Raw genomic sequence first — 56,376 nt, 5'->3', positions numbered from 1 at the left:
GTCGCCACCCAAGGCGGCATCCGCGGCGTGAAACTGGAAAGCGCCCTTGACCACATTCGCCAACAGGCGCCGCAGTTGAATGCGAGCGACGCACAGCTGGCACAAGCGATCCTGGCAATCTGATCGTAAGATGCAAGCGGGGCACGCCTGTCGTGCCCCGATCCTTCGATGCTGGCTCTAGCCCGGGCATTGCGCTAGCCTTGGCATTCGCTTTCAGCTATCGAGTCCCATGCGTTTTCCGCCAAGTCCGCTCATCGTCGCCCTCTGCATCGCTGCCTGCTGGACAGGTCCGGCGCAGGCCCTCGAACTCAGCACCCAAGGCCTGGTGCTCAGCGGCTACGCCAGCAGCAAAGTGATCTGCGCCCCCTTTGACAACAAACTGATCCTGGCCGCCCAGGATGATGCCGCAGCGTTTATCGCCAGTGATGGGCAACTGCGCGGAGCGCAACTGCAATCCGCGCTGAATTTCCTGCGACATACTCAATCAAAACTTCATGCCAGCGACCTTGAACTGGCACAGGCAATTCTCGTCCAATAGTTATCCCTGCCTTTCGGAGTCGTACCATGCGTAGTCCGCTGATTGTCGCCACCCTTGGCCTGCTGTTGTTAGCCGGCGTGACCCAGGCGCAAACCCTGGTAGCCACCAGTAACATCATTATCCGTGCCTTTGAGCGCTCGATTGATTTCACCTCCGACACCACCAGCTCCATTCGTGACTCGAAAGTCGTGCGAGAAGCTCACGACGACGCCGCCAGTTTTGTAGCCAGCGAAGGCGATATCCGCGGCGCCCAACTGGAAGCTGCCTTCGATACTCTGCGTAGCCATGTGCCCGAAGCCCGCGATGCCAGTGACCAGGTTCTCGCTGAAGCCATCCTCGCACTGTGAGGCCGCTCGCTGCCTGGCTGCTGGCCGGAGTTGTGTTACTGCTGGGCAACACGGTCCAGGCTGACCTGCAATTACGGCTCAAGACCGAGGGGCTCAGTCCTGCCGAGCAACAGGCCAGCCAGGCATTGCTGGATGAGGCGATGCGAGCGCTACCACCGCGCTTCATCGAGCAACTGGACCGGCGCATAGATGTCGGCTGGACCAGCAACATGCCGAGCAACGCCTACGGCCAGGCGTCACTGGTCGCCGAGCTCGATCTCAATCGCAATCTGCTCGCCAGCCTCACCGATGGCTCTGCGGCGAAGAAAAAAACCCATCGCCCACACGTGACCGTGCGCCGGGAAATGCTCGCCACGGTATTGCACGAACTGACCCACATCTACGACCGTTCGCGTTTATGGCCGAACGCCGAACGCACGCTGATCCAGCGCTGCACACGGCAGAACAACAGCTCGGGGCTGATCGGCATCCCGGACCAATGCCGCGGCCAGACGGCGCGGCGTTTTACCCTCAGTGACGACCCACGCCTGCTGGACCTGGCCGGCTGGCCGCAGTACGTGGGCCGGCGCGGTGAACGCGAACAGCACAACCGGCAGATCGCCCGCAGCCCGGATATCTACGAGACCAGCAGTCCGAAAGAGTTCGTCGCGGTCAACATGGAGTACTTCCTCCTTGACCCGAGCTACGCCTGCCGTCGTCCCGCGCTGTACCGCTACTACCAGGAGCATTTCGGTTGGGCACCCGCTGCCAGGGACAATTGCGCCAAGTCATTCGCCTTCCTCAACGCGGGCAATGACTTCGCCAAACAGCCGCTAGGGCAGGTCGACCCGGAACGGGTGTACGCCGTCGACTACCTGTTGGCCGAAGCCAATCAGAACTGGGTCAGCCGCTGGGGGCATAGCATGCTGCGGTTGGTGATCTGTGCGCCGGGCCGCCCGCGCGGGCCAGACTGCCGACTGGACCTGGACCAACATCTGGTGCTGTCCTATCGCGCCTTTGTCGGCGACGTGCAGCTGTCGAGCTGGGACGGCCTGACGGGAGCGTATCCATCACGACTGTTTGTCCTGCCACTGGCCCAGGTAATCGACGAATACACCAAGACCGAGCTGCGCAGTCTGGCGTCGGTGCCGCTCACCCTGTCACGCAGCGAAATAGAGGATATGGTCGAGCACGCCGCCGAGATGCACTGGAGCTACGACGGCAACTATTTTTTCATCTCCAATAACTGCGCCGTCGAAAGCCTCAAGTTGTTGCGCAGTGGCAGCAACAATCCACAGCTGATCGGTCTGGACAGCATCATCCCCAACGGTTTGCTGAAAGTGCTCAAGGCTCGCGGGTTGGCGGACACCAGCGTACTGGACGATCCACGCGAAGCGTTGCGCCTGGGCTATCGCTTTGACTCGTTCCGCGACCGTTATCAGGCAATGTTCGAAGTGTTGAAGAAGCATCTGCCGATCAAACAGACCAGCGTCGAAGACTGGTTGGCGCAGAGCGCTGCAGAACGTCGCCCATGGTTCGACCAGGCCGACCTGCGTACCAGCGCCGCCTTGCTGCTCCTGGAACAGGCGAGTTTTCGCCGGCAATTGCTGCTGGCTCAGGATGAAGTCAAACAGCGCTACCTCGGTGCCCGGGACTTGAAAAACGGCGGCATGGATAAGGCCAACAAGACCTTGCAGCAAATCCTGGCCAATAGCGGCTTCCTCAGCCGCCCGGCGGAACTGCTGGGCAGGGGTGGTTATGGCTTGCCTCAGGCCAGCGAGTGGCAACGGCTGGAATCGGAAAGCAACCTGCGGCAGAAACAGCTGCAGGCCCTCACGGGCGATCTGGACAAAGAAGTCCGCGCGTTGCTCGAGCCAGGCCGCGCAGCCGAGATTGCGGCGAATGAAGCTAACGTCAAACAGGTCGGCGAGCATTTGCGGGCGTTGCACAAGGCCGCGGGTGGGTTGGAGTTGCCGTAGCAGCTGGCGAAGACTGCGTTCGGCCGCGAAGCGGTCGTAAAAACTGCCAACGCAATTCAAGCCATGAGATGGGGTGGTCTGAATTGCGACTGCTTCGCAGCCGAACGCAGGCTTCGCCAGCTGCTACGTGAACGTGTCGTGACAGGACCTCCTTACAGTTTTTCCTCCGCCTCCTCGGGCAAACCCTCATCCAGATGCACCCACGGCAGCCGGCTGGCGGTCCAGATATGCCGATCAGCGGGTGCCAGTTCTGGATGGTCGAGGGTCGCGACGGTTACATCGATGCTGTCCGGGCTCAGCTGGGTGATGAAGGCCAGTTGAGCGCCACAATTCTCGCAGAAATACCGCACGCAGCCTGGCGAAGAGTCGTACTGCCTGGCAGTGCCAGCCAACCACTGAAACGCGCTGCGGGGGAGGGTGATCCAGGTCGTTACCAGCCCGCCGCTGACTTTGCGACAAATCGAACAATGACAGTGGGCAATATCGCGCAGAGGTCCGCTGAACTGGTAACGCAGCCTGCCGCAATGGCAGCCGCCGGTGTGGAGCCCGGTCATCTCGATGTCTCCTCGAATGTTTGCGGGACCTTGAATCTGATCCTCACCGACAATTCCCACCCTGTAAATCCTCAATCCGTCCGACAAGCAACTCGTCAGTCGTTTGATCAGCGAAAGCTGGCTGAAAGCTTGCGCGATTAGGATCGCCCTCACTCCCGGCAATAGACCGGTTGGCCAAAGCAAGTGTTTCGACCTCTTTGTGGCCCGATTAACAACAACAATGGTGATTCTGATGCTTACTGTTTTCCGCCTGTCCGCCTCGACTCCCCCCGTACGCCTCGTGCTTCCCGTTCTGCGCTGACCTGTCCGGTTTGCCATTCCCTAGCCGCGCTACGCCTGGAGTATTCCTATGCTGACTTTCCTTGGCTTTGCCATGGTCATCACGTTCATGTTCCTGATCATGACCAAGCGCCTGTCCGCGCTGATCGCCTTGATTATCATCCCGATCCTGTTCGCCTTGTTCGGTGGTTTCGCGCCGAAAATCGGCCCGATGATGCTCGAAGGCATCACCAAGCTCGCCCCGACCGGGGTGATGCTGATGTTCGCCATCCTCTATTTCGCCTTGATGATCGACTCCGGGCTGTTTGACCCTGCGGTGCGCAAGATCCTCAAGCTGGTCAAGGGCGACCCGTTGAAGGTCTCGGTCGGTACCGCGGTACTGGCGCTGATTGTGTCCATGGACGGTGACGGCGCCACCACGTACATGATCTGCGTGGCCGCCATGTTGCCGCTCTACAGCCGTATCGGCATGAGCCCGCGGATCATGGCCGGTCTGATCATCCTCGCCGGTGGCGTGATGAACATGACCCCTTGGGGCGGCCCGACCGCTCGTGCAGCCAGTGCCCTGCACATCGACCCGTCAGATATTTTTGTACCGATGATCCCGGCCATGCTTGCCGGCGTGGCAACCATCCTGGCGATTGCCTATATGTACGGTAAGCGCGAACGCGCACGCCTGGGTGAGTTGCACCTGATAGGCGACGAAGTCGACCACAGCGAAATCAGCGTTTCGCAGTTTCCGGATGCCCGTCGTCCGAAGCTGATCTGGTTCAACGGCGGTCTGACCCTGGTGCTGATGGGCACATTGGTCGCCGGTCTGCTGCCATTGCCGGTGCTGTTTATGGTGGCCTTCAGTATCGCCATGATCGTCAACTACCCATGCCTGCAACAACAGAAGGACCGTGTCGCGGCTCACGCCGGTAGCGTCCTGGCGGTGGTCGGGCTGATTTTCGCCGCGGGTATCTTCACCGGCATCCTGTCCGGCACCGGCATGGTCGATGCGATGTCGAAAAGCCTGCTGGCGGTGATTCCGGATGTTCTCGGCCCGTACCTGGCGGTGATCACGGCACTGGTGAGCATGCCGTTCACCTTTTTCATGTCCAACGATGCTTTTTATTACGGGGTGTTACCGGTTCTCGCCGAAGCCGCCAGCCACTACGGCATCACCGCTGTGGAAATGGCACGTGCCTCGATCGTCGGTCAACCCGTCCACTTGTTGAGCCCGCTGGTGCCGTCCACCTATTTGCTGGTAGCACTGGCCGGAATCGACTTCGGCGATCACCAGCGTTTCACCTTGAAGTGGGCAGTACTGGTTTGCCTGTGCATAATGTTCGCCGCTTTGCTGATGGGGATTTTTCCGCTGTTCAGCACTCTATAAGCTCAAGTCTCACCACGACGGGTCTAAACTTCGACTTTCAAAGTTTGGCCCGGTGCGGTTCAACACTCGCTCAAAGGAATACACATGGAATGGCTGACCAACCCGGAAATCTGGGTTGCCTTCTTTACGCTGACTGCCCTGGAGATCGTCCTGGGTATCGACAACATCATCATGATCTCGATTCTGGTCAGCCGTATGCCCAAGCATATGCAGGCCCGCACGCGGATCTTCGGCCTGGCGCTGGCCATGGTCACCCGGATCCTGTTGTTGCTGTCGATCACCTGGGTCATGCGTCTGACCGCCGATCTGTTCGTGGTCTTCGACCAGGGGATTTCCGGGCGCGACCTGATCCTGTTCTTCGGTGGTCTGTTCCTTCTGTGGAAAAGCTCCCAAGAGATGTACCACGCACTGGAAGGTGAAGACGAAACCACCGACGAGCTGAACGCCAAGGGCGGTAATTTCTTCTACACCATCATCCAGATCGCGATCATCGACATCGTTTTCTCCCTGGACTCGGTGATCACCGCAGTCGGCATGGTTTCCCATGTGCCGGTCATGGTCGCGGCGATCGTCGTCGCGGTCCTGGTGATGATGATGGCTGCAGGCACCATCAGCGACTTCATCGACAAACATCCGTCGCTGAAAATGCTCGCACTGTCGTTCCTGTTGCTGGTCGGTACCGTCTTGATCGCCGAATCCTTCGAAGTGCATCTGCCAAAAGGCTACGTCTACTTCGCCATGGCGTTCTCGCTGGCAGTGGAAGCGGTCAACATCAAGTTGCGCACCGCGATGGCGAAAAAGCGCAAGCAACAAGATCCAGTGAAACTGCGCAAGGACATCCCGGGCCAATAACCTGAAGCGGCGCTGTTGAAGAAGGGGCTTTCGAGCCCCTTTTTCACGTCCGCGGTGTCGCGAAAGGAGGTCGAAAAAGAAGCTGAACTCATGACAGTTTTGTTTCAATCGACGCTTTAGCTATGCGATGCTGGCGCCCAGACCGTTAGCCAACTAAAGCTTAAGTACAGAACTTAGAGCGTCGCTTGCCCCTTTGGGGCGCTTTTCACCCCAGGGGGCCCTATGCTGACCCTGCTCAATCTGCTCTCCGCCGTGGCCTTGTTGATTTGGGGCACGCACATCGTCCGAACCGGCATCCTGCGGGTCTACGGCTCGAACCTGCGCCACTTGATCGGCCAGAACATGTCCAAGCGCCCGCTGGCGTTTATCGCCGGGATACTGGTGACCGCCATGGTCCAGAGCAGCAACGCCACGGCCATGCTGGTCACCTCGTTCGTTGGCCAGGGCCTGATGGCACTGACGCCGGCACTGGCAACCATGCTCGGCGCCGACGTCGGTACGGCGTTGATGGCTCGGGTACTGACCCTCGACTTGTCCTGGCTCTCGCCGCTGCTGATTTTCCTCGGGGTGATTTTCTTTCTCTCGCGCAAACAGACCCGCGCCGGCCAATTAGGGCGGGTCGGCATCGGTCTGGGGCTGATCATTCTTGCCCTGCAACTGATAGTCGAAGCCGCAGCCCCGATCACCCAGGCGCAAGGGGTGAAGGTGGTGTTCGCATCCCTGACCGGGGATATCCTGCTCGACGCCCTGGTTGGCGCGCTGTTCGCGATGGTTTCCTATTCCAGCCTGGCAGCTGTTCTGCTCACGGCGACGCTGGCCAGCGCGGGGCTCATCAGCCTGCCGGTGGCCATCGGTCTGGTGATCGGGGCAAATATCGGCAGTGGGGTATTGGCCTTTCTCAGTACCAGTATGCAGAACGCCGCCGGTCGCCAAGTGGCGCTGGGCAGCCTGCTGTACAAACTGATCGGTCTGTTGCTGATCATCCCGGTGCTCGATCCGCTGGTGCACTGGATGGACTCCCTCGATTACGGTCCGCAAGGCTTGGTGATCGGATTTCATCTGCTCTACAACACCGTCCGTTGCCTGTTGCTGCTGCCCAGCGTCGGACCAATGGCGCGGCTCTGTGCCTGGCTGCTGCCGGAGCGCCCGGAGATCAACGGCCTGGCTCGGCCGCGCCACCTGGACCCGACCGCACTGGTCACCCCCAGCCTGGCGCTGGCCAACGCGGCGCGGGAAACCCTGCGCATTGGCGACCTGATCGACAATATGCTCGAAGCAATGCTCGATGTACTGCGTGGCAAACAGACCGCCGTCACCCAGGAGATGCGGCGCATGAGTGACGATGTCGAGGCGCTCTACAGCGCGATCAAGCTCTATCTGGCGCAGATGCCCCGCGAGGATCTCAGCGACCAGGACAGCCGACGCTGGGCGGAAATCATCGAACTGGCGATCAACCTGAAACTCGCCAGCGATCTGATCGAACGCATGTTGCGCAAGGTTCAGCAGCAGAAGACCTCACAGCGCCGCTCCTTCTCCGATGTCGGCCTGGAGGAACTGGCGGACCTGCACAGCCAGCTGATCGTCAACCTGCGCCTGGGCCTGTCGGTGTTCCTCAGCGGCGACAAGGAGAGCGCCCGGCAATTGCTCCGGGAAAAACGCCGCTTCCGCGCCCGGGAACGGCGCCTGGCCCATGCCCATGTCAGCCGCTTGCAACGCAAGATAGTGCAAAGTATCGAGACCAGTTCGCTGCATCTGGAGTTGATCGCCGATATGAAGCGCTTGAATTCACTGTTCTGCAGCAGTGCTTATGTAGTGTTGGAGACCTCCGACACTGGAGCACTGGAGGTGGACGATTTGGCTGACATCACTCATTCGCCTTGAACGTCTGGCGTTGGTAGAAGTCAGTTCAAACTGATGACAGTTAACTCTGTGGCGAGGGAACTTGCTCCCGCTGGACCGCGCAGCGGTCCTGAAATCAGCCAACGCGACTGGTCCGATAGAACGCATATACCGGTTTTACGACTGCTGCGCAGCCGAGCGGGAGCAAGCTCCCTCGCCACAAAAGCCGGTTCACTCAACCTATTGAGTCCGGTATTTATCCGCCAGGAAGCTTGTTATGCGTTGTCTGCTGTTCGCTTTGCTGTTGCTCGGCTCAACCCCTTTGTTTGCCCTGGATCGCTTCCAGGTCGAAGGCTATGTGCTGCCCAACGGTCTGCAAGTGCTGCTCAAACCCGGCGGTGAACGCGGTCATGTGGCGATCCGTCTGGTGGTCGGAGTCGGCCTGGATGACTTCAGCTGCGCCGACAAGGAACTGCCGCACCTGCTCGAACATCTGCTCTTCAGTGGCATCGATGCCAGCGGCGAAGGCGGGCTGGAAGAACGCATGCAGGCGCTGGGCGGCGAGTGGAATGCCTACACCAGCAACGCCGACACGACCTTCGTCATCGAAGCCCCGGCGAAGAACCAGCGCAAAGTCCTCGATCTATTGCTCGCGCTACTGACCCAAACCCGGATCGATGACACCGCGATCCATGCCGCCCAGCAAGTGGTCCAGCGCGAGGACGGCGGTCACTACACCCACTTGCAGCGCTGGCTGGACCGCCAGGACCTGGGCCACAAGGCCAGCAATCAGCTGGCGGTGGAACTCGGGCTGAAATGCGCCGAGCGGGCCGAGGTCGACCGCCTGACCCGCGAGCAGTTGGAGAAGGTGCGCCAGGACTGGTACGCACCCAACAACATGACGCTGATCATCGTCGGCGAGCTGGAGCGCCTGTTGCCGGCGTATCTGGAACGCACCTATGGTCAGCTCGAACCGGTGGACCCCAGCGAGCATCCGCCGCTACCGGAAATCCGCAACAGTGCAGAACTCAAACGCAACCTGATCCGCGGCTGGGTCGGTGGTGGCGCCAAGCTGCACTGGTTGGTTCCCGAGCCGGTCCTGGACAACCAGCACGACGAAACCTTCGACTTGCTCAAGGACTACCTGGACTGGGCGTTGTATCGCCAATTGCGCCTCGCCCACGGGCTGTCTTATGGACCCTGGAGCGAACGCGAAGTGTTCGGCGGTGTCGGTTTTCTCAGTCTGAACGCCGACCTGGAGCGTGATGACCTGCCACGGGCCGAGCAGGCGCTCGACGAGATGAAGGCCAGACTGCTCAAGGACGGACTCGATCCCGGCACCTTTTCCCGCCTGCAACAGGCCGCCGTCGCCCGTCAGGCCTGGGCCGTGCAAGGTAATAGCGCTTTGGCGGATTACTACTGGAGTGCCCTCGGCGACTATGACCACGGCCGTTTTGCCAATCCGGCCAAGCGCCTGCAGGCGGTCAGTCTGAAGCAAGCCAACCTGGCCATGCGCCAGTTGCTTGACCAGCCCGGTTACCTGCGGATCGAGAAGCCCTTGATGAGCTACGACAGTTTGACCTGGATGGCGGGCGGGGTGCTGGGTCTGATCGCCCTGGCTTTGCTGGGTTGGCAAATTCATCGCAGAAAACAATAACCCTGTGGCGAGGGAGCTTGCTCCCGCTGGGGCGCGAAGCGGCCCTGAAACCAGCCACCTGGTATGTCTGAAAGAATGCGTCAGCCTGATTTACGGCTGCTTCGCACCCGAGCGGAGCAAGCTCCCTCGCCACAGGGGCACGCCACCGGTATTGTGTCGGAGATCTTTCCTACTAAGACTGCGAATAGCCGAATGCCGAACTGGACTCCTCACATACAGCGCATCATGGAACTGATGAAGCGCTACCCAGGGGTGATTGCGCTCGGTGGTTTTATCTCCGGCGTCGGCAGCTTCATGCTGGTGGATCGCCAGCAAGGCCTGGCGACCTGGATCACCACCATCATGCTGGTGAGCTGGATCTGGCTGATGCTGGAACACAGCCTGACCAAACTCTTCACCAAGATCTTCAAGCGTGAGATTCCCGAAACACTGCTGCGTTACGCGACGCAGATGATCCATCAGGAAAGCCTGTTTTTCGTCCTGCCGTTCTTCCTCATCACCACCACCTGGAACAGCGGGCAACTGTTCTTCACCGGGATGCTCGGCGCTGCGGCGCTGATTTCGATCATCGATCCGTTGTACTACAAATGGCTGGCGCCACGCCGCTGGCTGTTTCTGGCGCTGCATACGCTGACCTTGTTTGCCGCCTTGCTGGCCGCGCTGCCGATCATCCTGCACCTGACCACCGCGCAAAGCTTCAAGCTGGCACTGGGCATCGCCATGCTGCTGTCGTTCCCGAGCCTGGCGTCGAGCTTTCCGATCCGCAACTGGCGCAGTGGGGTGGCGTTGCTGGCCGTGACCCTGGCAGTCGGTGGCGCCGGCTGGTTGCTGCGCTCCTGGGTACCCCCGGCGACCCTGTGGATGACCGAGGTGGCAATCACCACTCAAATGCAGGACAGAACCCCCGGCGACAGTCTGGAAGAAGTCAGCGCCAGCCAGGTCCGCAGTAGCGGTTTGTATGCCTTCACCGCGATCAACGCACCCCGTGGGCTGAATGAACGGATCTATCACGTCTGGAAATTCAACGGTAAGGAGGTCGACCGCATTGCCCTGGATATTCACGGCGGGCGCAAGGAAGGCTACCGGGCCTGGACCCACAAACAGGTGTTCCCGGACAATCCGGTCGGCAGCTGGCAGGTTCGGGTGCTGACCGAAGACGGCCAGGTGATCGGTGTATTGCGCTTCAAGGTGACCGACGCAGGTCAAGACACCAAGGCGCCAAGCGCGGCAAAGTAGCCGCGAAGAGCATTGCTTTGCGGCGAAATGTGTGTGCCTACAACTGCTCCAGACAACCCGCCAAATCATTGCCGAGCTTTTCCAGAAGCTGCTCATACCCTTGGGCAGTGGCGGGCGTGTAACCGCCCAGCGCATCCAGCTCCGCCAGTTTCACCGGTAGCCCGGTGGCCAGTGTCTCGGCCAACCGTGGACGCAGCGGTGGTTCACTGAAGACGCACGTCTTGCCGACTTCCTGCAAGCGCTGACGCATCGCCGCCACATGCTGGGCGCCAGGTTGCACTTCGGTCGCCACACTGAATACCCCGGCATGCTTGAGGCCGTAGGCTCCTTCGAAATAATCGAAAGCCTCATGGAAGACAAAGTAGGGTTTGCCTTGAATGCCGGCCAATCGAGCTTTGAGACGAGTGTCCAGGGCATCCAGGCGCTCATCGAAGGCTTTGCGGTTGCGCTGATAGCGGTCGCTGTTGGCTGGATCGGCAACACTCAGATCCGCGGCCATCTTCGCCGCAATCACCCGGGCATTGAGCGGTGACAACCACAGATGAGCGTCCAGGCTGCCGGGCCGATGATCGTGATCATGTTCATCGGCGTGTTCAGCTTCGTGAGCATCTTCGGCATGGGAGGAACTATCTTCGCCGAAATGGCGCAGTTTCAGGCCTGGCAGATCCTGCACGGCAACAGTTGGCAGGCTGCGCCCCTTGAGCACCCGCGGCAGAAAACCTTCCATGTCCGGGCCGATCCAGTAGAGCAGGTCCACCGACTGTACGCGTCGCACGTCGGAAGGGCGCAAGGCATAATTATGCGGGGTCGCCCCCGGCGGCAGCAGCACTTCGGGGACACCGACGCCGTCCTGCACCGCAGCGGCGATCAACTGCAGGGGTTTGATGCTGGTGAGGACCTTTACTTCGGCATGGGCCGCGCTAATCACGGACAAACTGGCAGCAAATGCGACAAAAAGAGCAAAAAGTCGGGACACGATGACCACTCGGAGAGGCGAGAACGGGTAACATAATAACGTCTCTCACAAATATCGTCGCCGCTCATGCCTAAAACACCGCTGGCCAGCCGTCCCCATGACCACTCTCACTGTGTGCACAGCGCGCTGTCGGAAGCCGATGCGCTCTGCGCCCGTCAAGGCTTGCGCCTGACGGCATTGCGTCGGCGGGTGCTGGAACTGGTCTGGCAAAGCCACAAACCCTTGGGTGCCTACGACATCCTCGCGGTCCTCAGCGAGCAGGATGGTCGCCGCGCCGCGCCGCCGACCGTTTACCGAGCACTGGATTTCTTGCTGGAAAACGGCCTGGTGCATCGCATCTCGTCCCTCAATGCCTTCGTCGGCTGTAATCATCCGGAACATGCCCATCAGGGCCAGTTCCTGATCTGCCGTGAATGCCACGCCGCGATCGAACTCGAGCAAAAAACCATCAGCGATGCGATCGTCAGCAGCGCTCGCGAGGTCGGTTTTGTGGTCGAAGGGCAAACCGTCGAAATCGTCGGTCTCTGCTCGGGTTGCCAGGGGGCTTGATGAGCACTGCGTTGATCCGTCTAGACAAGGTGAAGGTAACCTTTGCCGGGCAGAACGTGCTGGATAATATCCAGCTCAGCGTCGAGCCAAGGCAAATCGTCACCTTGATCGGCCCCAATGGCGCCGGCAAGACCACCCTGGTCCGTGCGGTGCTCGGTCTGCTCAAGCCGGACAGCGGCAGTGTCTGGCGCAAGCCGAAGCTGCGGGTCGGTTATATGCCGCAGAAGCTGCACGTCGACCCGACGCTGCCCTTGTCGGTACTGCGCTTTCTGCGATTGGTGCCGGGCGTCGATCGCACCCGGGCCTTGGCCGCGCTCAATGAAGTCGGTGCCGAACAGGTGATCGATAGCCCGGTGCAGAGCATCTCCGGCGGAGAAATGCAGCGCGTGCTGCTGGCCCGTGCGTTGTTGCGCGAACCGGAACTGCTGGTGCTCGATGAGCCGGTACAAGGTGTCGATGTCGCCGGCCAGGCCGAGCTCTACAGTTTGATCACCCGCCTGCGCGACCGTCACGGCTGCGGGGTGCTGATGGTTTCCCATGATTTGCATCTGGTCATGAGCACCACCGATCAAGTGGTCTGCCTCAATCGCCATGTCTGCTGTTCCGGACATCCCGAGCAGGTCAGTGGCGATCCGGCGTTCGTCGAGCTATTTGGCAAGAACGCACAAAGCCTGGCGATCTATCACCACCATCACGATCATGCCCATGATCTGCATGGCGGGGTGGTCAGTGAAGCCCCGGCAGTCCACGCTCATGTTCACGGAGATAGCTGCAAGCATGGCTGATTTTCTGCTTTACGCTTTGCTGGCAGGCTTGGCCCTGGCACTGGTCGCGGGTCCCCTGGGCTCATTCGTGGTCTGGCGCCGCATGGCCTACTTTGGCGACACCCTTTCCCATGCGGCCTTGCTCGGGGTCGCCCTGGGGTTTCTGCTGGATGTCAGCCCGACCGTGGCCGTCACCGTTGGCTGCCTGCTGCTGGCAGTGTTGCTGGTGACCTTGCAACAACGCCAGCCCCTGGCCTCTGACACTTTGTTGGGAATTCTCGCACCAAGCACCCTGTCTTTAGGCTTGGTGGTACTAAGCTTCATGCATGAAGTGCGGATCGACCTGATGGCTTATCTGTTCGGCGACCTGCTGGCGATCAGCCCGCCTGATCTGGCGTGGATCCTCGGCGGTAGCGCGGCGGTGTTGCTGTTGCTGGTGTCACTGTGGCGACCACTGCTGGCGATCACCGTGCACGAAGAACTGGCCACGGTCGAAGGCTTGCCGGTGGCGGCGCTGCGCCTGACCTTGATGCTGTTGATTGCCGTGGTGATCGCGGTCGCAATGAAAATCGTCGGCGTATTGCTGATTACTTCGTTGCTGATCATTCCCGCGGCGGCGGCCCAGCGTCACGCTCGGTCGCCGGAGCAGATGGCCTTGGGCGCAAGCCTGCTGGGCATGCTCGCAGTGTGTGGCGGGCTGGCGCTGTCCTGGTTCAAGGACACTCCGGCCGGCCCATCCATCGTGGTCACTGCTGCCGCGCTGTTTCTGCTGAGTTTTGTCCTGCCCCGGAGAGGGGTGTAGACTTGCTCGCTTTTTGCGCAATTAGAGAGTCGCAGGAATGAAGCCGTTCGCCTCACGTTATCTGCTCCTTGCCGCATTTTCCCTGCTGCTGGGCGCTTGCCAAAGCACGCCCCCCGCGGCCACCGAGGTTCCGGATAGCCGGGCAGCGACGATCGCGCAGCTGGAGCAAAACCTCGCCAGCAGCGAATTGGCCACCGCCGAAGATCAACTGAGCACCTTGCAGGCCCAATCGCCCAACGACCCGGCGCTGGAGCAGTATCAACGGCAATTGGCCGAGGCCTATTTGCAACGCAGCCAGATCGTCCTGCAAAAAGGCGACGTCAATGCCGCCGCTACCGCGCTGAGTCGTGCCCGGGCATTGATGCCTAAAGCCCCGGCGCTGACCGGCGGCGTCAACAGCGCCATTACCCACGCCCGCAAAGCCGACCTGGATAAAGCCGAAGCGGCCCTGAAAGCTGTCGACCCTAAACCCGTCGCCAAAGTGATCGACCCTACCGCCGAAAGCACCACCGTTGCCCTGAACCTCACCGACATCACCAAGCTGCGCAAGCAACTGGATGCTATTGCCGCTGACGTGGTGAATTACCAATGCGATGTGAGCATTCAGGCGCCGCGCACCGAGGACTATCCGTGGCTGGCCACGCTGCTGAGCAAACGGGTGAAAAAGCTCGACTCCGGTTTTGATCTGCAGATCCAGCGCCAGATCCTGCGCCACATTCCGGCGCAGATGGTTCTGAGTCCGCGCAAGCCTTGATAACAGTCAAAAGATCGCAGCCTGCGGCAGCTCCTACAGAATTGCGTACGCCCGATAATTCACGGTGGTACACGGTCGGTGTGTAGGAGCTGCCGCAGGCTGCGATCTTTATGGTTAACCCGCGCCGAAAAAACTAAGCCGGAATCCCCTTGGCCTTAGGCTCCCGATCCCAGACCCGATGCTGGGCAATCGCCGCAAGGAACGCCTTGAACGCCTTGGCATCCCCGCCGACTATCAATCCCGCATCCGCCTCCAGATGCAGCACATCCAGCAGCTGTTTCGCTTCGCCGTGCAAGGCAATCGCTTTCAGGTGCTTGTACGCCTCCAGCAAGTAATGCAGCGCCACACCATCGGTGCTCAATGCCTGTACCGACTTGGCCCCGCCCGGCACAAACACCGCGTCGAACGCCACTGACGGCAACCCCTCCATGGATGCATCCACCGCGAGGCTTTTGCCGTCCGAGGTGGTGACCGGAGCGGAAGTCGGGCCGAGTAATTTGGCATGGGCGCCTTCGGCTTCCAAAGCCGTCTTCAGTGCGGCAATTGCCGCCCCATCGACACCGTCCGCTGCCAGGATCGCCACTTTGCGGGTTTTGATATCACCCGAGAGCAGGTTGGCCTGACTCAAGGCCGGCGACTGCTCCAGTGAAGTTTTGCGTTCGGCCACCGTCCCGGCTTTCGGCGCAGGCAGGCCCAGGTTCTGCGCCACGCGCCCGGCCAGCTCCAGATCGATATTGGCCAGAATTTCATTGACCTGACGCTCGCGAATCCATAGCCGCTCGACCTTGCCCAACTCGAAGCTGTAGGCGGAGATGATGTGCTCTTGCTCGTGTTTGCTCATGCTCTTGAAGAACAGCCGGGCCTGAGAGAAGTGATCGCTGAACGACTCGCTGCGTTGACGGATCTTCTGCGCGTCGATCCGCTCCGGGTAGCTCTCGAAGCCACCGTCCCGTGCGGCCGGCGGGGTTTCCAGCGGCCAGCCACCATCGACGGAGTTTGGCTCATAAGAGGCACGGCCCTTGTCGATGGTCATGCGATGCATGGCGTCACGCTGACCATTGTGGAACGGCGCCACCGGGCGGTTGATCGGGATCTCGTGAAAGTTCGGTCCACCCAGTCGACTGATCTGCGTATCGGTGTAGGAGAACAGTCGACCTTGCAGCAGCGGGTCGTTGGAGAAATCGATACCGGGCACGATATGCCCAGGGCAAAAGGCAACCTGCTCAGTCTCGGCAAAGAAGTTGTCCGGATTGCGATTGAGCACCATTTTCCCCAGCGGGGTAATCGGCACCAGTTCTTCCGGGATGATCTTGGTCGGATCGAGCAGGTCGAAGTCGAAGCTGTGTTCGTCTTCTTCAGCGACGATTTGCACGCCGAATTCCCACTCCGGATAGTCGCCGCCTTCAATTGACTCCCACAGATCGCGACGATGGAAGTCGGTGTCCTTGCCCGCCAGTTTCTGCGCTTCATCCCAGACCAGAGAACAGGTCCCGGCTTTTGGCCGCCAGTGGAATTTGACGAAGGTGGATTTGCCCTCGGCATTGATCATGCGAAAGGTGTGCACGCCGAAACCCTGCATCGTGCGCAGGCTTTTCGGAATAGCCCGGTCGGACATGGCCCACATCACCATGTGCGCGGATTCCGGCTGCAACGAAACGAAATCCCAGAAGGTGTCGTGAGCCGAACCGCCGGTGGGTATTTCATTGTGCGGCTCGGGTTTTACCGCGTGGACGAAATCGGGAAACTTGATCGCATCCTGGATAAAGAACACCGGCATATTGTTACCGACCAAATCAAAGTTGCCTTCGTCGGTGAAGAATTTCACCGCGAAGCCCCGCACATCACGCACGGTATCGCCGGAACCGCGGGGGCCCTGGACCGTCGAAAAGCGCACGAAGACCGGGGTTTTCTTTCCGGGGTCTTGCAGGAAACCGGCCTTGGTCAGCGCCGTATGTGCTTCATAGGTCTGAAAGTAACCATGAGCGCCAACACCACGGGCATGGACGATGCGCTCGGGAATCCGCTCGTGGTCAAAATGCGTGATTTTTTCACGCATGATGAAGTCTTCCAGCAGCGATGGCCCGCGAGCGCCGACCCTCAAGGTGTTTTTGTTATCGACGACCTTTACGCCCTGATTGGTGCGTAACGCTTGGTCGGTGGCATCAGAGCGAAACGTTTCCAGACTTTGCAATTTGGCGTTGGTATTGCCACGGTCCACAGTGTCGGTTCCGGCCAGCTGGCTCTTCGCTGGGGCAGGCTTCTTGGTACTCATCAGACAAGAACTCCTCGTTTGCGATTCCCGGCGCTCCCGGGCTTCATGGGCAAAAGTCCCCAGGCACGGCACCTGGGTGTTTTCGAGTTGCTTAACTAATGACTGGCACCGATTTGCGCCGTTCCTTTTTTATGACCTTTGATCGCGTTATTGCCAAATGAAAGGATGAATACAAAATAAATGCTAAGAACCTCTATACGGACAGGCTAAAATGCGCGCCCGGCTAACCGCTGACCCTTTCTAACGCGCCCACAAGGTTCGCTACGTGATCGAGTTTCAAAACGTCCATAAAACCTACCGGGTTGCCGGCAAGGATATTCCTGCCCTGCATCCGAGCAGCTTGCGTGTCGAGGATGGTCAGGTGTTTGGCCTGATCGGCCATTCCGGCGCGGGAAAAAGTACCCTGCTGCGCCTGATCAATCGCCTGGAAGCCCCTAGCGGCGGCAAGATCTTCGTCGATGAAGAAGAAGTCACTGCGCTCGATGCCAATGGCCTGCGGCGTTTCCGTCAGCAGGTCGGGATGATCTTCCAGCACTTCAATCTGCTGGCCTCCAAGACCGTTGCCGACAACGTTGCGCTGCCACTGACCCTGGCCGGCGAATTGTCCCGCAGCGAGATCGACCGGCGTGTTGCCGAGTTGCTCGCACGAGTAGGCCTGGCCGACCACGCCAAAAAATACCCGGCGCAGTTGTCCGGCGGCCAGAAGCAGCGAGTCGGCATCGCCCGCGCGCTGGCGACCAAGCCGAAAATCCTGCTCTGCGACGAAGCCACCAGCGCCCTTGACCCGCAAACCACGGCGTCGGTCCTGCAATTGCTGGCCGAGATCAACCGCGAGTTGAACCTGACCATCGTGCTGATCACCCATGAGATGGATGTAATCCGTCGGGTCTGCGATCAGGTCGCGGTGATGGACGCTGGCGTGATCGTCGAACAGGGCACGGTGGCCGAGGTGTTCCTGCATCCCAAGCACCCGACCACCAAGCGTTTTGTGCAGGAAGACGAGCAGATCGATGAAAGCGAACAACGCGATGACTTCGCCCATGTCCCTGGCCGCATAGTGCGTCTGACCTTCCAGGGTGAAGCGACCTACGCGCCATTGCTGGGTACCGTCGCCCGCGAAACGGGTGTGGACTACAGCATCCTGGCCGGTCGTATCGATCGCATCAAAGACGTCCCTTATGGGCAACTGACCCTGGCCGTCACCGGTGGTGACATGGAAGCCGCATTCGCCCACTTCACCGCGGCGGACGTCCATATGGAGGTGCTGCGCTAATGGAAGCCCTTACCCTTTTCTTCGCCAATATCGACTGGTACGAAATCTGGCTGGCCACTGGCGACACCCTGTTGATGCTCGGTGGTTCGTTGCTGTTCACCGTGTTGCTCGGCCTGCCGCTGGGTGTGCTGTTGTTCCTCTGCAGCCCGCGTCAGTTGCTCGAGGCCAGAGGCGTTTACGCGATGCTGTCGCTGGTGGTGAACATCCTGCGTTCGTTGCCCTTCATCATTCTGTTGATCGTGATGATCCCTTTTACCGTACTGATCACTGGCACCTCGCTGGGTGTGGCCGGGGCGATTCCACCGCTGGTAGTGGGCGCGACACCGTTCTTCGCGCGACTGGTGGAAACCGCGCTGCGTGAAGTGGATCGCGGCATTATCGAAGCGACCCAGGCCATGGGCGCGACTACGCGGCAGATCATCATCAATGCCTTGCTGCCGGAAGCGCGACCAGGCATTTTTGCCGCGATCACGGTGACAGCGATTACCTTGGTGTCCTACACCGCGATGGCCGGTGTGGTCGGCGCGGGTGGTCTGGGCGACCTGGCGATTCGTTTCGGTTACCAGCGTTTCCAGACCGACGTCATGGTGGTCACGGTGGTGTTGCTGCTGGTACTGGTACAAATTCTGCAAACCGTCGGCGATAAGCTGGTGGTGCACTTTTCCCGAAAATAACTGAACCGCCAGCCACCGCTGGCAGGCGCCTGGACAGGCACCTAACAAGGAGTTTGCTGGATGAAAAAACTACTCGTCGCGTTCGCTGCCGTTGCAGCGTTTTCCGCTCAGGCACAAACCCTGACCGTGGCCGCAAGCCCGGTGCCGCACGCGGAAATCCTGGAATTCGTTAAACCGGCGCTGGCCAAAGAGGGCGTCGACCTCAAGGTCAAAGTCTTCACCGACTACATCCAGCCGAACGTACAGGTAGCCGAGAAGCGTCTGGACGCCAACTTCTTCCAGCACCAGCCGTACCTGGATGAATTCAACAAGGCCAAGGGCACTAACCTGATCAGCGTTGCCGGCGTGCACCTGGAGCCGCTGGGTGCTTACTCCAGCAAGCACAAGACCCTCGCAGAACTGCCAGGCGGTTCCAACGTGGTGATCCCGAACGACGCCACCAACGGTGGCCGCGCCTTGCTGCTGCTGGCCAAGGCCGGACTGATCAAGTTGAAGGACTCGAACAACATCCTCTCGACCGTCCGCGACATCACCGAGAACGCCAAGGACCTGAAGTTCCGTGAACTGGAAGCCGCCACCATCCCGCGCGTGCTGACCCAGGTCGACCTGGCGCTGATCAACACCAACTATGCGCTGGAAGCCCAGCTCGATCCGGCCAAGGACGCACTGGTCATCGAAGGCAAAGACTCGCCTTACGTGAACATTCTGGTTGCCCGCCCGGACGACAAGGATTCCGAGTCCATGAAAAAACTGGTTACCGCCTTGCAGAGCCCGGAAGTGAAGCAATTCATTCTGGAAAAATACAAAGGCGCGGTATTGCCAGCGTTCTGATGTAAAACGGGGGTGCAATCGCTGCACCCCGCTTCGTTTCAATCCCTTCGCACTAAACCCAAAATCAAAAGATCGCAGCCTGCGGCAGCTCCTACAGAATTTGTGTACACCTATGGACTCATGGGTGTACGCGGTTGGTGTAGGAGCTGCCGCAGGCTGCGATCTTTTGGGGCCACCCGGTTACTTACGCTGCAACATCGCCGGCAACTGAACCACCAGCTTCTGGTTGTTCAACGGTGCTCGAATGAAACCACGCTGGGTGCCGTCCGGGCCGATCACGGCCAGGTTGCCGCTGTGGTCGACGGTGTAGTTGGGTTTGCTGGTATCCGCCGGGATGAACGGAATGCTCACAGCATTGGCGAGTTTCTGCACGTCCTCTACCGAGGCGCCGGTCAGGCCTTTGAAGTCCGGGTCGAAGTAGCCCAGGTACTGCTTGAGCTGCTTGGGGTTGTCACGGGCCGGGTCGACGCTGACCAGGATGATCTGCAGCTTGTCGACCGCCTCCTTGGGCAACTCGCTCTTGATCTGCCGTAGCTGGGCGAGGGTGGTCGGGCAAATGTCCGGGCAGAAGGTGTAGCCGAAAAACAGCAGGCTCCATTTGTCTTTCAGCTCGTTGACCGTAACGCTCTGGCCATCTTGATCAACCATCTGTAGATCCGGCAACTGACGACTTTGCGGCAACAGGATGATCCCGGCATCGATCAGGGCGGTCGGGTCACCCTGGCCTCTGCCATTGAGCACTTTGTTGACGGTAAGTCCCAGGATCAAAGCCACCAGGGCCACGAGAATAAAGACGGTTTTCTGAGTTCGAGTCATAGGCTCAACAATAGGTAGTGGTCTACGAGCAGCGCGATAAACAGCAGGAACAAGTAGTAAATAGAATACTTGAAGGTGTTGATCGCCGCGTGCGGCCGAGTGCCACGGTACAGCACGAAGGCCCATTGCAGAAACCTCGCGCCAAGGCCCAGGGCGCAAATCAGGTAAAGCATTCCACTCATGTGGATGACAAACGGCAGCAGGCTGACCGCGAGCAGGACGAAGGTGTAGAGCACAATGTGGACCTTGGTGTAGTGCTCGCCATGGGTCACCGGCAACATCGGGATATCGGCCTTGGCGTATTCCTCCTTGCGGTGAATCGCCAGCGCCCAGAAGTGCGGCGGGGTCCAGGCGAAGATGATCAGTACCAGCAGCAGCGGCTCGGCACTGACATGCCCGGTGACGGCGACCCAGCCGAGCAACGGTGGAGCGGCGCCGGCCAGCCCGCCGATCACAATATTCTGCGGTGTGGCGCGCTTGAGAAAACCGGTGTAGATCACCGCATAGCCGAGCAGCGAGGCCAAGGTCAGCCAGGCGGTCAACGGGTTAGTGAAGGCCAGCAGCACGCCTTGGCCAGCCAGCGCCAACGCAAAAGCGAAGGTCAGCGCCGCGGTCGGTGAGACCCGTCCTTCGGCCAGTGGCCTCTTGTGGGTCCGGGCCATGACCGCATCAATCCGCCGGTCCACCACATGGTTGACCGCCGCCGCGCCTCCCGCGCACATCGCGATCCCCAGATTGCCGAACACCAGCACCGTCCACGGCACCCCGGCGCGGGTGGCGAGAAACATCCCCACCAGTGAAGTGATGAGCATCAGCACCACCACCTTGGGTTTGGTCAGCTCCAGATAGTCACGCCAGATTGCCTGACTGTGACGTTCGCCGATCAAAGTCGCCATGGCATCTCTCCTTTTATTGTTATAGGGCCGCCTGAATGTTTGCGCGGGCTGAGCCGCCAACGCACAGGGACCTGATGCTTGACCCGAACCAGGCTGGTTCGCGCGTGGTAATTGACCAGTACCAGCGTCAGCAGCAGCGCCGCTCCGCCAGCGTTATGGGCGACCGCAACCGGCAGTGGCAGATGCAACAACACATTGCTCACCCCCAGGCTGATCTGCACGCCCAGTGCCACCAGCACCACCCCGGCAAGACGGCTCATACCCACCGCCCGCAATTGCCAGGCCAGCCCCAGCAGCACCAGGGTGACCACCAGCGCGCCAATACGATGAGTCAGATGAATCGCGGTGCGGGCATCGCTGTCCAGTTGGCCGCCGAGGTAATTCGGGCCGATGTGCTGGGTCAGGTGAAAGCCATTGGCGAAGTCGGCGGCCGGCAGCCACTGCCCATGACAAGTAGGAAAGTCGATACAGGCCACCGCCGCATAGTTGGAGCTGACCCAGCCACCCAGAGCGATTTGCCCGATCACCAGCAATAATCCGGCAGTCGCCCAGTACTGCAGGCGCCGCGGCACCGTCAGCGCCGGCAACACCCCAGACAGGCGCAGTGTCAGCAAAAACAACAGGCTCAAGGTGGCAAAACCGCCGAGCAAATGCCCGGTGACTACTTGCGGCCAGAGCTTGAGGGTCACCGTCCACATGCCGAACGCCGCTTGAGCGCACACCACCGCCAGCAAAAACAGCGGTAGCTTCAACGGGTGCCCCGGGTGATGACGATGGGTCCAGGCCCGTGCGGCCAGCAACACAATCAGCAACCCCAAGGCCCCGGCGAAGTAGCGGTGGACCATTTCGTTCCAGCCCTTATGGGCCTCCACTGGCGCATCGGGATAGTGCAGTTCGGCATGGGCCAGCTGGGCTTCGCTTTTCGGCACACTGATAAAACCGTAGCAGCCTGGCCAGTCCGGGCAGCCCAGCCCGGCATGAGTCAGCCGGGTATAGGCACCGAGCAATACCACAATCAGTGCCAGCAAAGTGGCAAACAACGCGAGGCGAAATCCAGGTTTGGCCATGACGATGCCCTTATCCGATGTTCGACAGTTTCAGCAGATGGCGCAGGTCGTTGAGCAAATCCTTGCCTTTGACCCTGGCGTCATAGCGCAACACCAGGTTGCCGTGGGGATCGATGATCCACAGTTGCGCCGTACCATGGCCCTGCGCGGCCTTGCCCCCGACACCTTGAGTGAAGATCGGCAGATCAAGTGAATAGCGCTGCAGCTGCGGGTACTCGAGTTTCAGTTTAGCGTCGTAATCGGCACTCAGCGGCTGGGCGACAGCCAGTGCATGAGTAGCGCGAGAGGCGTCGCGGCCCAGACCGATCTGGATTTGTCGCGCCATGTAAACCAACTGCTGGCAGTCCACGGAACAGTCCTGTGGTGCACTGACCAGAATCTGCCAGCGGCTTTCGTCAGCCTGCACGCCAAGGTCGGCGCGAGTCTGACCGTTGCCGATCAATTCGCCGTGATAACTGCGACTTTCCGGAACCCAGAACTGCCATTTGTACATGCCGGTGGCGAGGACCATCGGGCCGATCACCATCATCAGGATCAGGATCAGCTGCCAGCGTCCGCGTCGACGACTTGGGGACTTGCGCGTCTCAGACATGTTGGGTGGATTCATGGCCGCTCCCATGGTGTTTCTCCCTTGCGTTGTGCCAACCGAGATAGAGATAAAGGCCGAACAGTGCCACCGCCATGGCGAACCACTGCACGGCATAACCGAGATGCTTTTCCGGCCCCATGGCCACTACCGGCCAATCGGCCTGGTAGGTGGCAGGACCGCTTTCTGCGCGCAGCTCAAAGGCAAAACCGTTACGCCCCAACTCGGCCCAAAGGCTGGCCGGAGCCACTGCCGTCACCAGCCGCGGCCACTTCGCGCCCACCGGGTCGGCATGCAGCTGGAAGGTTGCGCCCGGGGCGACATAGACCCAGGCATCGAGGTCCAGCGTTTGCGTGGGGGTGGTGAACACCGGTGGGATGCGCCGATCCGGCCATGGCAGCCAGCCGCGATTGAGCAACAACCACAGGCCGCTGGGCTGGTCGAAAAACGCTTGCAGCAGCTCGACCCCGACCTTGCCGTCGCGGATGCGGTTATCCAGCAGGAAGCTGTGCTCGGCGTCGAACTGCCCGTGCAGGCGCACTCGCCGGAACGCCGGGTCCTCATCCGGCAATTGCTCGAGGGCAACCGGTTGCGCCGCCCGGCGATCGGCGTAGCTGTCGAGCAGCAGGCGTTTCTGTTCGCCCCGGTCCAATTGCCAGAAGCCGAGGAAGATCATCAGTGGCAGCAGCACCAGAACCACAAGGGTCGGTGCAATGCCCGGACGAAAACCATTCATGGCGTCGCCGCAGATGCAGGAATTCGACTAGCTATACTGACTCGCATCGCGTTCCCCCCGGAGTATCACCATGCTTAAAGCCGCAATCGTCCTGTTGCTGATTGCCACGGTCATCAGCCTGTTCAGTGGCCTGTTCTTTCTGGTCAAGGACGAAAGCAATTCGAACCGACTGGTCATTGCCCTGACTGTTCGTGTCAGCCTGGCCGCCATCACCGTCGGCTTGATTGCCTGGGGTTTCTTCAGCGGCCAGCTGGTGTCCCACGCGCCCTGGTAAGCAAAACGTCAGAGCACGTACACAAAGACAAACAAACCGATCCACACCACATCGACGAAGTGCCAATACCAAGCGGCCGCTTCGAAGCCGAAGTGATGCTCGGCATTGAAGTGCCCGCGCAGGATCCGCATCATCATCACGAACAGGATGATGGTGCCGATGGTCACGTGGGCGCCGTGAAAGCCGGTGAGCATGAAGAAAGTCGCACCGTAGACACCCGAGCCCAGGGTCAGACCCAGCTCGTGATAGGCGTGGATATATTCTTCGGCCTGAAAGCCAAGGAACCCGCAGCCCAGCAAGACCGTGATCGCCAGCCAGATTTTCAGCGCGCCGCGATGACCTTTTTTCAAGGCATGGTGGGCGATGGTCAAGGTCACACTGGAGCTGACCAGCAACACCGTGTTGAGCAACGGCAACCCCCAGGGGCTGATGACCTCCTTGGGTGCTGGAAAGAGTTTCGGGTCGGGGTTGTTCAGCAGTGGCCAGATGAACTCGAAGTTCGGCCATAGCATGTGCGCGACACCTTTGGCCCCCTCGCCACCCAACGCCGGGCCGGAAATGTTTCGCACGTAAAACAGCGCACCGAAGAACGCGATGAAGAACATCACTTCGGAGAAGATGAACCAGCTCATCCCCCAGCGAAATGAGCGATCCATCTGCGCACTGTACAAACCGGAGCGGCTCTCCTTGATCACCGTGCCAAACCAGCCGAACAGCATGTAGGCCAGCAGCAGGCTGCCGATAAAGAAAATCAGCGGCCCGTGGGATTCCGGTCGTGCGGCCTTGAGGTCATTGAACCAGGTACCCAGACCATACATGGTGATCAGCATGCCAAACGTGGCAATGATCGGCCATTTGCTCTGGGCTGGAACGTAATAATGCTCGTGAGTTGCCATTTATTGTTCTCCTTATCGGGCACGCTTCAACGCCTGGCTACCTGGATCAGTTAGTGGCCACAGGTGGATGGCGAGCGGTGATATCGAACAGCGTGTAAGCCAGCGTCAGGTGTTTCACATCCTTGGGCATGTCGCGGTCAACGATGAAACGCACCGGCATCTCGATCCGCTGCCCCGGCTGCAAAACCTGCTGGGTGAAGCAGAAACACTCGGTCTTGTGGAAGTACATCGCCGCCTCGGCCGGAGAAATACTCGGAATCGCCTGGGCGGTCATGGGGTGATCGGTCGGGTTGTAGGCCACGAACAGCATCTCGTTGACCGCCCCGGGATACACCAGGATTTCGTCGGACTTGGAGTAGAAATCCCAGACCATGTCGATGGAGTTGGTGGAGAGAAACTGCACGCGCACCTGGCGCGACTGGTCTATCGCCTGTGTGCCTTCGTACTGCCCGGCAGTCTTGCCATTGATGCCGAACGCCTTGCACATCACGTCGTAGATCGGCACCAGGGCAAAACCGAAGGCGAACATCGCCACCACCAGAATCAGCAGGCGGGTGACCAGGCGCTTGATAGGCACAGACTCAGCCATGATCGACTCCCGGCAGGCGGTTCATTTCACCTCCGGCGGCGTGGTGAAGGTGTGATACGGAGCCGGCGACGGAATGCTCCACTCCAGACCTTCAGCGCCATCCCAAGGTTTGGCCGGGGCGGGTTCGCCGCTGCGGATGCACTTGATGACGATGAACAGGAAGAAGATCTGCGTGGCGCCGAACATGAAGGCACCGATCGAGGAGACCATGTTGAAGTCGGCGAACTGCAGGTTGTAGTCCGGGATACGCCGCGGCATCCCCGCCAGCCCGACAAAGTGCATCGGGAAGAAGGCCATGTTCATGCCGATGAAGGACAGCCAGAAGTGCAGCTTGCCCAAGGTCTCGTCGTACATGTGCCCGGTCCACTTCGGCAGCCAGTAATAGGCTGAGGCGAAGATCCCGAAGATCGCCCCCGGCACCAGCACGTAGTGGAAGTGCGCCACCACAAAGTAGGTGTCGTGGTACTGGAAGTCCGCCGGGGCGATGGCCAGCATCAGCCCGGAGAAGCCACCGATGGTGAACAGGATCACGAAGGCCACCGCGAACAGCATCGGCGTCTCGAAGCTCAACGAGCCTTGCCACATGGTGCTCGCCCAGTTGAACACCTTGACCCCGGTCGGCACCGCGATCAGCAGCGTGGCGTACATGAAGAACAGTTCGCCCACCAACGGAATGCCCACCACGAACATGTGGTGCGCCCAGACGATGAATGACAGGAAGGCAATACTCGCCGTGGCATAGACCATCGAGGTGTAACCAAACAACGGTTTGCGCGAGAAGGCCGGGATGATCGCGCTGACGGCACCGAAGGCCGGCAGGATCATGATGTACACCTCGGGGTGACCGAAAAACCAGAACACATGCTGGAACAGCACCGGATCACCACCACCGGCGGCACTGAAGAAGCTGGTGCCGAAGTGGATGTCCATCAGCATCATGGTCACGCAACCGGCCAGCACCGGCATCACCGCGATCAACAGGAATGCGGTGATCAGCCAGGTCCAGACGAACAGCGGCATTTTCATCAAGGTCATGCCGGGCGCACGCAGGTTGAGGATGGTGGCGATCACGTTGATCGCGCCCATGATCGAGCTGATACCCATCAAGTGAATGGCAAAGATGAAAAAGGTCACGCTTTCCGGCGCGTAGGTGGTCGACAATGGGGCGTAGAAGGTCCAGCCGAAGTTCGGCCCGCCACCCGGTGAAAACAGGGTCGAGACCAACAACAGGAACGCCGCCGGCAACAGCCAGAAGCTGAAGTTGTTCATCCGTGGCAGGGCCATGTCCGGAGCACCGATCATCAACGGGATCATCCAGTTGGCAAGGCCGACGAACGCCGGCATCACCGCACCGAAGACCATGATCAGCCCGTGCATGGTGGTCATCTGGTTGAAGAATTCCGGCTGGACGATTTGCAGGCCCGGCTGGAACAACTCGGCGCGGATCACCATGGCGAACGAACCGCCGAGCAGGAACATCGCAAAGCTGAACCACAGGTACATGGTCCCGATGTCTTTATGGTTGGTGGTCAGCACCCAGCGCATCAAGCCTTTGGCCGGGCCGTGGGCGTGTTCATGGGCAACATGAGTGCGGTCATCGGTCAAAGTACTCATGTCCTGTCTCCTGCAAACGGGTGAACGGTGCGGTCAAGGGCCATGAGCCCCAACCGGTTCCGGGAACACGCAATAGACCGGGTCATTTGCTTTGCGCCTGTTTCAGAGCCAGCACGTCTTGGGGCGTGACCATGTCGCCCTTGCTGTTGCCCCAGGCATTACGCTCATAGGTCACAACGGCGGCGATATCGACTTCCGAAAGCTGTTTGCCGAAGGCGGCCATGGAAGTGCCTGGCTTGCCGTGGTAGACAATGCTCAGGTGACCTTCCTTCGGTCCGGTGGCGATTTTCGAGCCCTTGAGCGCCGGGAACATCGGCGGCAGGCCCTGGCCCTCGGCCTGGTGACAGGCCACGCAGGTGGTGTGGTAGACCTTGTCGCCACGGGCTACCAGCTCTTCAAGAGTCCACTCTTTGGAAGTCAGTTCCTTGAGTTTGCCGGCCTCGGCTTTGCGTTCAGCCAGCCAGGTGTCGTAATCGGCTTTGGACTTGACCTCGACCACAATCGGCATGAAGCCGTGATCCTTGCCGCATAGCTCAGTGCATTGACCGCGGTAGAGGCCGGGCTTCTCGACCCGGGTCCAGGCTTCGTTGACGAAGCCCGGAATCGCATCGCGCTTCACCGCAAAGGCCGGAACCCACCAGGAGTGGATCACATCCGCGGCTGTCACTAGAAAGCGCACCTTGGCACCGACCGGCAGCACCAGCGGCTGGTCGACTTCCAATAGATAGTGCTCACCCTTGGTGGCCTGGTTATGGATTTGCTCGGCGGGGGTGGCCATATTGCTGAAGAACTCAACGTCCTGGCCCAGGTACTTGTAATGCCACTTCCACTGGTAGCCGGTGACCTGGATGTCCACATCCGATTCCGTGCTGTCGTAGATTTCGATAAGGGTTTTGGTCGCGGGGATGGCCATCGCCACCAGAATCAGGAAAGGCACGATGGTCCACAGGATTTCGACCGTCGTACTTTCATGAAACTTGGCAGCCACCTGACCGGTAGAACGACGGTGGACGATCATCGACCAGAACATGGCACCGAAAACCACGATGCCAATCACCACACAGATCCAGAAAATGGTCATGTGCAGGTCGAATACCTTGTTACTTACCTCAGTAGCCCCAGGCGCCATATTCACGGTCCAGGCGGCTTGCGCCTGGCTGAATATTGACCACAACACAAGGCCCACCCAGACTTGTGGATGTCGCATCATTGCGGGTTCCCCTTATCGTTCTTTTTATCCCGCCGGCTTTCACCTGCGGCCAAGGACGCGGCTGCCCCAGACTACGAACTCAAACCGCGAAACCTCGGCTGCACCTGCAGTCGGGCGTCATCAGCTAACTCCATACAGACCCGAGTATAGACAGCGACTCAGACCTCGCAATGCGATGGCGTAAATCAGCTGAGACAGGTTGGTCTTGCGCCTGAGGCCGCGGAGGGAGAGGGATACCTGACGAATGGTGGCAAATGGATATAACGTAGGCATATAACCATGAAATAATTATGACAAATGCGTCTAAGCAGTTTTTGCACGCAAGCTAACTTATGTCTTCCCTATTTCTTTGCCTCGTTCCCTGGAGTTTTCATGAACACCGCCGCATTGCGCGAGCAGATTCAACACGCCCTTCAACATGAAGCCGAAACCGGCGATTTGACGCGTCAGCTGGAAACCCAACTACCGCACCTTCACCCGGCCATCCAGCTACCCGATGCCGACGCCAAGGGCGTTTTGACTCGTTTTGTTACAGCTTATATAGAACAAGTCCCGGATTTGCTCGACGCGGCCAATGAAGTGGCGCGCGAAGCAGGCATCGAAGATCAGATCAAACCTGTTCTGAAAATCGCCGAGCAGTTCTTCATCCAGCCGCCGGCGATCATGGAGGGCCATACAGGCCTTGATGGCCTTTTGGACGAAGCCTACCTGGCTCTTCGTCTGGTGGAGGAGGTCAACGATCTTTACATCAAGCATTTTGGTCAGCCATTGATCCCGCTGGACATGACTGTCGCCAACCTGATCACCCACCAGCTGATCGGCGAAGCATTCGCCAACCAACTGGATGAGGCGGTGCATCACGCCGTAGACGAAATGCTCAATGAAGAGAGCTTCGCCCTGGAATCTGTCGAGACCTACCGCGAAAAACTCGCCAGCCCGGACACCGGGGCCGCGTGGAAGCGCTGGCCATGCCTGTCGCGCCAACTGGGCGTAGAGTTGGAGCTCGATCAACCGGCTGTGTGACCCTCTCAATACCAATCACGGTATTGGAAACCGAGCACAGAACCCTGTGGCGAGGGGGCTTGCCCCCGCTCGGCCGCGCAGCGGCCCTAAAACCAGCCACCATGTTTCGTCAGGTAAAACCCATTAGCCGGTTTACGACTGCTGCGCAGCCGAGCGGGGGCAAGCCCCCTCGCCACAAATTGGCGCTCGGTTCGGGATCTATGTCAGATCCCGGCCGACCCCATCCCTGCCGTCGTACGCAATCGCCCTTCCAGCCGGCGCTTCAAGCCACGCGCCTCGATCACCAGCTTCGAGCCTTTGGCCGCGTTGGCCCGGCCCCATTCCTCCAGCAGCTCAAGGCAGGAATGGTCGATGTAACTCAGGTTATTCAACGGCACATGCACCGTAGCACCCGCTGGAATGGTCGCCAGTACCTGAGTCAATGCAGGCACCTTGAGAAAGGTCGCCGCACCGATCAAGCGCAACTCCATTTCGCCCTCAGGGGGCAAATCGATCAGGCTGATTTTCAGCCGCGAGGCCTTCCAGGCGAGTTTCGCCAAGGTCAGGCCAAAACCGATCAGCACACCCGTCAGCAGATCAGTGAAGATGATTGCCAGGGCTGTGGCTGCGTAGGTCAGCATCGGCATCCGGCCATAACGACCAAGCCCGCGAAAGGCCTTGAGGTCGACCAGTTTTATCCCGGTGTAGACCAACACCCCGGCCAGACTCGCCACAGGAATGCTTTGCAGCACACTGGACAGCAGCAGTACAAAAGCCAGTAACCATACGCCATGGAATATCGCCGAGAGCCGTGTGGTCGCGCCAGCCTGCACATTCGCCGAACTGCGTACGATCACCCCGGTCATCGGCAGCGCACCGAGCAGACCGCAGAGCATGTTGCCAACGCCCTGTGCCGACAATTCCCGATCGAAATCCGAACGCTGTCCGTTGTGCATGCGATCCACCGCCGCAGCCGACAACAGCGTTTCGGCACTGGCGATAAAGGCCACGGCGAATGCCGCGATCAACAGGTTAGGATCGGCCAGATTGAGCAAGTCGGACGGTCGCAGCCAATCAATCGCGTCTGCCAGATTGGCCGGTACTTCGACGCGTTTGACCTGCAACGCGAGGACAAGGCTCGCGACAGTCGTAAGGCCGACACCGAGCAGGGCGCCAGGAACAAAGCGCAGCGACTGTGGGCGCAACTTGTCCCACAGCCACATCACCATGATCGTCGACAGCCCGAGCAGCCCGGCTTGCCAGCCGAGCCCGCCACCCAGTGTCGGCAATGCCTGAGCCAGAGCAGCGGGGAAGCCGGTCAAGTTGTCCAGCCCGGAAGGCTTGGGTGCGCCGTCGAGCATCACATGGACCTGCGACAGCACGATCAACACGCCGATCCCGGCGAGCATCCCGTAGACCACTGCCGGTGCCGTGACCCTGAACCAGCACCCCAAACGCAGGCGTCCGGCGACCAGTTGCAGAAAGCCGGCCAGCAACAGAATCGGCCCGAGCATGGCCATCCCGTGCTGGCGCACCACTTCAAACACCAAGACCGCCAGACCCGCAGCCGGGCCGCTGACCTGGAGCGGCGAGCCCGCCAGCCAACCGACCACCAGGCCACCGATAATCCCGGTGATCAGGCCTTTGGCCGGCGGCATGCCGGAAGCAATAGCGATGCCCATGCACAAGGGCAGGGCGACGAGAAACACCACCACCGAAGCCAACAGCTCCCGTGGCAGAACAGCTTTTAATTGTGCAGCACGCATGAGGACTCTCCCGAGGCTTTCTTCAGGCGTGGCAAAGCCCGACCGCTGAATCAGCAGCCACGGCTAAACCACAGCAGGATAATTAGGAAGATCTAGAAGCGCGCTTTGGGCGTCGCAACGGGAATCGGATGGCTGCCATCCAGCGGCAGGAAACACCCCTGGTCCGCGTCGTAGGCTTTGATTTGACTGGTTTCGATGTTGTAGACCCAGCCATGGATAAACAGCTGACCTTTGGCCATGCGCGAGGCCACCGATGGGTGAGTGCGCAAGTGCTGCAACTGGGCAATGACGTTTTCTTCGGTCAGCACATGCATGCTTTCTGCCTCGTCAGCACAATCACAGTTGTCCTGCACCATCGTCTTGGCCACTTCCGCATGGAGCAGCCAGGCTTTGACCGTGGGCATTTTTTCAAGGCTTTGTGGATTGAGCACCGCGCGCATCGCGCCACAATCGGAGTGCCCGCAAATGATGATGTGCTGCACGCCCAGCGCCAGGACGGCGTACTCGATGGCGGTGGATACGCCTCCGTTCATTTGCCCGTAAGGCGGCACCACGTTACCCACGTTGCGGGTCACGAACAGATCGCCAGGGGCGCTTTGGGTGATCAATTCCGGAACGATGCGCGAATCGGCACAGGCGATGAACATCGCCCTTGGCTGTTGGGCCGTGGCGAGTTTTTTGAAGAGTTCTTCCTGCTGCGGAAAAATCTCGTGATGGAAATGCAAAAAGCCGTCAACGATATGCTGCAGCGCTGCATCGGCGCTTTCGGCCTCCGGGAGGGTTGAAGCCGACGCAGCCAACGGCTGTTTATCCTTGTCACTCATGATTCATCCTCTTTGACGGATTAAGGGAATTTTCCGGTTTTATCCGGCACGAGGCCAGTGTTTGAATAAAAAACATCCACCCCCGCAAACCGCGACCAACCGGTCACTCGATGAACAAGGTAACTGTCGAAACTTAACTCAAACTGAATCAAGCGCTCTAGCACGCCGGTTCCAAGTCGGGGAAAAAGTGACCAGCGTATAAATCGCCCCTTCGTGGACACTATTCAACGATAGGTCAATTCCCTCTAAAGCAGCGACATCTGGCTGCCCGGCGGGCAAAAAGCCTCGCAATCGAGATTGAAACCCTCTCGTCGATTCAACCCAAGCCGTTTGATGGCTTTGGCAAAACGTTGCGCCAGCAAATCGGCAAAGGGTCCTTCACCCCGCATGCGTGCGCCGAAGCGACTGTCGTACAGCTCACCACCACGGCTTTGGCGAATCAGGCTCAACACGTGGGCTGCGCGCTGCGGGTAGTGGGCGGCCAACCATTCCTCAAACAGCGGCGCGACCTCCAGCGGCAGCCGCAGCATCATATAGGCTGCACTTTGTGCACCTGCGGCGTGGGCTTCGTTGAGCAGGCTTTCCAGTTCACTGTCGTTGATCATCGGAATCATCGGCGAACACAGCACTCCTACCGGGATTCCCGCCTCCCGCATCACCCGGATCGCCCGCAGCCGAGCCTTGGGCGCCGCGGCCCGTGGTTCAAGGATGCGTTTGAGTTTGTCGTCCAGAGAGGTGAGGCTGATCATCACGGCCACCAGGTGCTGTTTTGCCAGTTCCGCGAGCAAATCCAGATCACGAAGAATCAGCGAGCCCTTGGTGATAATCGTCACCGGATGGCGATAGCGCAGCAGCACCTCCAGGGTTCGGCGAGTGATTTTGTGCTCGCGCTCGATCGGTTGATAGGGGTCGGTATTGGACCCGAGGTTGATCGGCGCGCATTTGTAGCCGCGCTTCGAGAGCTGCTGCTCCAGTACATCGCCAGCATTGGTCTTGGCGATCAGTTTGGTCTCGAAATCCAGCCCCGGCGACAGGTCCCAGTAGGCATGACTGGGCCGTGCGTAGCAGTAGATACAACCGTGTTCGCAGCCACGATAGGGATTGATCGAACGATCAAAGGGCAGGTCCGGCGAGGTGTTGCGCGTGATGATGGTTTTCGCCGTCTCGATGCGCACTTCGGTGCCTTGGGTTTCGGGCACTTCCTGATACCAGCCGTCGTCCTCGGCGACCGAGCGGTTCGGCGCGAAGCGATTGTGCGGATTGGTTGCGGTGCCGCGCCCGCGAGGGGGCAATGGAGTCATCTCGAACGAACCTCGAAAGCTGTATGAACATACAGTATCCGAGTACCTGAATTCTGACCAGCACCGTTCGGCACCTCAGAAGTGCTAAAAATTATATGAATGTCTGAAGGTCCGAGTCCGCGACAGTCGCTCGGAGAAAAACGATGACACATATAAAGTCTGCACAGACGCCAAGAGTATCTATGGTTAGTTTTACTCACACGCATCATTAAAATAAACATACAGGTATTCAGTAATGTCATTTTTCAATCAGCGCGGTATCTTCATGCAACTGCTGGCACCCACCACAGTCAATCCGAATGAAGCACAAGTTTCCATGCAACTGGCGCGAAAAGAGTTGGGTTGGGATGCTGAAAACCAGGTGCAAACCGAGATCCTTGTCGACTCTACCTTCGTAACCGCCGTCTCCCGGGATGGGGGCCGCTCCTTCAGCATCCGCGCCACCGCACCGGATGTTGACGGCAATCGTGTTATCAACAATGAGGATAAAGCCAAACTTCTCGCGTTGGCCGTGGCTTATACCAGCATTGTCAATCCGTGATGAGCCTTTAGGCGCATGCTTACATAAAAAAGACATTAACCCTGTACGAAGTTTCTTCGCACAGGGGATCTATTTATATAGACCAGGCATCCACCAATTGTGTTTCGTTATTTACCCAAGCGTGTCGGCCGATGTCGGTTTCATATCATCATTCTGTAAGTCAACCCATTCGCTTTTTCCCCATACTTCACAATTCTTGACCTCCACCTCACAGGTCTTTGACCGGCTCGGGTCAATACTGCGCTCCATTGGTCCTCCTCATGCCTGGCGTCTCATGCATGTCGAAAATCCGCGTCTTACCTGCTTTGTATCTTTCTTTCATGGTGATATTCGCGACGGCACCGGCTCAAGCCGAGAAAGCTACGTCGAGGCCCGCTGAATGGGCGCAGCCCATCGAAGTTCAGTACAACCTGTACCAGATGTCACCGACACTCTACCGTAGTGCTTTACCCGATGAAGGCGCAGTCCCCTTGCTGAGGACACTCAAGGTCGCAACAGTGATCAACTTCTTGCCGGAATCGGACTCAAGCTGGTTATCGGCGCCCGGCATTACCCAAGTGCAACTGCCTTATCGAACCAACCACGTCGATGACGCCGACGTATTGGCCGCGGTACGCGCGATACAGGCCGCCGAAAGCCAAGGCCCGGTATTGATGCACTGCAAACATGGATCGGATCGCACCGGCTTGATGGCCGCGATGCACCGCGTGGTGGTGCAGGGATGGACTAAAGAGGAGGCCCTGAATGAAATGACCCAAGGCGGATTTGGAGATAACAGCCACTTCAAGGATGGCATTCGCTACATGATGCAGGCCGACGTCGAAAAACTGCGCACTGCGCTGGCCAGCGGAGCCTGTAGTACCAGCCCGTTCGCGATCTGCTCGATGAAAAGCTGGTTCAAAACCGCCGACGTTGAATAGTCGACGGTATTTGAAGGGTAACTTTCGCGGTCGAGATTCAGTGCTGATCGTCAGGCTTTTTCTTCAACTTCGGATTCGGAAAAAACTGCACTGCCTGGACTTTTGCATCCGGCGCTTTCAACGCCGAGACATTGACCCTGGTACCCAATTCCTTGGGCACCGACAGTCCTTGCTCGTTGAGCGTGTCGGAATAACCGCAGGCCACGCATTCGCGGTGCGGTACGTCGTCTTCGCTCCACATCATCAACTTGTCCGGCTCGCTGCATGCCGGGCAGACGGCCCCGGCGATGAAGCGTTTTTTGGTTTTGCTCACAGGTTCATCACTCATGCTGCCGCGACCTCAGTCAGGCCGCTGTGGCGCAAGAGTGCGTCAATTGACGGTGCACGTCCGCGGAAATCGACGAACAGCACCATCGGCTCCTGAGAACCACCGCGGGCCAGAATCGCTTCACGGAACGCACGACCGGTCTCGGCGTTGAACACGCCTTCTTCCTCGAACCTCGAAAAAGCGTCAGCCGACAGCACTTCGGCCCATTTGTAGCTGTAGTAACCCGCCGCATAACCGCCGGCGAAGATATGCGCAAAGCTGTTGGGAAAACGGTTGTAGGCTGGCGGACGCATGACCGAGACCTCGTCACGTATACCTTCGAGCACCTGCGCTACGCTACGGCCGTCACCGTGAGTGGCATGCAGCTCGAAGTCGAACAACGAGAACTCCAGTTGGCGAACCATCATCAGGCCGGACTGGAAGTTCTTCGCCGCCAGCATTTTTTCCAGCAGGTCCTGGGGTAGCGGCTCACCGGTTTCGTAGTGACCGGAAATCAGCGCCAGGCCTTCCGGCTCCCAGCACCAGTTCTCCATGAACTGGCTCGGCAACTCCACCGCATCCCAGGCCACGCCATTGATACCGGACACCCCGGAATACTCGACGCGGGTCAGCAGGTGGTGCAGGCCGTGACCGAACTCGTGGAACAGGGTGGTAACTTCATCGTGGGTCAACAGGGCTGGTTTGCCGCTGTCTGCCGGGGTGAAGTTGCACACCAGATTCGCCACCGGGCTTTGCAGCACGCCTTCGGCGGTACGTCGACGATCGCGTGCACCGTCCATCCAGGCACCGCCGCGTTTGTTGGCGCGGGCATACAGGTCGAAGAAGAAACGCCCGACGTGCTGGCCGTTTTCCTTGATTTCAAACAGCCGAACATCCGGGTGCCAGGTGTCGAAGCCTTTCAGCTCGGCGATCTCGATGCCGTACAGACGCTGAACGATGGCGAACAAGCCGCTCAGTACCTTGTCGATCGGGAAGTAGGCGCGCAGTGCTTCCTGGGCCACGCTGTAACGCTGTTCCCGGAGTTTCTCGCCGTAGAAACCGCTGTCCCAGCTTTGCAGGTCCGGGCAGCCTTGCTCGGCGGCGTAGGCCTTGAGTTGTTCCAGGTCCAACGCGGCGAACGGTTTGCTGCGTTTGGCCAGATCGCGCAGGAAGCTCAGCACCTGATCGCTGGATTCGGCCATCTTGGTCGCCAGGCTCAGCTGCGAGAAACTGGCGAAACCCAACAGTTGCGCCAGCTCCTGACGCAGGTCGAGAATTTCTTCCATTACCGGGCCGTTGTCGTTCTGACCGGCGTTCGGGCCCTGGTCCGACGCACGGGTGCAGTAGGCGGCGTAGACTTCTTCGCGTAGCGCACGGTCCTGGGCGTAGGTCATCACGGCAAAATAGCTCGGGAATTCCAGACTGATCAGCCAGCCATCCAGGCCTTTGGCCTGGGCCGCAGCCGCCATTTGCGCCTTGGCCGAGTCGGTCAGACCGGTCAGGGCCGCTTCGTCGGTGACGTGTTTGGTCCAGGCCTGGGTGGCATCGAGCAATTGATTGGAGAAGCGGCTGCCCAGTTCGGAGAGTTTGCTCTGCACTTCGGCGTAACGCTTTTGTTGCGCCTCGGGCAAATCAATACCCGACAGACGGAAATCGCGCAGGGCGTGTTCCAGAATGGTTTTTTGCGCAATCTCGAACTCAGCGGATTGCGGGCTATTGGCCAAGGCTTCGAAGGCCTGGAACAGCTCGCGGTTCTGGCCCAACTCAGTGGCATAGGCACTCAAGGCCGGCAGGCAGGCCTCATAAGCTTCACGCAGCTCAGGACTGTTGCACACGGCGTTCAGGTGGCTGACCGGGCTCCAGGCAGCGCCCAGGCGATCGTTGAGTTCATCCATGGCCAGTACCAGGCCAGCCCAGTCAGGCTGTTGGCCGTGGCTTTCGAGGATGCCGGCGATGGCGGCGCGGTTGTCAGCGAGGATCTGTTCGATGGCCGGTTGCACGTGCTCGGCACGGATCGCCGAGAACGGCGGCAAGTCGTAGGGCTGCAGAAGAGGGTTGTTCACGCTCACGGTTTGGCACCTTGGCTGGAAGAAACATCGGGCCATCTTAATTACAATCGACACTTACTGCAGCTATCAGCTCCATTAATAAATGTCACAGAGGGAATCCAGCTTGGCCATTCGCACCTACCAGAACCACACCCCTATACTCGGCGAGCGGGCCTTTGTCGACAGCTCGGCGGTGGTCATCGGCGACGTTGAAATCGGCGCTGACAGCTCGGTCTGGCCGCTGACGGTGATCCGCGGCGACATGCACCACATCCGCATCGGCGAGCGCACCAGCGTGCAGGACGGCTGCGTGTTACATATCACCCACGCCGGCCCCTTCAACCCGAACGGCTTCCCGTTGCTGATCGGTGACGACGTGACCATTGCCCACAAAGTGATGCTCCACGGTTGCACGGTCGGCAGCCGAATCCTGATTGGCATGGGCAGCATTGTCATGGACGGCGCGGTGGTGGAGGACGATGTCATCATCGGCGCTGGCAGTCTGGTGCCACCGGGCAAACGTCTGGACAGTGGTTTTCTCTATGTGGGCAGCCCGGTCAAGCAAATCCGGGCGCTGACTGACAAGGAACAGGCCTTTTTCACCTACAGCGCGGCCAATTACGTGAAGCTCAAGGATCTGCATCTGGCCGAAGGCTACGACCAGGCTTGAACGCTGCGCCATTTACTCAGGAATCACCATGCATTACCAAAGTGTTTTGTTCGACCTTGATGGCACCCTGACTGACCCTCGCGAAGGCATTACCCGTTCAATCCAGTTTGCGCTGAGCAAACTGGGGATTGATGAGCCGGACCTGACCAGACTTGAACACTTTATCGGCCCGCCGCTGCTGCAAGCCTTCATGCAGTTCTATGACTTCGACGAAGCCAGGGCCTGGGAAGCGGTGAATTTCTATCGCGAGCGTTTCAAGGTTACCGGATTGTATGAAAAACGCGTGTTCGATGGCGTCACGCCACTACTGGAAACCCTCAGTGGGCAAGGGCGGCAGTTATACATCGCCACCTCGAAACCCTGGGTGTTTGCGCGGGAAATTGCCCGGCACTTCGACTTCGCCAAGCACTTCAAAGTGATCTACGGCAGCGAACTGGACGGTACCCGCACCGACAAAGTCGAGCTGATCCGCCATCTACTGGCCGAAGAAGGCCTCGATCCAAGGGATACCTTGATGATCGGCGACCGCAAACACGACCTGATGGGCGCCCGACTCAACGGACTGGATGCGGCAGCGGTGGGCTATGGCTTTGGCAGCCGGGAAGAGTTGAGCGCCGAGCAACCGGCGTATCACTTCGAATCGCTGAGCGAGTTGCATCAGGCGTTTTTGCAACGCTGATCAAATCCGTTCATCGACAAGCTTCGCACCCGCCAGGTCAATTGCCGGCGCGAGGCTTGTCCACAATGGCGCTTACAGCGCGAATGGCAATGGCGTACAGATTGTCTGGCGTTGCACCAGACGCTGCTGAAACTCCATAGGGTCGTGAATCAGCACGTCTTGCCCGGCAAAGGATTCGGCGGCGATCAGTCGTGACAACCAGAAACGCACACAGGCCACCCGCAACATCGTCGGCCACAACTCGGCTTCGGCCGCGGTAAAGGGCCGCAATGTTGCGTAAGCACCCAGCAAGGCCCGCGCACGCGGTCCGTCGATCCGCCCGGTTTCATCCGAACACCAGTCATTCAAGGCGATTGCCACGTCGTAGAGCATCGGTCCTGAACAGGCGTTGTAGAAGTCGATCAGGCCGGTCAGGTGCGTGCCTTCGAACATCGTATTATCGCGAAACAGATCGGCGTGGATATTGGCCCGTGGCAGCGCGAGGATTTTTTCCTTGCACTGGTCGAACTCATCCAGAGCGCCTTGCAGCAGGCCACGTTGCTCCGGATTCAGCTTTGGCATCAACTGCGCACCTTCGTCCTGCATCCAGTCCAGACCGCGATCGGTCTTGCGCTCGAGGACTTTACCCAAGGTCGCCAAGTGCAGATGACCGAGCAACTCACCCACCTGCGCGCAGTGCTGGGCGTTCGCCTCTTTGATGTGCTTGCCGGCCAGTCGCGGTTGCAGCAGCGCCGGTTTGCCGGCGAGTTCGCGCAAGGCTTCTCCGTCTGTCGTGCGCAGCGCATAAGGCACCGGCAGATCGGCGTCATGCAGCACGTCGAGCAATTCGATGAAGAACGGCATTTCCTGGACCGGGCCGCGCTCCACCAGGGTCAGGACAAACTCACCCTGCTCAAGGCTGATGAAGAAATTGGTGTTTTCACTACCAGCGGCAATCCCCTGGAAGTCAAGCAGGCGGCCGAGCCCGTAAGGGGCGAGAAAGGTTTCCAGCTCGGGCCGAGCCAGGGGGGTAAACACAGACATGGTTAAAACTGCCAGTACGGGCGCCGCGATCCAGCCAACGCCGATTAAAGTTAAGAACGACCTACCACTCGAAAATTTTCCACGACGGAATCAGCATATCCGGCTCGTCCGAGCGGATAAAGTTGCCATCGGAGCCATCGGCGCGCACCAGGAAGTACGGTTTACCGACCTTCGGAGTGATCTTGATGGCATACAGGAAACCGTTTTGACGGTACTCCTGAATGGTCTTGTCGCCTTCGGTGCGGATGGTTACATCCGGGTCCGCTGAAGGCGCATCATCCGCCGCCATCACTGCCAATGGAGTGATTGCAAACAAGCTGGCCAGCAGCAAGCGATTTAGTGTGCGCATGATAACCTTGTCCCTTTGTCTTCAACGGTCCCGCTATTCTAGCGCCGGACCCGCCGAAAAGGTTGATCCTGCATGAGCCAAGCCCCCCTCGTCCTGGTGGACGGTTCTTCTTACCTGTACCGCGCCTTCCATGCGCTGCCACCGCTGACTACCTCCAGAGGCCTGCCGACCGGCGCCGTCAAAGGTGTGCTGAACATGCTCAAGAGTCTGCGCAAGCAGTACCCGGACAGCCCGTTCGCAGTGGTCTTCGACGCCAAGGGGGGGACCTTTCGCGATGAGATGTTCGCCGAATACAAGGCCAACCGTCCGAGCATGCCCGACGATATGCGGGTGCAGATCGACCCGCTGCATGCGAGCGTGATCGCCCTGGGCTTCCCGCTGCTGTGCGTCGAAGGCGTCGAGGCCGACGATGTAATCGGTACGCTGGCCCGCAGCAGCGCGGCCGCCGACCGCCCGGTGGTGATCTCCACGGGCGACAAGGACATGGCGCAACTGGTCGACGGGCACATTACCCTGGTCAACACCATGACCGGTAGCGCGCTGGATGTGGCTGGAGTGAAAGAGAAATTCGGCGTCGCTCCCGAGCAGATCATCGATTATCTGGCCCTCATGGGCGATTCGTCCGACAACATTCCGGGCGTTCCGGGTATAGGACCCAAGACTGCTTCCGGCTTGCTGGTAGGGGTAAACGGTGGCCTGACCGAGCTGTATGCTCAGCTCGATATCGTCCCGACCCTGCCGATCCGCGGCGCCAAAACCCTGCCGGCCAAGCTCGAAGAGCACAAGGAGATGGCATTCCTCTCCTATCGACTGGCGACCATCAAGATCGACGTACCGCTGGATGTCGGTCTGGATGACCTGAAAATGGGTCCGCCGGATCACGACAAGCTCGCCGAGCTCTATACCCTGCTGGAGTTCAAGAGCTGGTTCGAGGAGAACCAGCGAGACGCCAAGCGTTCCGGCCAGGAAGTCGCCGCTCCGGTCGCCGAAGAAGCCGCCGTCGATACCGAACTCAAGTACAGCACCCTCCTCACCCAGGCGGACTTCGACCTGTGGCTGAAGAAGCTCAACGCTGCCAGGCTGATCGCCTTCGACACCGAAACTACCGGCGGCGATGCGCAGCAGGCGCAACTGGTGGGTCTGTCTTTCGCCGTACAAGCGAACGAAGCGGCTTACATCCCGCTCACCCATTCCTACATGGGTGTGCCGGAGCAACTCGACCGCGATACCGTTCTGCGGGCGCTGAAACCCATTCTTGAAGACCCGGCCAAACTCAAGGTCAGCCAGCACGCCAAATTCAACATGAACATCCTGGCCAACTGCGCCCTGAATGGCGATCAGGCTTGCGGCATTTCGGTGCAAGGCATCGCCTTCGACACCATGCTCGAATCCTATGTCCTGGACTCGACGGCAACCCGTCACGACATGGACAGCCTGGCGCACAAGTATCTGGGGCACACCACCACCAGCTTTCAGGACATCGCGGGCAAAGGCGTTAAACAACTGACCTTCGACCAGATCTCCCTGGAGCAGGCCGGGCCTTATGCCGCTGAAGACGCCGACGTGACCTTGCGTTTGCACCAGGCCTTGCAGGAAAAGCTCTCGGCGATTCCGAGCCTGGGCAAAGTGCTGACCGAGATCGAAATGCCACTGGTACCGGTATTAGCCAGGATCGAACGCCAGGGCGCCTTGGTCGATGCCAATCTGCTGGGTATCCAGAGCGTCGAACTGGGCGACAAACTGGTCGCCCTCGAACGCGAAGCCTTTGCCATTGCCGGTGAAGAGTTCAACCTCGGCTCGCCCAAGCAGTTAGGAGTGATCCTGTATGAGAAGCTCGGCATGCCGATTCTCAGCAAGACCGCCAAAGGCCAGGCATCGACGGCTGAAGCCGTGCTCGCGGAACTGGCCGAGCAGGATTTCCCGCTGCCCAAAGTGCTGATGCAATACCGCTCCCTGAGCAAGCTGAAAAGTACCTACACCGACCGCTTGCCGGAGCAGATCAACCCGCGCACCGGGCGCATTCACACCTCCTACCATCAAGCGGTAGCGGCGACCGGGCGGCTGTCTTCCAGTGATCCGAACCTGCAGAACATTCCGATCCGTACCGCCGAAGGTCGGCGGATTCGCCAGGCGTTCGTCGCCCCCAAAGGCTACAAGTTGCTGGCGGCCGACTATTCGCAGATCGAACTGCGCATCATGGCCCACCTGGCCAAGGACGAAGGTTTGTTGCATGCCTTCCGCCACAACCTGGACGTGCACAAGGCAACGGCCGCCGAGGTGTTCGGCGTAGAGCTTACCGAGGTCACCAACGATCAGCGCCGTAGTGCCAAGGCGATCAACTTCGGCCTGATCTACGGCATGAGCGCGTTCGGCCTGGCCAAGCAGATCGGCGTCGACCGCAAGCAATCCCAAGCTTATATCGACCGCTATTTTGCCCGTTACCCAGGCGTGCTCGAGTACATGGAGCGCACCCGCGCCCAGGCCGCCGAACAAGGTTTCGTCGAAACCATTTTTGGCCGGCGCCTGTACCTGCCCGAGATCAATGCGAAAAACCCGGCCCTGCGCAAAGGCGCCGAACGCACCGCGATCAACGCACCCATGCAGGGGACGGCAGCGGACATCATCAAAAAGGCGATGATCGCGGTGGACAATTGGCTGACATCATCCGGTCTGGACGCCAGAGTGATCCTGCAGGTACACGATGAACTGGTATTAGAGGTTCGCGAGGACCTGGTCGACCAGGTGGGCGAGGAAATCCGTGGTCACATGAGTGCTGCGGCAACGCTCGATGTACCGCTTTTGGTCGAAGTTGGCGTTGGAAACAACTGGGATGAGGCCCATTAAGGTGTCTTGAAGGGACTTTTTGCTGCGGCATAGTGACGCAGCAAAAGACCAGCTAAGAACTATTAGTTCGGGAAATTCCAGGCCTTATTGCCAATATTTTTTTTTAACCCGCGGAACTAAACCCGTGAACCGCCACTCAGATTTACTGAGTGGGTGGTGAAGCCCATTTCGATTTCGATGCTCCTATGTTGTGTTAAGTGTTGGCAGATATCTGGACCCCGCCCTAGCGGTCCGGAGCTTGGACCCCGAACTTCTCCTCCCCATACGAAGTCCGGGGTTTTTTTTGCCCGCGATTCCTTATTCCGCTGCTTGCGCGCCTTTATCAGCCAACTCCATCCAGCCCGCCAATACAGTGTAGGCGTCTTCCAGGCCCATGCGCTTGGGTGCCGAAAACAGCTGAATGGTAATGGTGTCGCCCCAACCCTTGCGAATGTCTGCCTGAACCTTGAGCAGGGTGTTTTTCGCTGCGCCGTAGGTCAGTTTGTCGGCCTTGGTCAGCAAAATGTGCATTGGCATGCCGCTGGCGACGGCCCAATCGAGCATCAGCAGATCGAAATCAGTCATTGGATGACGGATGTCCATCATCAAAATCAAACCTTTCAAGCTCTCGCGACCGCCCAGATAAGCTTCCAGGTGGCGCTGCCAGTGCAATTTCAGCGGGATCGGCACCTTGGCGTAACCATAACCCGGCAGGTCGACCAAACGACGATCATCGTCTAACTTGAAGAAGTTCAGCAGTTGCGTGCGGCCCGGAGTCTTCGAGGTTCGGGCCAGGCTGGCGTGAGTCAGGGTGTTCAGGGCGCTGGACTTGCCGGCGTTGGAACGCCCGGCGAAGGCCACTTCAAAGCCTTCGTCGTCCGGACATTGGTCGACTTTGGCGGCGCTGAGCATGAAGGTGGACTGTTGGCACAGACCGAGAATGGGGTTCTTGAGTTGCATGAGATATCCGATGTGGGCGGTGCCGAGAATGGACGCGGCGAGCAGTGTCGTTTCCGTTTCAGTAGCGCCAGTATATAATGCCGCAGATTTTGTGTGCGCTTTGTCCCAGCGTAGGATGAGGTTCACGAGAGCGATTGACCTTGATTGCGCATTAGAACGCACCACGCTCTCAACCCTGAAAAGGTCGTTTTATGACGAAATGGCTGCTAGCTGCCGGTGTCTTGATGCCGCTTTACAGCGCTCAGGCTACACAGGATCCGGAAGCTATGTACAACCGTGTTTGTGGAGCCTGTCATTCCGGCCAACTACCCACAGCGCCTCAAAAGGGCGATCAGGAAGCTTGGGCGCCGAGGTTGGCGCAAGGTATGGAGACGCTGGTGCAACACGTAACCCAGGGTTTCAAGGCGATGCCGCCGCGTGGTTTGTGCACGGACTGCAGTGCCGAGGATTACCGAGCAATCATCCAGTGGATGAGCGAGTGATCCCGGCCCATAACTCTTTAACCCTTAGCCGTAGTTGGATTAGCTGATGAACAAATTGATCGTGAGTCTGCTGTTGACCCTGGGGATCTCCGGCATAGCCAATGCTGCAGGCGATGCTACTGCTGGTCAGGCGAAAGCCGCAGTATGTGGCGCCTGTCATGGCCCGGATGGCAACAGCATGGCGCCAAACTTTCCGAAACTGGCGGGTCAGGGCGAGCGTTACCTGAACAAGCAACTGCAAGACATCAAGTCCGGCAAGCGCACCGTCCTGGAGATGACCGGCCTGTTGACCAACCTGAGTGATCAGGATCTGGCCGACATCTCCGCGTACTTCGCCAGCCAGAAGGGCAGTGTTGGCGCCGCCGATCCAAAGGTTGTGGCTCGCGGTGAAGAGTTGTTCCGTGGCGGCAAGCTGGATCAAGGCATGCCTTCATGCACCGGCTGCCATTCGCCGAACGGTGCGGGCCTCGCTGCTGCAGGCTTCCCGCATCTGGGCGGTCAGCATGCCCAGTACATCGCCAAGCAATTGACCGACTTCCGTGAAGGCGCTCGTACCAACGACGGCGACACGAAGATCATGCAAGGCATCGCGGCCAAGCTGAGCAACAAGGACATTGAAGCGGTGTCCAGCTACATCCAGGGCCTGCACTAAGGGCTGATCGATCGGCGTTGCGCCAGGGTCTGCATTTTTCGCAACGTTAACGATCTATTAATCCGTTGATGCGAACATAAAAGGGTGGCTCAGGCCGCCCTTTTTTATGGCGGCTACCGTTACACTAGCGAACTCAAGCCCATCCGGACCTGTCTGATTTCAGGTCACGCGAGGCGACCTTATTTGTCCAGGAGTAAAGCATGCGTAATCTGATTCTCAGCGCCGCGCTCGTCAGCGCCAGCCTGTTCGGCATGGCCGCCCAAGCTGCCAACGAGCCGCTTGAAGCCGGTAAACAATATGTCGAGCTGAGCAGCACCGTGCCGGTTGCCGTACCTGGCAAGATCGAAGTAGTGGAGCTGTTCTGGTACGGCTGCCCGCATTGCTACGCGTTCGAGCCAACCATCAATCCCTGGGTTGAAAAACTGCCTGCCGATGTGAACTTCGTGCGCATCCCGGCCATGTTCGGCGGAATCTGGAACGTTCACGGCCAAATGTTCATCACCCTGGAAGCCATGGGTGCGGAACAAAAGGTTCACAAGGCCGTATTCGAAGCCGTCCACGGTGGCAAGAAGCTCGCGACTCCGGAAGAAATGGCCGAATTCCTGGCAACCGAAGGCGTCGACAAGGATAAATTCCTGAGCACCTACAATTCCTTCGCCGTCAAAGGCAAGGTTGAAGATGCCAAGAAGAAGGCTCAGGCCTATCAGATCACCGGTGTACCGACCATGATCGTCAACGGCAAATACCGCTTTGACCTGGGCACTGCCGGTGGCCCTGAGGGTGCGTTGAGTGTGGCTGATCAATTGATCGCCAAGGAACGCGCGGCACCCAAGGCTGTTGCCAACTAAGCGCGGCACTCGCCATGCGCCGCTGGGGTACTGAACGCATCGTTGGCCTGCATGAACCGCGGGTCAACGAGCATCATCTGGAATCGACTGGCCTGCCCGCAGACAGTCGTCTGCGTCTGCTCAGCTTTAATATTCAGGTTGGCATCAGTACCGAGCGCTATCGGCATTATCTGACCCGGGGCTGGCAGCATCTGCTGCCGCACACCGGGCGTGCCGACAACCTGCAAAAGATTGGCAACCTGCTGGGCGACTTCGACCTGGTCGCCTTGCAGGAAGCCGATGGCGGCAGCCTGCGGTCAGGCTACGTCAATCAGGTCGAACACCTGGCCCAGCTGGGCGCCTTCCCCTACTGGTATCAACAGCTCAACCGTAATCTCGGTCGCCTGGGCCAGCACAGCAATGGCGTGCTCAGCCGCTTGCGTCCGTGGGCCATCGAAGATCATCCATTACCCGGTCCGAAAGGCCGTGGGGCGATCCTGGTACGCTTTGGCGAGGGACCGGAAGCGCTGGTCGTGGTCATGATGCATCTGGCGTTGGGCGCTCGTGCCCGAACCCTGCAACTGGCCTACATCCGCGAGTTGATTGGTGGCTACCGGCACCAGATATTGATGGGTGACATGAACACCCACGCCAGCGATTTGCTGCAAAGCTCTCCCTTGCGCGATCTTGGCCTGTTGGCGCCCCAGCTTGAGGCAACGTTCCCCAGCTGGCGTCCGCAACGCTGCCTCGACCATATTCTGCTCAGCCCCAGCCTGACCCTTGAACGAGTCGAGGTGCTGGCCCAACCCATTTCCGATCACCTGCCGGTCGCGGTAGAGATTCGTCTGCCGGGTTCGCTCACGGCTGATGCATTGCCCGCATTGAGTCCTGACCCCTCGCGGATCCCTTGAATGAGCGACGAAGCCCAGCGCTGGAAAGAAAAGTACCTCAAGAGCATTGAACACCAGGAAAAGCTCGAGCGTCGCTGGGATGCCCGTCTCGATTTGCTTCGTCGCGGTCTGGTCCGCAGTACGCTGGCAGCGGAGGGCACCGACCGGGCCGTTGACCTGTGCATGAAGGAAATGCGCGAAATCATTCGTACCGACGACATGGATGCAGGGCTGGCGGCGTTACTGCCGCGCCTGGAAAAAGCCGTACTCGACTCCGAGCAGCGCCGGGAAACCCGCATTGAGCAAATCGGCTCTGCGCTGACCGCCCTGGTCACTCAGCTGCAAGCCTTGCCGCTGCCTCGAGAGGTAAGTCGACCGCTCAAGAATTTTGCCAAACGACTGGATAGCCGCGTCGGCCAGGCCCGCGAAATCCCCTTGCTGCTCGCAGAGCTCAGTGGCTTGCAAGGTCAGGTGCTGAGCTTGCGGGAGAACCCGGCAGAGGCCAGTCGTCCGGGTTTGCTGCAACGGTTGTTTGGGGGGAGGGAAACGGCTGACGGTCCATCCGGGTCTGGCAATGGTTTGATAGCGCCGCCAGGCCAGCAACCCCAGATGCCCCTTCGAGCTCCCGCTGCCCGCGCGCTGGCTCCGGCCGAACCTGAACGCGAGCATTCTCGGCCGATTGCTGCTGCACCCGCCGCCGTGGCAATTGCTCAGGCAGTGCCGTCTCCTGCCGCAGAGCCCCCCGTATCGCTGGCTTCAGGGCTCGAATGGACTTCAGCTGCAGAACCGGGCGACAGCGCGCCAAACCCCGGGGTGCTGGCTTTTGTCCCGCCAGTGCTGGACTCGCCAGTGCCAAACACGGCGCCGCCGATAGCGGTTCAGGAACCGCCGCAGATCGACTCCACCGCGCCGCCACAGCCCGCCCAGGCAGCCAGTACTGAAGCTGTTCAAACGCTTATCAACCCTGATGAGCCGCTGCCTGCCGCCGACGATGCCGGTCACCAAACACCGGAGTTACTCGACGACCTGAGGTTGTCGTCGATCATGGCGCCGGTGGCTGTTGATGATCCAGAGGCTGCTCAAGCCGTTACCTGCTACGCGCTGCCTGATTCGCCGGAGCCGTCCTACAGCTCAGTGGCCAGGCACATCGAAGATACCCTGGTCGGCCTGCTCGACGAGCTGAGCCTGCCCGAGCGTCACAAGCCACAAGCCGAGTCCATGCGCCTTCGGTTGCAAAATGGCTTGAACTGGTACGAACTGCTACCGATTCTCGACGATCTAGCGGTCTTGATGCTGGCAATTACCGATAGCGGCCAACATGAGTTCGAGGCTTACCTCAAACAACTCAATGAACGTCTCGAGTCCTTCCAGAGCAACCTGCAAGCCGCCAGTGACGGCCATGCCGACAGTCGTTCAGCGGCGCGTGAAATGGATACCCAGATACGCGAACAGGTCGACGGCCTGCAAAGCAGCGTGCAAGAGGCGGCGGATCTGGATGGCCTCAAACATGTGCTGGAGAACCATCTTGAAGGTCTGCTCGGCACTATGGATCAGCACCGCAAGCAACGTGATCAGCGTGAGCAGGAAGTTGCCGAGCGCCTGCAAGGACTGGCCGAGCGCGTGGCGAGTGTGGAGCAGGAAGCCCAGGGCTATCGCGAGCACCTTGAAGAACAACGGCAAAAGGCGCTGATCGATCCGCTGACCGGTCTGCCGAACCGCGCGGCCTGGAGTGAGCGACTGGATCACGAGGTCGCTCAATGGCAGCAACACGGTAACCCGCTGCTATTGGCCATACTCGACCTCGACCACTTCAAGCGCATCAACGATAACTACGGTCATCTGGCCGGCGACAAGGTCCTGAAACTCATTGCCGGAGTCCTGCGCAAGCGTCTTCGCGGCTCGGACTTCATTGCCCGGTTTGGTGGCGAGGAGTTTGTATTGTTGGTTCCCGACACGCCATTAGCGGTCGGAGCAAAACTGGCGGAAAGCCTCAGGGTGGCCATCGAGGCGTGCCCGTTTCACTTTAAAGGGGAGCGGGTAACGATAACCGTCTCCATGGGCATGACGGCATTCAAGCCAGGTGAACACAGTGACCTGGTGCTCAAAAGAGCCGATCTGGGGCTGTACCGAGCCAAAGCTGCGGGCCGCAACAGCGTGGTACTGGACTGATCGCCAATTGTTCCATTTTGTTTTTCTGCCGGTTCTGCGAATGGCTGTACGTTACACTGTTGCATTACTGTCTGCAGCGTACTGCTCTTCCATGAAAATTTTTGCTCTCGTCCTGTCGCTTCTTGTATTGGCCGGCTGCACCAGCGGTCCCAGGATCGACACCAGTCATGTTTCGGTCAACCACGATAGCCGCATTCAGTTCGTGGTGCTCCATTACACCTCTGCTTCGCAGGAGGATTCGCTGGCTTTGTTGACCCATGGCGAAGTCAGCAGCCATTACCTGATTGGCGTCAACCCGCCGACCATCTTCAAGCTAATGGATGAAAGCCTCCGGGCCTGGCACGCCGGAGAAAGTGAATGGCTCGGCCGGACCTGGCTGAACTCCAGCTCCATCGGGATCGAAATCGTCAATCCGGGCTTTCTCGACACCCCCACCGGTCGTGTCTGGTATCCCTACACCGAAGGCCAGATCGAGTCGTTGATCGTTCTGCTAAAGGACATCAGCAAGCGTTACAACATGAACCCACGCCATATCATCGGGCATAGCGACATCGCCCCCATGCGTAAACTCGACCCCGGCCCGCTGTTTCCCTGGAAGCGCCTGGCCGACGAAGGGCTGGGTATCTGGCCCGACGCTCAAGCCGTGGCTCGCCAGCAAGCACTGTTCGCGGCGCAGTTGCCGAGCATCGGCTGGTTCCAGGGCCAACTGGCCCGCCTGGGTTACGCCACGCCTCAGACCGGAGAACTCGATGAGGACACTCGTAATGTCCTGGCAGCCTTCCAGATGCACTATCGCCCCGCACGTTACGACGGAGTGCCGGACGCGCAAAGTGCGGCGATTCTCCAGGTGCTCAACCAGACAAAATATTGACGCCGCCGGGCGGTCCGGGCTATTTCTCAATCAGTTGCTATAACTCATTGGTAATCTTTTGGATCTTTAATCAATGCCAGCCGCTCGAGAGGCCATACGTAGTTGGTTCTACCGCCCCTGGTTGCTGGCGATGCTGGCTGCTGTGCTGAGCGCTGCCTTGCTCCTGATGGGCAGTCTGGGTGTGGCCCTGCATCAGGTTCAGCAACGCGAAAGCCAGCAGATGAATGCTCAGGGAGAGCGCTTTCTCGAGCGCCTGGAACAACTGTTTGGCCAATTGCGAGAAGGCCTTGATGAATTGGAAGGCCAACCGTTGCGAGGCTGCAGCGCCGAAATGATCGCGATCTTGCAGCAGGTCAGCTTCAGTTACCGCTTCGTTTATGAAGCGGCCTACATCGACGACACACAGTCCTGCTCAAATCGCCCGCGCCAAGGCGGCCTCTCTGCCGCACGGACCCCGGACATCACCGGACCCACCTACAGCTATTGGCTGAACACCTCGACGGAACCCAATGAAAACCGTGCGGCATTGATGCTCGGACGCGGCAATTTTCGTGTCGCGACTTCCCGTGGTCATCTGACCGATATGGTTGACCTGTCGCCTGGCAGCAGCTTGCTGGTAGTGCTCGACCATGGCACGAGGGCAATCCCGGTGCTGGGCTCCGCGCAACCCTGGCCACCGACCCAACTCTGGCCTGTGGCCAATACTGATGCGCTACAGGTGACGAAGGATCGGCTGATTTACCATATGCCGACCAACAACCCGGAATACCAGCTGGTACTCATTGCTCCACGCACCAGCCTGCAGGTGGGAATGACCGGAGCCTGGCGCTGGTTGTTACCGATCAGTCTGTTGTTGGCGATCTTGATCGGATGGTTGGTCCTGCAGCTGGCTCGTCAGCGTCAATCACTGGGCGGCGAGTTGCAGGGAGCCTTGCGTCGTGGCGAGTTACAGGTCTTGTATCAACCCATTTTCGATCTGCGCAACCGGCAATGTGTCGGAGCTGAAGCCCTGCTGCGCTGGCGTCGGCCGGACGGTACCTTGACCAGCCCGGACCTGTTTATCCCCCTGGCGGAAAACACCGGACAGATACGCCAGATCACCGACTTTGTATTGCAGCGCCTGCTGGAACAATTGGGTCAGCTGTTGCGGTCCAATCCGCAGCTGTACATTTCAGTCAACCTGGCGGCCTGCGATGTGATGGTGCCTCGTGTCGGGCAGGTCATGGCCCGCTTGCTGGCCCTGCATCGGGTGGCGGCGCGACAGATTGCCTTTGAAGTGACCGAGCGTGGGCTGATCGACGTGGACATCGCCCGGGACAACCTGCAGGCGTTGCGCGATGTTGGCCATCAAGTACTGATCGATGATTTTGGTACTGGCTATTGCAGCCTGGCCTACCTGCAAACCCTGCCCGTGGACTGTCTGAAAATCGACAAAGCCTTTATTGATGCCCTGGGGCACGATGCCGCGAGCAGTGGCGTCGCACCGCATATCATTCGAATGGCGCATGCCCTGGAACTCAAGGTGATTGCCGAAGGGATCGAATATGAGTCCCAAGCCTCTTTGCTGAGCAGCGAGGGAGTGAACTTCGGGCAGGGCTGGCTGTTTGCCCATGCCTTGAGTGCCGTGCAGTTCACCGAGTTGATCACCCGGGGTCGCCGAATGGCGTCGCGGCGCCTGGATGACGAAGCCTGATTGCACGCCGAGTGCCTATAACGGCAGCGTCATATAAAACTGCGTGCCTTGCCCCGGTCGTGAGTAGACGCCCATGCGCCCACCGTGCAGTTGCACGATTTCCTTGCACAATGCCAGACCCAGACCGGCGCCGCCCTTCTTGCGCCCGACCTGTACGAAAGGCTCGAAAATCCGCCCTTGTTGGCCGTAAGCGATGCCTTCGCCGTTGTCCTCGACGCTGATAATCACCCGCTCGCCGTGTCGACGGGCCTGCAATCGGATCTGCCCGTCCCGGCCAGTATGGCGCAGCGCATTGCCAATCAGGTTATCCAGCACCCGCTCGAGCTGTGCCTGGTCAGCTTGCAGCCAGGGCAGTGGTGATTGCACTTCCACCCGCAAATCGATGCCTTGCACGCTGGCTTGCTCAGCGAAACGACCTTGGGCCTGATCAAGCAGATCGATAATGGGGCAGGGTGCAAGCGTGAGCTTTTGCAGTCCGTTCTGATAGCGCGAGAAGTTCAACAGGTCGTTGATCAACTGCATCAAACGCTGCATTTCTTCATTAACGGTGTTAAGCAGGTCAGCCTCGCGAGAGTCGTCGGCAAAATGCACTCGTTCCTGCAGCAGACCAAAGGCCATGTGCATCCCGGTGACCGGTGTGCGCAGTTCATGAGAGGCACGTAACACGAACTCACTGCGGACCCGTTCGAAGGTGCGCTGCTCGGTGACGTCGTGCAGCACCATCACCGCACCGAGGATGTGCCCCTGGGTATGACTGACCGGTGTCAGGCTGTAAGTCAGCAGCCGCGACTCGCCATCCACCTCGATGCTCAAATCCTCCGGTGCCCGTTCCAGACTGCCGCCGCGCAGCACCAGTTGCAACTCGTCATCAAGCTCTGGACGTTCAAGTGCCGTGCCCAAGCCCTGACCCAGTCGTTCCTCGTCCCAACCCAATTGTCGTTGCGCCACCGGGTTGAGATGCTCCAGACGCCCTTGTCGGTCAATCATCAGCAGGCCGTCGTCGATGCTGTCGAGCACTGCCTGTAAACGTTGCTGACCCGCGAGCAACTCATCGACATTGGTCGCCTGATGCTGACGCAGGGCTTCGGCCATGATCCCGAAGCGCCGGGTCAGCAGATTCATTTCCGCCGCCGAGGAAATCGGCAGCGTCACCTCGAAATTGCCCTGGCCGATATTGTCCGCGGCCTTGGCCAGCGCCTCGATGGGCGCGCCGAAGCGTTGGGCGATCCCGTGGGCGGTGATAAAGCCGATGATCAGCACCGCCAGCCCCACCAGCCCAAGCAATCCGCTGATCAGCAGCGCACGTTCTCTTGCCTGGAGTTGGGTTTGATAGATGTTGTCCAGTGCTCGCTTGTGTTGGGCGATCAAGCCATTGCGCAACACATTGAATTTTTCGCTCAGACTCGGGTTTTCACTCAGGTTTTGCAACTGTGCCTTGGCGCGATCGAACTCGTCGAGAAAGCTCAGAAAGTCTGCTCGGGCCTGGGTAAAGCCCTGATGCTGATCATCCATGCCCTGCTCGTGTTGAATGCCTTGATCGAGCAACTCGAAGTACTGCTGCCTGGACGCCTCCAACGCTGCCGGGTCAGGCTTCTCGTTCAGCATGAACATAAACTGATCGCCCAGGGTCTGTCGCAGCTTCAGCCCTAGATCGAGGCTGATGAAGTTGCTGCGGATCATCGACTCCTGGGTATTGGCCATCTGCATGACGCCGACGAGCCCGAGCAGCAGCCCGAGCAAAGCGACGGTGATCAGCGCCGAAATACTCAGAAACAGCCGAGTACGCAGCTTCATTGGGCGCCGCTCATAAGTTGTACTGTTTGCGTTTTCGGTACAACGTCGAGGCATCGATGCCGAGCGTCTTGGCGGCTTGATCAAGGGTGTCACTGGTGGCCAGCACCGCACCGATATGGGCTTTTTCCAGCTCGTCCAGGCTTAACGCTGCACCGATTCGCGGAGCGTTGTTGGTTGGCTGTTCAGCCATGCCCAAATGGCTGATTTCTACCCGCTCCTGTGGGCAGATGATGCTCGCGCGCTCGACCACGTTACGCAGTTCGCGGATGTTGCCCGGCCAGCGATAGTTGAGTAACGCTTCACGGGCTTGATCACTGAAACCGCGAGCCGGCCGTGCGTATTCCTTGACGAAGCGTGCCAGGAAGCGATCCGCCAGGGTCAGAATATCCTCACTGCGCTCGCGCAGAGGCGGCAGGTGCAAGGTGATGACATTCAACCGATAGAGCAAGTCTTCACGGAAGCGCCCCACGCGGACCATGTCTTCGAGGTTCAGGTTGGTGGCGGCAAGGATCCGTACATCGGCTCGACGAGTCACCGGGTCGCCGACCCGTTCGTACTCCTTGTCCTGAATGAAGCGCAACAGCTTGGGTTGCAAGGCCAGGGGAAAGTCACCGATTTCATCGAGAAACAGAGTCCCGCCATCAGCCTGGTTGACCCGACCCAGCGTGCTTTCGCTGGCACCGGTGAAGGCCCCGCGGCTGTGGCCGAACATCTCGCTTTCCATCAGCTCGGCGCTCAGCGATGGACAGTTTATGGTGACACAAGATTTCTTCGCGCGCTTGCTCCAGCCATGAATGGCTTGGGATAGTTCACCTTTACCCGTACCGGACTCGCCGAGGATCAGAATATTGGCATCGGTACCGGCAACCTGGCGTGCGGTTTCCAGCACCACTTTCATCGCCGGGCTGTGGGAGTCCAGGCCGTCCTTGGGTTTGCGTACTTCGCCTTCGAGCGCCTCCAGCCGCGCCGAGAGCTGACGCACTTCCAGTTGCTTGGCCGTGGCGAGGCGCAGTTGGTCCGGGCTGCAAGGCTTGACCAGATAATCCGCGGCCCCCGCCTGGATCGCATCGACGGCGGTATCCACGGCGGAGTGGGCAGTGACGATCACCACCCGCATCCAGGGCGCCTGAATACGCATCTGTGCCAGCACATCGAGGCCATTGTCTTCGCCCAGGCGCAGGTCGAGGAAGCACAGGTCGAATACCTGGCGTTGCAACAACGCATCTGCTTGAGCCGCGCTGTTGGCGGTAGCCACGGTATAGCCTTCGTCTTCCAGGCAGTAGCGGAAGGTGCGCAGGATAGCGGACTCATCATCCACTAGAAGAATACGCCCCTGATGGTCCGTGGCTGATTCCATTTCCTGCGCTCCTTAATGAATGATCTTAATTTAGTCCCGGAAAAATCGGGCAAGTTGCATGGTCAATCTTGATCCAATCCGCAGAGTCCCGGTTAGCTATCTATTCAAGATAATACTAACCCTATGATTCAGTTGGCTTTTTAAAAGAAAGCCAAGAATTCAACGCGCTCACACTCTCCCTTGTGACAGCCACGAACTCCGTTGTCTCCAAAAATTTTTCGATTTCCTCGGCATAGATCGTGCAATACGCACGACGCACGACGCACGGGACACCATCGTGCAAGATGCGTTTGAAAGTGTTTTTCATTAAGTCATAACCAATTGAATTTAATAGGTTTTTTTCAAAACAAAAGCTGGCATGCGGGCTGCAAGTCAGAGTCACCCAAGGCGCTTTTAACTTTTAAGAAGTGCCCTCGAACGACAACCCGTGTGGGAGGAGCTTCAGGATGATTCGCCAACGTCTCGCCCAATTGCCTATCTCGCCTCTGCATCTGCAGCAAGGGCTGTTTGCCAGTCTGGCACTGCTCCTCACGCTGATGGGTGGTCAGCAGTTCCAATGCTGGGATCAGAGCCAGCAAGAAGTGGCGCCACGCCTGTCGACCCCGCACACCACGCAAACCCATTTCAGCGCAGTCAGCAGTCAGTTTGCTGATTCCGCCCCCCTGCACCTGATGGATGTTGACCAGGCACAACCCGTGACCGAGTCGCCTCCTCAGGAACGCTGGGTGTTTTAGAACCAGAACTTGGCGCGCATTGATCGGCGCCGGGAATCGCTAGAAGTAAACGCAACACCTTTAATTAGATGCGTAAGGAGAATCACCATGTTGAGCTGGGCAATCACCTTCTTGATCATTGCCATCATCGCCGCGGTATTGGGCTTCGGTGGTATCGCGGGCACCGCCACGGGTATCGCCAAGATTCTCTTTGTCGTGTTCCTGGTGATGTTTATTGCTTCCTTCTTCTTTGGCCGTCGTGGCCGAGGCTGAACATGAGCGTTTCGCTAAAGACATTGGCAGCCGCCCTCTTTCCGGGCGGTAGTGCCATGGCGATGGCTGCCAACGACAGTCAGGCACGGGTTTCCCACTGACTAATCGCCGACACGCCAGGCCAGGTATCGCGTCATCGGCAAGCCGAACGATGGCATACAGGTCTGGCGCAAAGACCAGCTGAAGGCTGGTACTGAGTTCAATTCGAGAAAGAAGTCGGAACATTTCCTTCTTTCTTTTGCGCCACCCGAGGAAGGCAGGCGCATGACCAAGGGGCCGGGACGTTCTGATCGATGCAGATCGGAGTGACCTAGGGGTACATGGGGTGCCTCCGCAAGGGCCGGGTCAGGAAATGCGCTGCAAGCTCGCAAGCCACTCATGGCTGGGCGGGCTTGCGGCGTGTTTGAAAAACGCAAAGCCTTGACCTAGAGCAGTCCCCTCGATCCTCATATCCTATCCTGTGAAAATTTCTCCATTATCCCTCTCAACCGTTTCTCGGTGTTTCATCGCGACCGTACATCGAGAAACCTTGGGCTAATTCCAACGTCACTTTCGTCTTTCGCTGCAGGTTATTTCCCTGATTTTCGTCGTAATTCATACCCTCAATAAATCCCTGATTTCCTCTGCGATGGCCGGTTCACGGTACTTATGCCTGCCGATATGTCGTATTCGAACCAGTTGGGACGATAGTCTTGTTTTGGGGATCTCATGCCGATTCGGCATAGGGTAGGCGTTTACGGCATTAGACGCGCCCCTCTTGCATCGGAATAGTTGCGCCTTTTTTCGCCTGCCGAAGAGCCGTAAATGCTCGCTCGCGGTGACCTTATACGGGGGCAGATGCATCGACTCTTTCGCGTTTGCGCGTTCCAGTTTATGCATCTTCCCGAGTCCACTTGAAAAATAAGGGTAATGATATGAAGAAGGCAAAACTAAGCCTCGCCTGGCAGATCCTGATCGGTCTGGTATTGGGGATTGCAATTGGGGCGCTGCTCAACCATTTCAGTGCCGAAAAAGCCTGGTGGATCAGCAACGTCCTGCAACCAGCGGGCGATATCTTTATCCGTCTGATCAAGATGATTGTGATCCCGATCGTGGTCTCGTCGCTGATTGTCGGCATTGCTGGCGTGGGGGATGCGAAGAAACTCGGGAGCATTGGTCTCAAGACCATTCTTTACTTCGAAGTGGTGACTACCATCGCTATCGTTGTCGGCCTGGTGTTGGCCAA

55 protein-coding genes (1 of these 55 only partly in view) are annotated in these 56,376 nt (G+C 59.1%); 33 read left to right on the top strand and 22 right to left on the bottom strand.

The features are described from left to right. The 4 genes from F8N21_RS18510 to F8N21_RS18495 all read left to right on the top strand — a co-directional run. A protein-coding gene (locus F8N21_RS18510) for a DUF2388 domain-containing protein (RefSeq protein ID WP_150643496.1) crosses the window boundary here: on the top strand, positions 1–123 show its 3' end. It extends 195 nt beyond the left edge of the window; 123 of the gene's 318 nt are visible here — the last part of the coding sequence; its start codon lies off the left edge, out of view; its stop codon occupies positions 121–123. Between the two features lie 106 nt (positions 124–229). After that, positions 230–538, top strand: coding sequence for a DUF2388 domain-containing protein (locus tag F8N21_RS18505; protein WP_150643495.1), 309 nt, complete (start codon positions 230–232; stop codon positions 536–538). 26 nt (positions 539–564) lie between these two features. Continuing rightward, positions 565–885, top strand: a complete 321-nt coding sequence (locus tag F8N21_RS18500; RefSeq protein WP_150643494.1) for a DUF2388 domain-containing protein — start codon at positions 565–567, stop codon at positions 883–885. Beyond that, positions 882–2,843: a DUF4105 domain-containing protein gene (locus F8N21_RS18495; protein WP_150643493.1), complete on the top strand. Its 1,962-nt coding sequence runs from the start codon at positions 882–884 to the stop codon at positions 2,841–2,843. The genes F8N21_RS18500 and F8N21_RS18495 overlap by 4 nt, the downstream gene beginning before the upstream one ends. 152 nt (positions 2,844–2,995) lie before the next feature. On the opposite strand, the gene F8N21_RS18490 is transcribed toward F8N21_RS18495, so the two are convergent. Next, positions 2,996–3,397: a GFA family protein gene (locus tag F8N21_RS18490; protein WP_150643492.1), complete on the bottom strand. Its 402-nt coding sequence runs from the start codon at positions 3,395–3,397 to the stop codon at positions 2,996–2,998. Positions 3,398–3,746: 349 nt separating this feature from the next. Between F8N21_RS18490 and F8N21_RS18485 the strand changes: the two genes are divergently transcribed. From F8N21_RS18485 to F8N21_RS18465, 5 genes are all read left to right on the top strand, one after another. Continuing rightward, positions 3,747–5,054 carry a CitMHS family transporter gene (locus F8N21_RS18485; protein ID WP_150643491.1) on the top strand — a complete coding sequence of 436 codons (1,308 nt, stop codon included), beginning with the start codon at positions 3,747–3,749 and terminating at the stop codon, positions 5,052–5,054. An 84-nt stretch (positions 5,055–5,138) separates the two neighbouring features. Next, positions 5,139–5,906, top strand: a complete 768-nt coding sequence (locus F8N21_RS18480) for a TerC family protein (RefSeq protein ID WP_150643490.1) — start codon at positions 5,139–5,141, stop codon at positions 5,904–5,906. A 222-nt stretch (positions 5,907–6,128) separates the two neighbouring features. Further along, positions 6,129–7,787 carry a Na/Pi cotransporter family protein gene (locus F8N21_RS18475; protein WP_150643489.1) on the top strand — a complete coding sequence of 553 codons (1,659 nt, stop codon included), beginning with the start codon at positions 6,129–6,131 and terminating at the stop codon, positions 7,785–7,787. A gap of 235 nt (positions 7,788–8,022) precedes the next feature. Beyond that, the gene (locus F8N21_RS18470) at positions 8,023–9,402 is read left to right on the top strand and encodes a M16 family metallopeptidase (protein WP_150643488.1); all 1,380 of its coding nucleotides are present in this window, start codon (positions 8,023–8,025) and stop codon (positions 9,400–9,402) included. 192 nt (positions 9,403–9,594) lie between these two features. After that, positions 9,595–10,638: a DUF5924 family protein gene (locus F8N21_RS18465; RefSeq protein WP_150643487.1), complete on the top strand. Its 1,044-nt coding sequence runs from the start codon at positions 9,595–9,597 to the stop codon at positions 10,636–10,638. A gap of 37 nt (positions 10,639–10,675) precedes the next feature. On the opposite strand, the gene znuA is transcribed toward F8N21_RS18465, so the two are convergent. Continuing rightward, entirely contained in the window at positions 10,676–11,623 is a 948-nt protein-coding gene (gene znuA / locus F8N21_RS18460; RefSeq protein ID WP_150643486.1) for a zinc ABC transporter substrate-binding protein ZnuA, read from the bottom strand. A 57-nt stretch (positions 11,624–11,680) separates the two neighbouring features. Between znuA and zur the strand changes: the two genes are divergently transcribed. From zur to F8N21_RS18440, 4 genes are read left to right on the top strand one after another with little or no spacing between them, the layout of a single operon-like run. Next, positions 11,681–12,163 (top strand): zinc uptake transcriptional repressor Zur, encoded by a 483-nt coding sequence (gene zur / locus F8N21_RS18455; RefSeq protein ID WP_150643485.1) that lies wholly within the window; start codon positions 11,681–11,683, stop codon positions 12,161–12,163. Then, positions 12,163–12,948 (top strand): zinc ABC transporter ATP-binding protein ZnuC, encoded by a 786-nt coding sequence (gene znuC / locus F8N21_RS18450; protein ID WP_150643484.1) that lies wholly within the window; start codon positions 12,163–12,165, stop codon positions 12,946–12,948. The genes zur and znuC overlap by 1 nt, the downstream gene beginning before the upstream one ends. Further along, positions 12,941–13,729 carry a zinc ABC transporter permease subunit ZnuB gene (znuB, locus tag F8N21_RS18445; protein ID WP_150643483.1) on the top strand — a complete coding sequence of 263 codons (789 nt, stop codon included), beginning with the start codon at positions 12,941–12,943 and terminating at the stop codon, positions 13,727–13,729. The genes znuC and znuB overlap by 8 nt, the downstream gene beginning before the upstream one ends. 37 nt (positions 13,730–13,766) lie before the next feature. After that, positions 13,767–14,483, top strand: a complete 717-nt coding sequence (locus F8N21_RS18440; RefSeq protein WP_150643482.1) for a PA5502 family lipoprotein — start codon at positions 13,767–13,769, stop codon at positions 14,481–14,483. Positions 14,484–14,616: 133 nt separating this feature from the next. Here F8N21_RS18440 and katE read toward each other — a convergent pair whose 3' ends face one another. Next, positions 14,617–16,827, bottom strand: coding sequence for a catalase HPII (gene katE / locus F8N21_RS18435; RefSeq protein WP_224788253.1), 2,211 nt, complete (start codon positions 16,825–16,827; stop codon positions 14,617–14,619). 193 nt (positions 16,828–17,020) lie between these two features. Here katE and F8N21_RS18430 point away from each other — a divergent pair, with 193 nt between their 5' ends. Genes F8N21_RS18430 through F8N21_RS18420 form a run of 3 tightly spaced genes read left to right on the top strand, consistent with a single transcriptional unit; the run spans position 17,021 to position 19,533 of the window. Beyond that, complete coding sequence (locus tag F8N21_RS18430; protein WP_150643480.1) at positions 17,021–18,028, top strand: methionine ABC transporter ATP-binding protein; 1,008 nt, start codon at positions 17,021–17,023, stop codon at positions 18,026–18,028. Continuing rightward, positions 18,028–18,702, top strand: coding sequence for a methionine ABC transporter permease (locus F8N21_RS18425; RefSeq protein ID WP_150643479.1), 675 nt, complete (start codon positions 18,028–18,030; stop codon positions 18,700–18,702). Before F8N21_RS18430 ends, F8N21_RS18425 begins: the two co-directional genes overlap by 1 nt. Before the next feature lie 60 nt (positions 18,703–18,762). Then, positions 18,763–19,533, top strand: coding sequence for a MetQ/NlpA family ABC transporter substrate-binding protein (locus F8N21_RS18420; protein ID WP_150643478.1), 771 nt, complete (start codon positions 18,763–18,765; stop codon positions 19,531–19,533). A gap of 180 nt (positions 19,534–19,713) precedes the next feature. On the opposite strand, the gene F8N21_RS18415 is transcribed toward F8N21_RS18420, so the two are convergent. Genes F8N21_RS18415 through F8N21_RS18395 form a run of 5 tightly spaced genes read right to left on the bottom strand, consistent with a single transcriptional unit; the run spans position 19,714 to position 23,634 of the window. Further along, entirely contained in the window at positions 19,714–20,349 is a 636-nt protein-coding gene (locus F8N21_RS18415; RefSeq protein WP_150643477.1) for an SCO family protein, read from the bottom strand. After that, positions 20,346–21,245, bottom strand: coding sequence for a heme o synthase (cyoE, locus tag F8N21_RS18410; protein ID WP_150643476.1), 900 nt, complete (start codon positions 21,243–21,245; stop codon positions 20,346–20,348). Before cyoE ends, F8N21_RS18415 begins: the two co-directional genes overlap by 4 nt. After that, positions 21,233–22,312, bottom strand: coding sequence for a COX15/CtaA family protein (locus tag F8N21_RS18405; protein ID WP_150643475.1), 1,080 nt, complete (start codon positions 22,310–22,312; stop codon positions 21,233–21,235). The genes cyoE and F8N21_RS18405 overlap by 13 nt, the downstream gene beginning before the upstream one ends. A gap of 10 nt (positions 22,313–22,322) precedes the next feature. Beyond that, positions 22,323–22,931: a hypothetical protein gene (locus tag F8N21_RS18400; RefSeq protein ID WP_150643474.1), complete on the bottom strand. Its 609-nt coding sequence runs from the start codon at positions 22,929–22,931 to the stop codon at positions 22,323–22,325. Further along, entirely contained in the window at positions 22,897–23,634 is a 738-nt protein-coding gene (locus tag F8N21_RS18395; protein ID WP_150643473.1) for an SURF1 family protein, read from the bottom strand. Before F8N21_RS18395 ends, F8N21_RS18400 begins: the two co-directional genes overlap by 35 nt. A 70-nt stretch (positions 23,635–23,704) precedes the next feature. On the opposite strand from F8N21_RS18395, the gene F8N21_RS18390 reads away from it, so the two are divergent. Next, entirely contained in the window at positions 23,705–23,908 is a 204-nt protein-coding gene (locus tag F8N21_RS18390) for a twin transmembrane helix small protein (protein ID WP_150643472.1), read from the top strand. An 8-nt stretch (positions 23,909–23,916) separates the two neighbouring features. On the opposite strand, the gene F8N21_RS18385 is transcribed toward F8N21_RS18390, so the two are convergent. From F8N21_RS18385 to coxB, 4 genes are all read right to left on the bottom strand, one after another. Then, positions 23,917–24,804 (bottom strand): cytochrome c oxidase subunit 3, encoded by an 888-nt coding sequence (locus tag F8N21_RS18385; protein WP_150643471.1) that lies wholly within the window; start codon positions 24,802–24,804, stop codon positions 23,917–23,919. A gap of 46 nt (positions 24,805–24,850) precedes the next feature. Next, positions 24,851–25,393 (bottom strand): cytochrome c oxidase assembly protein, encoded by a 543-nt coding sequence (locus F8N21_RS18380; protein WP_150643470.1) that lies wholly within the window; start codon positions 25,391–25,393, stop codon positions 24,851–24,853. A 21-nt stretch (positions 25,394–25,414) separates the two neighbouring features. Beyond that, positions 25,415–27,007 (bottom strand): cytochrome c oxidase subunit I, encoded by a 1,593-nt coding sequence (ctaD, locus tag F8N21_RS18375; RefSeq protein WP_150643469.1) that lies wholly within the window; start codon positions 27,005–27,007, stop codon positions 25,415–25,417. 82 nt (positions 27,008–27,089) lie between these two features. Continuing rightward, on the bottom strand, positions 27,090–28,217 hold the full coding sequence (gene coxB, locus F8N21_RS18370; RefSeq protein ID WP_150643468.1) for a cytochrome c oxidase subunit II: 1,128 nt from the start codon (positions 28,215–28,217) through the stop codon (positions 27,090–27,092). Positions 28,218–28,589: 372 nt separating this feature from the next. Between coxB and F8N21_RS18365 the strand changes: the two genes are divergently transcribed. Further along, positions 28,590–29,240, top strand: a complete 651-nt coding sequence (locus F8N21_RS18365; RefSeq protein ID WP_150643467.1) for a hypothetical protein — start codon at positions 28,590–28,592, stop codon at positions 29,238–29,240. A 203-nt stretch (positions 29,241–29,443) separates the two neighbouring features. Here F8N21_RS18365 and F8N21_RS18360 read toward each other — a convergent pair whose 3' ends face one another. The 3 genes from F8N21_RS18360 to F8N21_RS18350 all read right to left on the bottom strand — a co-directional run bounded on the left by F8N21_RS18360 (position 29,444) and on the right by F8N21_RS18350 (position 33,110). Beyond that, the gene (locus F8N21_RS18360; protein WP_150643466.1) at positions 29,444–30,985 is read right to left on the bottom strand and encodes a SulP family inorganic anion transporter; all 1,542 of its coding nucleotides are present in this window, start codon (positions 30,983–30,985) and stop codon (positions 29,444–29,446) included. 92 nt (positions 30,986–31,077) lie between these two features. Beyond that, positions 31,078–31,809, bottom strand: coding sequence for a carbonic anhydrase (locus F8N21_RS18355; protein ID WP_150643465.1), 732 nt, complete (start codon positions 31,807–31,809; stop codon positions 31,078–31,080). 245 nt (positions 31,810–32,054) lie between these two features. Beyond that, positions 32,055–33,110 (bottom strand): PA0069 family radical SAM protein, encoded by a 1,056-nt coding sequence (locus tag F8N21_RS18350; protein WP_150643464.1) that lies wholly within the window; start codon positions 33,108–33,110, stop codon positions 32,055–32,057. Positions 33,111–33,345: 235 nt separating this feature from the next. Here F8N21_RS18350 and F8N21_RS18345 point away from each other — a divergent pair, with 235 nt between their 5' ends. Continuing rightward, positions 33,346–33,651 (top strand): hypothetical protein, encoded by a 306-nt coding sequence (locus F8N21_RS18345; protein WP_150643463.1) that lies wholly within the window; start codon positions 33,346–33,348, stop codon positions 33,649–33,651. A gap of 278 nt (positions 33,652–33,929) precedes the next feature. Then, positions 33,930–34,571, top strand: coding sequence for a tyrosine-protein phosphatase (locus F8N21_RS18340; RefSeq protein ID WP_150643462.1), 642 nt, complete (start codon positions 33,930–33,932; stop codon positions 34,569–34,571). Between the two features lie 37 nt (positions 34,572–34,608). On the opposite strand, the gene F8N21_RS18335 is transcribed toward F8N21_RS18340, so the two are convergent. Then, positions 34,609–34,899, bottom strand: a complete 291-nt coding sequence (locus tag F8N21_RS18335) for a YheV family putative zinc ribbon protein (protein WP_150643461.1) — start codon at positions 34,897–34,899, stop codon at positions 34,609–34,611. Further along, the gene (gene prlC / locus F8N21_RS18330; RefSeq protein WP_191624350.1) at positions 34,896–36,983 is read right to left on the bottom strand and encodes an oligopeptidase A; all 2,088 of its coding nucleotides are present in this window, start codon (positions 36,981–36,983) and stop codon (positions 34,896–34,898) included. Before prlC ends, F8N21_RS18335 begins: the two co-directional genes overlap by 4 nt. 67 nt (positions 36,984–37,050) lie before the next feature. On the opposite strand from prlC, the gene F8N21_RS18325 reads away from it, so the two are divergent. Both F8N21_RS18325 and F8N21_RS18320 read left to right on the top strand, forming a co-directional pair. Then, positions 37,051–37,596, top strand: a complete 546-nt coding sequence (locus F8N21_RS18325; protein WP_150643459.1) for a gamma carbonic anhydrase family protein — start codon at positions 37,051–37,053, stop codon at positions 37,594–37,596. A 28-nt stretch (positions 37,597–37,624) separates the two neighbouring features. Beyond that, positions 37,625–38,275, top strand: coding sequence for an HAD family hydrolase (locus F8N21_RS18320; RefSeq protein WP_150643458.1), 651 nt, complete (start codon positions 37,625–37,627; stop codon positions 38,273–38,275). 72 nt (positions 38,276–38,347) lie between these two features. On the opposite strand, the gene F8N21_RS18315 is transcribed toward F8N21_RS18320, so the two are convergent. Continuing rightward, positions 38,348–39,298, bottom strand: a complete 951-nt coding sequence (locus F8N21_RS18315) for a homoserine kinase (protein ID WP_150643457.1) — start codon at positions 39,296–39,298, stop codon at positions 38,348–38,350. Between the two features lie 61 nt (positions 39,299–39,359). After that, a complete protein-coding gene (locus F8N21_RS18310) occupies positions 39,360–39,647 on the bottom strand; it encodes a DUF2782 domain-containing protein (RefSeq protein WP_150643456.1) in 288 nt (95 codons plus the stop codon). A gap of 72 nt (positions 39,648–39,719) precedes the next feature. Between F8N21_RS18310 and polA the strand changes: the two genes are divergently transcribed. Continuing rightward, the gene (gene polA / locus F8N21_RS18305; RefSeq protein WP_150643455.1) at positions 39,720–42,491 is read left to right on the top strand and encodes a DNA polymerase I; all 2,772 of its coding nucleotides are present in this window, start codon (positions 39,720–39,722) and stop codon (positions 42,489–42,491) included. Between the two features lie 297 nt (positions 42,492–42,788). Here the strand turns inward: polA and yihA are convergent, their stop codons facing one another. Then, entirely contained in the window at positions 42,789–43,430 is a 642-nt protein-coding gene (gene yihA / locus F8N21_RS18300; protein ID WP_150643454.1) for a ribosome biogenesis GTP-binding protein YihA/YsxC, read from the bottom strand. Between the two features lie 191 nt (positions 43,431–43,621). Here yihA and F8N21_RS18295 point away from each other — a divergent pair, with 191 nt between their 5' ends. The 7 genes from F8N21_RS18295 (at position 43,622) to F8N21_RS18265 (ending at position 51,014) form a co-directional block, all read left to right on the top strand. Continuing rightward, positions 43,622–43,912 carry a c-type cytochrome gene (locus F8N21_RS18295; RefSeq protein WP_150643453.1) on the top strand — a complete coding sequence of 97 codons (291 nt, stop codon included), beginning with the start codon at positions 43,622–43,624 and terminating at the stop codon, positions 43,910–43,912. A 46-nt stretch (positions 43,913–43,958) separates the two neighbouring features. Then, positions 43,959–44,564, top strand: coding sequence for a c-type cytochrome (locus tag F8N21_RS18290; RefSeq protein ID WP_150643452.1), 606 nt, complete (start codon positions 43,959–43,961; stop codon positions 44,562–44,564). Positions 44,565–44,764: 200 nt separating this feature from the next. Next, complete coding sequence (locus F8N21_RS18285; RefSeq protein WP_150643451.1) at positions 44,765–45,412, top strand: thiol:disulfide interchange protein DsbA/DsbL; 648 nt, start codon at positions 44,765–44,767, stop codon at positions 45,410–45,412. Positions 45,413–45,426: 14 nt separating this feature from the next. Then, a complete protein-coding gene (locus F8N21_RS18280) occupies positions 45,427–46,302 on the top strand; it encodes an endonuclease/exonuclease/phosphatase family protein (protein WP_150643450.1) in 876 nt (291 codons plus the stop codon). Next, positions 46,303–48,450, top strand: a complete 2,148-nt coding sequence (locus F8N21_RS18275) for a diguanylate cyclase (RefSeq protein ID WP_150643449.1) — start codon at positions 46,303–46,305, stop codon at positions 48,448–48,450. A gap of 91 nt (positions 48,451–48,541) precedes the next feature. Next, positions 48,542–49,321 carry an N-acetylmuramoyl-L-alanine amidase gene (locus F8N21_RS18270; protein ID WP_150643448.1) on the top strand — a complete coding sequence of 260 codons (780 nt, stop codon included), beginning with the start codon at positions 48,542–48,544 and terminating at the stop codon, positions 49,319–49,321. 73 nt (positions 49,322–49,394) lie between these two features. After that, positions 49,395–51,014 carry an EAL domain-containing protein gene (locus F8N21_RS18265; protein WP_150643447.1) on the top strand — a complete coding sequence of 540 codons (1,620 nt, stop codon included), beginning with the start codon at positions 49,395–49,397 and terminating at the stop codon, positions 51,012–51,014. 15 nt (positions 51,015–51,029) lie between these two features. Here F8N21_RS18265 and F8N21_RS18260 read toward each other — a convergent pair whose 3' ends face one another. Both F8N21_RS18260 and algB read right to left on the bottom strand, forming a co-directional pair. After that, positions 51,030–52,808, bottom strand: coding sequence for an ATP-binding protein (locus tag F8N21_RS18260; protein WP_150643446.1), 1,779 nt, complete (start codon positions 52,806–52,808; stop codon positions 51,030–51,032). Between the two features lie 10 nt (positions 52,809–52,818). After that, complete coding sequence (algB, locus tag F8N21_RS18255; protein WP_150643445.1) at positions 52,819–54,165, bottom strand: sigma-54-dependent response regulator transcription factor AlgB; 1,347 nt, start codon at positions 54,163–54,165, stop codon at positions 52,819–52,821. Between the two features lie 446 nt (positions 54,166–54,611). On the opposite strand from algB, the gene F8N21_RS18250 reads away from it, so the two are divergent. From F8N21_RS18250 to F8N21_RS18240, 3 genes are all read left to right on the top strand, one after another. After that, positions 54,612–54,899, top strand: coding sequence for a hypothetical protein (locus F8N21_RS18250; protein WP_150643444.1), 288 nt, complete (start codon positions 54,612–54,614; stop codon positions 54,897–54,899). A gap of 87 nt (positions 54,900–54,986) precedes the next feature. Further along, positions 54,987–55,151 (top strand): DUF1328 domain-containing protein, encoded by a 165-nt coding sequence (locus F8N21_RS18245; protein WP_003177151.1) that lies wholly within the window; start codon positions 54,987–54,989, stop codon positions 55,149–55,151. A 914-nt stretch (positions 55,152–56,065) separates the two neighbouring features. Beyond that, positions 56,066–56,376 (top strand): cation:dicarboxylate symporter family transporter (locus tag F8N21_RS18240; protein WP_150643443.1); only part of this gene is annotated, 311 nt, incomplete at its 3' end.

Origin of the sequence: Pseudomonas fluorescens (assembly GCF_902497895.1) — a bacterium.
Classification (GTDB): Bacteria; Pseudomonadota; Gammaproteobacteria; order Pseudomonadales; family Pseudomonadaceae; genus Aquipseudomonas; species Aquipseudomonas fluorescens_BP.
The sequence above is the reverse complement of the archived record's forward strand: the minus strand, read 5'-3'. Positions and strand labels throughout refer to the sequence as shown.

Coding starts and splice junctions, on each gene's coding strand:
- F8N21_RS18505 (WP_150643495.1), top strand. CDS start 230: ATGCGTTTTCCGCCAAGTCCGCTCATCGTCGCCCTCTGCATCGCTGCC.
- F8N21_RS18500 (WP_150643494.1), top strand. CDS start 565: ATGCGTAGTCCGCTGATTGTCGCCACCCTTGGCCTGCTGTTGTTAGCC.
- F8N21_RS18490 (WP_150643492.1), bottom strand. CDS start 3,397: ATGACCGGGCTCCACACCGGCGGCTGCCATTGCGGCAGGCTGCGTTAC.
- F8N21_RS18485 (WP_150643491.1), top strand. CDS start 3,747: ATGCTGACTTTCCTTGGCTTTGCCATGGTCATCACGTTCATGTTCCTG.
- F8N21_RS18480 (WP_150643490.1), top strand. CDS start 5,139: ATGGAATGGCTGACCAACCCGGAAATCTGGGTTGCCTTCTTTACGCTG.
- F8N21_RS18475 (WP_150643489.1), top strand. CDS start 6,129: ATGCTGACCCTGCTCAATCTGCTCTCCGCCGTGGCCTTGTTGATTTGG.
- F8N21_RS18470 (WP_150643488.1), top strand. CDS start 8,023: ATGCGTTGTCTGCTGTTCGCTTTGCTGTTGCTCGGCTCAACCCCTTTG.
- F8N21_RS18465 (WP_150643487.1), top strand. CDS start 9,595: ATGCCGAACTGGACTCCTCACATACAGCGCATCATGGAACTGATGAAG.
- zur (WP_150643485.1), top strand. CDS start 11,681: ATGCCTAAAACACCGCTGGCCAGCCGTCCCCATGACCACTCTCACTGT.
- znuC (WP_150643484.1), top strand. CDS start 12,163: ATGAGCACTGCGTTGATCCGTCTAGACAAGGTGAAGGTAACCTTTGCC.
- znuB (WP_150643483.1), top strand. CDS start 12,941: ATGGCTGATTTTCTGCTTTACGCTTTGCTGGCAGGCTTGGCCCTGGCA.
- F8N21_RS18440 (WP_150643482.1), top strand. CDS start 13,767: ATGAAGCCGTTCGCCTCACGTTATCTGCTCCTTGCCGCATTTTCCCTG.
- F8N21_RS18425 (WP_150643479.1), top strand. CDS start 18,028: ATGGAAGCCCTTACCCTTTTCTTCGCCAATATCGACTGGTACGAAATC.
- F8N21_RS18420 (WP_150643478.1), top strand. CDS start 18,763: ATGAAAAAACTACTCGTCGCGTTCGCTGCCGTTGCAGCGTTTTCCGCT.
- F8N21_RS18415 (WP_150643477.1), bottom strand. CDS start 20,349: ATGACTCGAACTCAGAAAACCGTCTTTATTCTCGTGGCCCTGGTGGCT.
- cyoE (WP_150643476.1), bottom strand. CDS start 21,245: ATGGCGACTTTGATCGGCGAACGTCACAGTCAGGCAATCTGGCGTGAC.
- F8N21_RS18405 (WP_150643475.1), bottom strand. CDS start 22,312: ATGGCCAAACCTGGATTTCGCCTCGCGTTGTTTGCCACTTTGCTGGCA.
- F8N21_RS18400 (WP_150643474.1), bottom strand. CDS start 22,931: ATGGGAGCGGCCATGAATCCACCCAACATGTCTGAGACGCGCAAGTCC.
- F8N21_RS18395 (WP_150643473.1), bottom strand. CDS start 23,634: ATGAATGGTTTTCGTCCGGGCATTGCACCGACCCTTGTGGTTCTGGTG.
- F8N21_RS18390 (WP_150643472.1), top strand. CDS start 23,705: ATGCTTAAAGCCGCAATCGTCCTGTTGCTGATTGCCACGGTCATCAGC.
- F8N21_RS18385 (WP_150643471.1), bottom strand. CDS start 24,804: ATGGCAACTCACGAGCATTATTACGTTCCAGCCCAGAGCAAATGGCCG.
- F8N21_RS18380 (WP_150643470.1), bottom strand. CDS start 25,393: ATGGCTGAGTCTGTGCCTATCAAGCGCCTGGTCACCCGCCTGCTGATT.
- ctaD (WP_150643469.1), bottom strand. CDS start 27,007: ATGAGTACTTTGACCGATGACCGCACTCATGTTGCCCATGAACACGCC.
- coxB (WP_150643468.1), bottom strand. CDS start 28,217: ATGATGCGACATCCACAAGTCTGGGTGGGCCTTGTGTTGTGGTCAATA.
- F8N21_RS18365 (WP_150643467.1), top strand. CDS start 28,590: ATGAACACCGCCGCATTGCGCGAGCAGATTCAACACGCCCTTCAACAT.
- F8N21_RS18360 (WP_150643466.1), bottom strand. CDS start 30,985: ATGCGTGCTGCACAATTAAAAGCTGTTCTGCCACGGGAGCTGTTGGCT.
- F8N21_RS18355 (WP_150643465.1), bottom strand. CDS start 31,809: ATGAGTGACAAGGATAAACAGCCGTTGGCTGCGTCGGCTTCAACCCTC.
- F8N21_RS18350 (WP_150643464.1), bottom strand. CDS start 33,110: ATGACTCCATTGCCCCCTCGCGGGCGCGGCACCGCAACCAATCCGCAC.
- F8N21_RS18345 (WP_150643463.1), top strand. CDS start 33,346: ATGTCATTTTTCAATCAGCGCGGTATCTTCATGCAACTGCTGGCACCC.
- F8N21_RS18340 (WP_150643462.1), top strand. CDS start 33,930: ATGTCGAAAATCCGCGTCTTACCTGCTTTGTATCTTTCTTTCATGGTG.
- F8N21_RS18335 (WP_150643461.1), bottom strand. CDS start 34,899: ATGAGTGATGAACCTGTGAGCAAAACCAAAAAACGCTTCATCGCCGGG.
- prlC (WP_191624350.1), bottom strand. CDS start 36,983: ATGGCCCGATGTTTCTTCCAGCCAAGGTGCCAAACCGTGAGCGTGAAC.
- F8N21_RS18320 (WP_150643458.1), top strand. CDS start 37,625: ATGCATTACCAAAGTGTTTTGTTCGACCTTGATGGCACCCTGACTGAC.
- F8N21_RS18315 (WP_150643457.1), bottom strand. CDS start 39,298: ATGTCTGTGTTTACCCCCCTGGCTCGGCCCGAGCTGGAAACCTTTCTC.
- F8N21_RS18310 (WP_150643456.1), bottom strand. CDS start 39,647: ATGCGCACACTAAATCGCTTGCTGCTGGCCAGCTTGTTTGCAATCACT.
- polA (WP_150643455.1), top strand. CDS start 39,720: ATGAGCCAAGCCCCCCTCGTCCTGGTGGACGGTTCTTCTTACCTGTAC.
- yihA (WP_150643454.1), bottom strand. CDS start 43,430: ATGCAACTCAAGAACCCCATTCTCGGTCTGTGCCAACAGTCCACCTTC.
- F8N21_RS18295 (WP_150643453.1), top strand. CDS start 43,622: ATGACGAAATGGCTGCTAGCTGCCGGTGTCTTGATGCCGCTTTACAGC.
- F8N21_RS18290 (WP_150643452.1), top strand. CDS start 43,959: ATGAACAAATTGATCGTGAGTCTGCTGTTGACCCTGGGGATCTCCGGC.
- F8N21_RS18285 (WP_150643451.1), top strand. CDS start 44,765: ATGCGTAATCTGATTCTCAGCGCCGCGCTCGTCAGCGCCAGCCTGTTC.
- F8N21_RS18280 (WP_150643450.1), top strand. CDS start 45,427: ATGCGCCGCTGGGGTACTGAACGCATCGTTGGCCTGCATGAACCGCGG.
- F8N21_RS18275 (WP_150643449.1), top strand. CDS start 46,303: ATGAGCGACGAAGCCCAGCGCTGGAAAGAAAAGTACCTCAAGAGCATT.
- F8N21_RS18270 (WP_150643448.1), top strand. CDS start 48,542: ATGAAAATTTTTGCTCTCGTCCTGTCGCTTCTTGTATTGGCCGGCTGC.
- F8N21_RS18265 (WP_150643447.1), top strand. CDS start 49,395: ATGCCAGCCGCTCGAGAGGCCATACGTAGTTGGTTCTACCGCCCCTGG.
- F8N21_RS18260 (WP_150643446.1), bottom strand. CDS start 52,808: ATGAAGCTGCGTACTCGGCTGTTTCTGAGTATTTCGGCGCTGATCACC.
- algB (WP_150643445.1), bottom strand. CDS start 54,165: ATGGAATCAGCCACGGACCATCAGGGGCGTATTCTTCTAGTGGATGAT.
- F8N21_RS18250 (WP_150643444.1), top strand. CDS start 54,612: ATGATTCGCCAACGTCTCGCCCAATTGCCTATCTCGCCTCTGCATCTG.
- F8N21_RS18245 (WP_003177151.1), top strand. CDS start 54,987: ATGTTGAGCTGGGCAATCACCTTCTTGATCATTGCCATCATCGCCGCG.